This window comes from Streptomyces sp. DSM 120436, from assembly GCF_055778765.1.
Map to the genome: position 1 here is coordinate 684115 of NZ_JBSKBS010000001.1, position 57671 is coordinate 741785.

Here is a 57671-nt window from a genome sequence, read left to right on the forward strand (position 1 = left end):
CCAGGGTATCCGCCCGCGCCAGGGTGGCCGATTCCCGCCCGTCGGGAGGGACGCACGGGACGCGGGCGGCGCGGCGTCCGCAGGAAGATCGCGCGTGCGGGTGGTTAGCATGGCGGAGTTGACGCACTCGACCGACGGGAGCCTGTGGGCGATGGAACAAGGTTCCTCGGGGCTTCGACGGCTCTTCCGCGAAGCGGCCAAGTTCGGCGCGGTGGGGGGAGCCGGGGTTCTGGTCAACCTCGGTGTGTTCAACCTGGTCCGGCAGGCGACCGACCTCCAGGTGGTGCGCGCGAGCGTCATCGCCACCGTGGTCGCGATCGTCTTCAACTACGTGGGCTTCCGGTACTTCACCTACCGGGACCGCGACAAGTCCCGGCGCACCCGCGAGATGTCGCTGTTCCTGCTGTTCAGCGCCATCGGCCTGGTGATCGAGAACGGCGTGCTCTACACGGCGACGTACGGCTTCGGCTGGGACGGCCCGCTGCAGAGCAACGTCTTCAAGTTCCTCGGCATCGGCGTCGCGACGCTGTTCCGCTTCTGGTCCTACCGCACGTGGGTGTTCCGCGCCCTGCCGGTACGGGAGGAGCCCGTGGCGGGCGGGGTCCCGGTGGCCGGGGGGCGGCCCAGGCAGCGCGTGCCGTAACCGCCGCGCGTGCCGTGGGCGCGGCGCGTCCCGCTCGGCGGACCGTCCCGCCTCAGCGGACCGTCCTGCGGGTCTCCTCGTCGGGGTCCTTCCGCGGGGGCGTGCGGGACAGGAACAGGCCGAAGACGGCCGGGCTGGCCTGCAGCATCTCCAGACGGCCGCCGTCCGCCTCCGCCAGGTCCCGGGCGACCGCCAGGCCGATCCCGGTGGAGTTGCGGCCGCTGATCGCCCGCTCGAAGATCCGCGCGCCCAGCTCGGCGGGCACGCCCGGTCCTTCGTCGGTGACCTCCACGACGACCTGGTTGCCGGTGACCCGGGTGCGCAGGGCGACCGTGCCGCCGCCGTGCATCAGCGAGTTCTCGATCAGCGCGGCCAGCACCTGGGCGACCGCGCCCGGGGTGCCCACGGCCCGCAGGTTCCGCTTGCCGGAGGTGACGATGGCCCGGCCGGCGCTGCGGTAGGCGGGGCGCCACTCGGCGAGCTGCTGCGTGATCACCTCGTCGAGTTCGAAGGTGACGGCGGAGCCGGTGCGCGGGTCCCGGGAGTTGGTCAGCAGCCGCTCCACCACGTCCGTCAGCCGCTCCACCTGCGTGAGCGCGATCGTCGCCTCCTCCTTCACCGTCTCCGGGTCGTCGGTGAGGGTGATCTCCTCCAGCCGCATGGACAGCGCGGTGAGCGGGGTGCGCAGCTGGTGGGAGGCGTCGGCGGCGAGCCGCCGCTCGGCGGTCAGCATGCGGGCGATGCGTTCGGCGGAGGCGTCCAGCACGTCGGCGACCCGGTCCAGCTCGGGGACGCCGTAGCGGCGGTGGCGGGGGCGCGGGTCGCCGGAGCCGAGCCGCTCGGCGGTCTCGGCGAGGTCGGTCAGCGGGGAGGCGAGGCGGTTGGCCTGCCGGATCGCCAGCAGCACCGCCGCGATCACCGCGAGCAGCGCGACCAGGCCGATGATCAGCAGGGTGCGGCCGACCTCCTCGGTCACCGAGGAGCGCGACTCCTGGACGGTGACCGTCTCGCCCTCCTCGCCGGGCGCCGTGGCGCTGATGACGTCGCCGTCCGGCTTGGAGCCGACCTCGATGGGCGGCTTGCCGGGGAGCCGGACGACGGCGTACCGGTCGTCGGGCATCTGCTCGTCGAGGACCTCGGCGGTGACCTTGTCCTCGACGAGCAGCCGGCTGTCGACGATGCTGGCCAGGCGCACCGCCTCGGACTCCACGCGCTCCTTGGCGGTCTCGGTGATGGTGCGGGTCTCGACGATCACCAGGGAGACGCCGAAGACGGCGATCACGACGAGGACCACGGCGAGCGTGGACTGGATCAGACGGCGGCGCATGTTCTCCCACCCGGTGGCGGAACCCCGGCGGGGTCCAGCTCTCTCAGCTCTTCTCGAAGCGGAAGCCCACGCCGCGCACGGTGGCGATGTAACGGGGGTTGGCCGCGTCGTCGCCGAGCTTCTTGCGCAGCCAGGAGATGTGCATGTCGAGGGTCTTGGTGGAGGACCACCAGGTGGTGTCCCAGACCTCGCGCATCAGCTGGTCGCGGGTGACGACCCGGCCCGCGTCGCGCACCAGCACCCGCAGCAGGTCGAACTCCTTGGCGGTGAGCTGGAGCTCCTCGTCGCCCATCCACGCCCGGTGCGACTCGACGTCGATGCGCACGCCGTGGGTGGCGGGCGGCTGCTGCGGCTCGGCCGCGCCGCGCCGCAGCAGGGCCCGGACCCTGGCCAGCAGCTCGGCGAGCCGGAACGGCTTGGTGACGTAGTCGTCGGCGCCCGCGTCCAGGCCGACGACCGTGTCCACCTCGTCGGCGCGCGCGGTGAGGATCAGCAGGGGGACCGTGTGCCCCTCGGCGCGGAGCCGGCGGGCGACCTCCAGGCCGTCCATCCCGGGCAGCCCGAGGTCCAGCACGACCAGGTCGACGCCGCCCCGCATGCCGGCCTCCAGGGCGCCGGGGCCGTCCTCACGCACCTCGACGTCGTAACCCTCCCGGCGCAGGGCGCGGGCCAGCGGCTCCGAGATGGACGCGTCGTCCTCGGCGAGCAGTACACGGGTCATGCCGATGATGGTAGACCCGCGGCCCGAGCCGCAGGGGCGTGATCGGCGGGCTCGGTCCGCACCGGCGTCCCGCCCGGCTCCCGCCTCCCGCACCCTTGGTACGGACCTGCGGGTGCGAGGTGCGATGCTGGGCAGGCCTTCGAATGGACGGTCCCGGTTCCCCTGAAACCTGTGATTCACGTCTCAAGTCCTTCCATATCCGGCACTGTCCTGCCGTATGGTGAACCAACGCCTGTTGCACCGCGGGGACCTTTGGCGGCAGTTGACGCCGAGGGTCTCTTTTGTGTGCGGGCCGGCACGCATCGCCGGCCCTGAAGCAATGACCTGTGGCCGGGCCTTCGCCGCGCGTCGACGCACGGCGAAGGCGTGGATCCCGGTGGTCGCCGTCCGCCGCTCCGTGATCCGGGGCGGCATCCCCCGGGCGTGGGGCGGACGGTACGGCCCGCCGGTGCCGGCCAGCCCCCCACCGGGCGCGTACCCGTCTCGCGCGACGCGTCCCGACAGCAAGGAACGACCATGGCGTCCAGCCTGACGAAGGACTCGGCCTCCCCGGGCACCCCCGGGTCCGAGAAGACCTTCTTCGGCCACCCCCGCGGACTGGCCACACTCTTCATGACCGAGATGTGGGAGCGTTTCTCCTACTACGGCATGAGGGCCCTGCTCCCGCTGTACCTCGTCGCACCGGGCGGACTCGGTCTGAGCGCGGGCACCGCCACCGCCATCTACTCGGTGTACCTCTCGCTGGTGTACCTGCTCGCCATGCCCGGCGGCTGGTTCGGCGACCGGGTCTGGGGCCCCCGCAGGACCGTCGCCGTCGCCGGCGGCGTCATCATGCTGGGCCACCTGACGCTGGCCCTGCCCTACACGGGCACCTTCTACGGCGGCCTCGGCCTCGTCGCGATCGGCTCCGGCCTGCTGAAGGCCAACATCTCCACGATGGTCGGCCAGCTCTACCAGGGCCCGGACGACCCGCGCCGGGACGGCGGCTTCACCGTCTTCTACATGGGCATCAACCTCGGTGCCTTCGCCGCGCCGCTGATCATCGGCACCGTCGGCGAGAGCGTCAACTGGCACCTGGGCTTCGCGCTCGCCGCGCTCGGCATGGGTCTCGGCGTGACGCAGTTCCTGCTGGGCAGCCGCCACCTGGACGCGCAGTCCAGCGTCGTCCCGAAGCCGCTGTCGGCCCAGGAGAAGGCCTCCACGCTGCGCAAGTCCGCGCTGTGGGCGGGCATCGCCGTCGTGGCGTACGCGATCGTCGGGTTCTCCGGCCACTACACCCTGAACTGGATCCTGGTCCCGCTGACCCTGCTCGGCGTGATCATCCCGGTGATGGTGCTGGTCCGCATCAAGCGCGACAAGGACCTCGACCGCACCGAGCAGTCGAAGATGTCCGCGTACATCTGGTTCTTCGTCGCCGCCGCGCTCTTCTGGATGATCTACGACCAGGGCGGCTCGACCCTGTCGATCTTCGCCGACTCGTCGGCCGAGAACAGCGTCTTCGGCTGGGACTTCCCGGTCTCCTGGTACCAGTCGGTCAACCCGGTCCTGATCATGGCGCTGGCCCCGGTCTTCGCCTGGATCTGGCTCGCGCTGAACCGGCGCGGCAAGGAGCCGAGCACGATCGTGAAGTTCGCCTCCGGTCTGATGCTGGTCGGCGTCTCGTTCTTCCTGTTCCTCGCCCCGCTGTCGATCGCCGAGGGCGGTCACAAGGCGGCCGCGCTGTGGCTGGTGGCGGTCTACTTCGTCCAAACCGTCGGCGAGCTGCTGCTCTCCCCGGTCGGCCTGTCGGTCACCACGAAGATGGCGCCCGCGAAGTACGCCTCGCAGATGATGGGCGTCTGGTTCCTCGCCGTCACCGCCGGCGACGCCACGACCGGCCTGCTGTCCATCGCCGGTGTCGACCTCAACAAGACCGGCATCGTCGCCCTGGAGGCGACCCTCGCGGTCCTGGCCGGCGCGGCGGTCTGGATGTACCGCAACAAGGTCAAGGCCCTGATGGGCGACGTCCGCTGAGACGGCGCCGACCGCACCCCGCACGGGGAGAAGGGCCCGCAGCCGACACGGCTGCGGGCCCTTCGTGTGTGGTGCGGTCGGCGCGGGGTGCGGAGCGGGCGCGCGCAGGCGGGCGGGGCCGGGGGCGGGGTGCGTGCCACGGCGCGGGGCGGATGCGCGCAGGCGCGGGGTGAGGCGGCCGGGGTGCGTGCCCCGGCACGGCTGCCGGGCGCTCCCCGGGCACCGGGGTGCCACGGCACAGGGGCGCATCCCAGCACAGGGGTGCACCCCGGCACAGGGGTGCCACGGCACAGGGGTGCCACGGCGCAGGACAGGTGCCGGGGCGGTGAGACGGCCGGGGTGCATGCCCCGGCACGGCTGCCGGGCGCTCCCCGGGCACCGGGGTGCCACGGCACAGGAGTGCACCCCGGCACAGGAGTGCACCCCGGCACAGGGGTGCCACGGCACAGGAGCGCATCCCGGCACAGGGGTGCCACGGCGCAGGACAGGTGCCGGGGCGGTGAGACGGCCGGGGTGCATGCCCCGGCACGGCTGCCGGGCGCTCCCCGGGCACCGGGGTGCCACGGCACAGGAGTGCACCCCGGCACAGGAGCGCATCCCGGCACAGGAGCGCATCCCGGCACAGAGGTGCCACGGCGCAGGACAGGTGCCGGGGCGGTGAGACGGCCGGGGTGCGTACCCCGGCACGGCTGCCGGGCGCTCCCCGGGCACCGGGGGCTGGGCGCGGACATGCCGACGCGGGCGCCGGGCGGGAGGCGGGGCGACGCGGGCGCCGGGCGGGAGGCGGGGCGACGCGGGCGCCGGGCGGGAGGCGGGCGACGCGGGCGCCGGGCGGGAGGCGGGGCGGCACGGGCGCCCGACGCCATGAGAGGGGCGCCTGAAACCCGGGCGAGGTGGCGCGGACGCCTCGGTGCCGGTGGAGCGGCGCCCCGGAACTCGGTGAGGCGTCCCGGCACCCGCTGCCAGGAGCGCAGCGCCCGGTACCCGGGCCGGCACCCCGGGCGCCCGATGCCGGAAGAGAGGCGGTTCGGAGGCGCGCCCGGACCCGGGCGCGGCGGGGAGCCCGACCTTCGGCGCGGTGGGAGGACCCGCCCGCGTCGCACGGCGCGGGAGCGGCCGCAGCGGGCGTCGGGGAGCTGCCGGTCCGGTTTCCCCCTGAGGAGGGGCCTGGGAGTCGCTCAGAGGGCTCTGAGGCGGCCTGAGGGCACGGACGGGGCGGAACCGTGTGGCGGGCCCGTGTCGCGGCGGCTCAGCGGCGTACAGCGGCTTCCGCCGCCGGGCGGGGCGTTCGCGCGAGGGCCGCGAGGCGGTGGCGCCCCGCGGCCGGCGCTCCGCGTCCTGGAGCGGACGGCGGGCGGCGCCCCATGGCGCCGGCGCCGAACGGCAGCGCACGGAGCGGCCCGCGCGCAAGCGCCCCGCACGGGAGTCCCCGAGGTCGACGCGGCTGCGCGGGACGTGCGTCTCGGGCGGCGCCGCCTGCGCGCAGGGCGGCGCGGGACGAGGCGCCGGGCGCCGGGAGGCGGCCCGGCGTCACGAAGGGGTGCCCAGTTCGGCCCAGACCGTCTTGCCCGCGATGTCAGGGGCGCGGAGCACGCCCCAGTCCAGGCACAGGCGCTGGACGATGAACATGCCGTGGCCTCCCGGCCGGCCCGCGCGGTGCGGCGTGCGCGGGGACGGCTGGCCGGCGCCCCGGTCGGTGACCTCGAGCCGGATCACCTTGCGGTCGCAGGTGATGGTCAGCAGATCCGGCCCCTCCGCGTGCAGGCACGCGTTGGTGACCAGCTCGGACACGACGAGCAGGACGTCCTCGGCGGCGGCCCGCCGGTCCGCCGTGGCGGTCGGCAGCCAGCCCCAGTCGTACAGCGCCTGCCGCGTGAAGTCCCGCGCGAGCGGCACGACCCCGCTCTGGTCCTCGAAGCTCAGCCGGCGCACCTGGGCGCCGCCGGACGGACCCGGTGGCGACGCCGGTGCGGTCGGCACGGCCACGCCGCCGTCCGGGACGGCCGCGGCCGGTGCGGCGCCCCCGGGCGTCCCGGAAGCGCCGCTGGGCTCCGGACCGCGGTCGCCCGGCGGATAGGGCCGGGTGGTGCTCATCAGCGCTTCACCTCACCGTGTCACCAGTTCACCATGCGAAATATTCCGTACTCGGTCAGTCACGCGCGGACGGCCCGAACGGTTCTCGGCGCCCTCCCGGCCACCGTCTCCGGGACGTTCAGGGTGTCTCCTGCCCGAGCCGCCCGACGGAACACCCCCGTATTCGCACGAAAAAACGCGCCGGGGATCCCCCGCCGTCGGCGGGTGCGGAGCGAACGCCCCGCCGGGCCTGCCCGCGCGTGTCACGCCGAATCGTCGGCCAGGGCCGCCTCGAGCGTGTCGTGAACGGCGAACACCGCGTCCGCCCCCGTGATCTCGAACACACGCGCGACAACGGGCTGCATCCCCACGAGGTGCACCCCGCCTCCGCCCGCCTCGGCCTTCAGTCGGGCGCCGAGCAGCACGTTCAGCCCCGTGGAGTCACAGAACTCCAGCCGGGAGCAGTCGATGACAAGCCGCTTGAAACCCTTGGCGAGACAGTCCTCCAGTGGCTCCCGCAACAGATCGGCGGTGTGATGGTCCAACTCACCCGCCGGGGTCACGACGGCACTGGGGCCCTCTTCTCGCACCTCGACCAGAAGCCGGCCCGACTGTGCGCTGCCGACCGTCCCGCGGTCCATGCCGTCTCTCTCTCCCGAGGTCGTGGCTGTTCCTGACGCCCTCGAACATTACGCCTTCCGGCTAAGCATCGACACTCTAACAATCGCGCACAAACGGACATAACCGCACAGAAGACACTTGCACCGGGCTTCGAGCAGCCGGTAGGGCTAGTAAAGACACGCACCCGACACGGCCGGCTTTGGAGGCGCCGCACACCGCAGTGCACGTATCGGCTTCGGCAGCCATATGCCGAGAACGATGGAGGACATCATGTCACCCCGGCTCGACGCATCGCCTACCCGAAAAGCGACGTCGACACCACCTCCGGAACATCTGGATCCCATCGAGCAGGGCGACCTGGGAGTCGACCCGGACGGTCTCCTCGCCGGACTCCCGGAGATCCCCCCGTACGACGAGGTGGGCCCGGTCGACGCACGGGCCCTGTCCAAGACCTTGTTCGAGCGCCTGGAGTCGCTCGACGAAGGCAGTCCCGAGTACTCGTACGTACGCACCACGCTCGTCGAACTGAACCTCGCCCTGGTCAAGTTCGCCGCCTCCCGGTTCCGCTCGCGCAGCGAGCCCATGGAGGACATCATCCAGGTCGGCACCATCGGCCTGATCAAGGCGATCGACCGCTTCGAACACACGCGGGGTGTGGAGTTCCCCACCTTCGCGATGCCGACCATCATCGGCGAGATCAAGCGCTTCTTCCGCGACACCTCGTGGTCCGTGCGCGTGCCGCGCCGCCTGCAGGAGCTGCGGCTGGACCTGGCCAAGGCCGGTGACGAACTGGCCCAGCAGCTCGACCGCGCGCCGACGGTGGCCGAGCTGGCGGACCGGCTGGGCATCACCCCCGACGAGGTCGTCGAGGGCATGGCCGCGTCGAACGCGTACACCGCCTCCTCGCTGGACGCCCAGCCCGAGGAGGACGACACCGAGAGCGCGCTGGCCGACCGGATCGGCTACGAGGACCACGGGCTCGAAGGCATCGAGTACATCGAGTCGTTGAAGCCGCTGATCGCCGAACTGCCGTCGCGGGACCGGAAGATCCTGTCGCTGCGGTTCGTCGCCGGCATGACCCAGTCGGAGATCGGCGAGGAGCTCGGCATCTCCCAGATGCACGTCTCCCGGCTGTTGTCCCGGACGCTGGTGAAGCTGCGCAAGGGCCTCACGGTCGAGGAGTGATCCCCGCCACGTGACGTCCGTCCCCCGAAGGGCGGCCCGGGTCCGGGCCGCCCTTCGGGGGTTCGAGAGCCGTTCAGCGGCCTGTCAGACCTGCCGTACGCCCCTGCGCCACACGCCCGTGACCAGCGGGACGCCCGGCCGGTAGGCCAGGTGGACATGGCTGGGGGCGTCGAGCAGCACCAGGTCCGCGTACGCGCCCGGGACGAGCCGGCCGACGTCGGTGCGCCGCAGTGCCGCCGCGCCGCCCGCCGTGGCCGCCCAGACGGCCTCGTCGGGCGTCATCCCCATGTCCCGCACGGCGAGCGCGACGCAGAACGGCACCGACGAGGTGAAGGACGAACCGGGGTTGCAGTCGGTGGACAGCGCCACCGTCGCTCCCGCGTCCAGCAGCCGCCGGGCGTCCGGCCACGCGGCGCGGGTGGAGAACTCCGCGCCGGGCAGCAGCGTGGCGACGGTCGCGCTGTGCGCCAGCGCGTCCACGTCGGCGTCGGTGAGGTGGGTGCAGTGGTCGGCGCTGGCCGCGTCCAGCTCGACGGCCAGTCGCACGCCGGGGCCGTACGAGAGCTGGTTGGCGTGGATCCGCGGGTGCAGTCCCTTCGCACGGCCGGCGGTGAGGATCGCGCGTGCCTGGTCGCCGTCGAAGGCGCCCTCCTCGCAGAACACGTCGATCCAGCGGGCGTGCGGCGCGCAGGCGTCCAGCATCTCGCCGGTGACCAGGGCGACGTAGCCGGCCGGGTCGTCGGCGTACTCGGGGGCGACGACGTGGGCGCCGAGGTAGGTGACCTCGTCGGTGTGGCGGGCGGCGAGGCGCAGGGCGCGGGCCTCGTCCTCGACGGTCAGGCCGTAGCCGGACTTGGTCTCGAAGGTCGTGGTGCCCTGGCGCAGCGCCTCCGCGAGGTAGCGGGTGAGATTGGCCTCCAGCTCCTCCTCGGTCGCGGCGCGGGTCGCGGCGACGGTGGTGCGGATGCCGCCCGCGCGGTACGGGCGGCCCGACATGCGGGCGTTGAACTCCTCGGTGCGGTCCCCGGCGAACACCAGGTGGGAGTGGGAGTCGACGAAGCCCGGCAGGACCGCGCGGCCGCCCGCGTCGACCCGGTTGTCGGTGGCGGGTGCTTTGCTTGCGGGACCGGTCCACACGACGCGGTCGTCCTCCATGACGACGGCCGCGTCCCGGACCAGGCCGAGGGGGTCCGTGGCGCGGAGGGAGGGGTCGTTGGTGACCAGCGTGGCGATGTTCGTGATGACGGTGGCGCTCATGGTGTCCTCATGGGTCGTCAGGCGCGCAAGTCCTGGATCGCCTGCGCGAGGGCTCCGGGCACGTCGGGGATCAGCGTGTGCGCCCCGTCGCGCACCACGTGCCGGCCCGCCACGACCGTGTGCCGCACGTCGGCGGCCGTCGCGGCGAATACGGCTGTCTCCGCGCCCAGCCGGGGCGGCGCTCCCGCCGTCCTGACCGAGTCGAGCGCGACGGTGGTGAGGTCGGCGTGCGCCCCGGCCTCGATGAGGCCGGTGTCGTCCCAGCCGAGCGCCGCGTGCCCGTCGGCGGTCGCCGCGCGCAGCAGGGCCGCGGCCGTCCAGTGGCCCCGGGTGCGGGTGCGCAGCCGCTCGTTCAGCTCCATCGCGCGCGCCTCCTCGAAGAGGTCGACGACGGCGTGGCTGTCGGAGCCGAGACTGAGCGGGGAACCCGCGTCCTGCAGGGCCGCGGCGGGTCCGATGCCGTCCGCGAGGTCGCGTTCGGTGGTGGGGCACATGCAGGTGCCGGTGCCGCTGCCGCCGATCAGCGAGACGTCCTCGGCGGTGAGGTGGGTGAGGTGCACGCCGGTGGTGCGCGGCCCGAGCACGCCGTGCCGGGCGAGCAGTTGGGCGGGGGTGCAGCCGTGCGCCTCCCGGCAGGCGTCGTTCTCGGCGGTCTGCTCGGACAGGTGCACGTGCAGCGGGGCCCGCCGCTCCTCGGCCCAGCGCGCCACGGTCGGCAGCTGCTCGGCGGGCACGGCCCGTACGGAGTGCACGGCCGCGCCGATCCGCGCGTGGTCCCGGTCCTTGAGAAGAGAGGAGCGTGCGGCCCAGGCGTCCGCGTCGCCGTCGGAGAAGCGGAGCTGGTGGGCGGTGGGCGGCCGGCCGAAGCCGGAGGAGAGGTAGGCGGTGTCGAGGAGGGTGATCCGGATGCCGGCCTCGGCGGCGGCCGCGAGGAGCGCCTCCCCCATGGCGTTGGGGTCGGCGTAGGGCGTGCCGCCGGGCGCGTGGTGCACGTAGTGGAACTCGCCGACCGTCGTGATCCCGGCCAGCGCCATCTCGGCGTACACGGCGCGGGCGAGGGCGTGGTAACGGTCCGGGGTGAGCCGCTCGGCGGTGGCGTACATGACCTCGCGCCAGGTCCAGAAGGTGCCGGAGCCGACCTGGACGGTGGAGCGCAGGGCGCGGTGGAAGGCGTGGCTGTGGGCGTTCGCCAGTCCGGGGAGGGTCAGTCCGCGCAGGACCTCGGCGCCGGGCGGGGGCGCGGGGACGCCGGTGCGGACGGCGGCGATGCGCCCGTCCGCCACGTCGACGGCGACGGCGGGCTCGACGTGCGTGCCGAGCCAGGCGTGTTCCAGCCAGTACGTCCGGGGGGCGGCGGTCACGGGGCGGCCAGTCCTTCCAGTACGTCGGCGAGGGCGAGGACCCCGGCCACGCAGTCGTCCTCGGCGGCGGACTCGGCCGGGGAGTGCGAGACGCCGGTGGGGTTGCGCACGAACAGCATGGCGGTCGGGACACGTCCCGCGAGGATGCCGGCGTCGTGTCCGGCGCCGGTGCCGAGGACGGGCACCTTCAGGCCGGTGTCCGCGCCCAGGATGCGGGCGAGCCGGTCGCGCAGGGCGTGGTCGAACTCGACGACCGGGGTGAAGGACTCGCGCTCCACGTCCAGGTGGACGCCGTGGGCGGCGGCGTACGCGCGGGCGGCCCGCTCCACGCCGCCGACCACCGCGTCCAGTCGCTCCTGGTCGGCGGCCCGGGAGTCGAGCCAGCCGCGCACCAGGGAGGGCACGGCGTTGACGCCGTTCGGCTCGACGGACAGCTTGCCGAACGTGGCGACCGCGTCCGCGTGTCCGGCCTCGCGGCGGGCGGCGAGGACGGTCTCGGCGTACGGCAGCATCGGGTCGTGCCGGTCGGCGAGCCGGGTGGTGCCGGCGTGGTTGGCCTCGCCGCGGAAGTCGAACCGCCAGCGGCCGTGCGGCCAGATCGCGGACGCGACGCCGACCCGGTCGCCGGTGAGGTCCAGCGCCCGGCCCTGCTCGATGTGCAGCTCGACGAACGCGCCGATGCGGCCGAGGCGTACGGGGTCGGGGCCGATGGCGTCCGGGTCGTGGCCGGCGGTCTCCATGGCCTGCGGGAGGGTGATGCCGTCGGCGTCGGTGAGCCGGCGGGCCTGTTCGACGGTGAGCGCGCCCGCGGTGAGCCGGGAGCCGACGCAGGCGAGCCCGAAGCGGGCGCCTTCCTCGTCGCCGAAGTTGACGATGCCGAGCGGCCTGGCCGGGCGGACGCCGCGGCGGCGCAGTTCGTCGAGGGCGGCGAAGGCGGAGACGACGCCGAGGGGGCCGTCGAAGGCCCCGCCGTCGGGCACGGAGTCCAGGTGCGACCCGGTGACCACGGCGTCCCCCTCGGCGGGGTCGCCGAGCCAGGCCCACTGGTTGCCGTTGCGGTCCGTCTCGTAGGCGAGGCCGCGGCGGCGGGCCTGCTCGCGGAACCAGTCCCGGCAGTCGGCGTCGGCGCCGGTCCAGGCGAACCGGCGGTAGCCGCCGCTGGTGGAGTTCCGTCCCACCGGCAGCAGTTGCCGCCACATCTCGTGGAAGGAGGCCGCCCCGGGCGCAGGCCGTACGGGGGGCCCGGGGGCGGCGGGGTTCCCGTGGGTCATGCCTGCTCGCCCTCGCGCATGGGGACGCGCACGCCCCGCTCGTCCGCGACCGCCTCGGCGAGGTCGTACCCGGCGTCGACGTGCCGGATGACGCCCATGCCGGGGTCGTTGGTGAGCACCCGCCGGATCTTCTCGCCGGCCAGGGCGGTGCCGTCGGCGACGGTGACCTGCCCGGCGTGGATCGAGCGGCCCATGCCGACGCCCCCGCCGTGGTGGACGGAGACCCAGGAGGCCCCGGAGGCGACGTTCACCATGGCGTTGAGCAGCGGCCAGTCGGCGATGGCGTCGGAACCGTCGAGCATCGCCTCGGTCTCCCGGTAGGGGGAGGCCACGGACCCGCAGTCGAGGTGGTCGCGGCCGATGACGACCGGCGCGGACAGTTCGCCGCTCGCGACCATGTCGTTGAAGCGCTCGCCGGCCCTGTCGCGTTCGCCGTAGCCGAGCCAGCAGATGCGGGCGGGCAGGCCCTGGAAGCGGACCCGCTCCCCGGCCAGCCTGATCCAGCGGGCGAGGGACTCGTTCTCCGGGAACAGGTCGAGGACCGCCCGGTCGGTCCTCGCGATGTCGGCGGGGTCGCCGGAGAGGGCGGCCCAGCGGAAGGGGCCCTTGCCCTCGCAGAACAGCGGGCGGATGTAGGCGGGGACGAAGCCGGGGAAGGCGAACGCCCGCTCGTACCCGGCGAGCTGTGCCTCGCCGCGGATCGAGTTGCCGTAGTCGAAGACCTCGGCGCCGGCGTCCTGGAAGCCGACCATCGCCTCGACGTGCCGGGCCATGGACGCGCGGGCGCGCGCGGTGAAGCCGGCCGGGTCCTTGGCGGCGGCGTCGGCCATGTCCTCGAAGGCCGTGCCGAGGGGCAGGTAGGCCAGGGGGTCGTGGGCGGAGGTCTGGTCGGTGACGATGTCGACCGGGGCGCCCATGGCGAGGAGCTGCGGGACGGTCTCGGCCGCGTTGCCGAGCACGCCGATGGACAAGGGCCTGCGCCGGTCGCGGGCCTCGACGGCGAGCCGCAGCGCGTGGTCGAGGGAGTCGGCGCGCACGTCGAGGTAGCGGTGCTCGATGCGGCGTTCGATGGCGCGCGGGTCGCAGTCGACGCAGATCGCGACGCCGTCGTTCATGGTCACGGCGAGCGGCTGGGCGCCGCCCATGCCGCCGAGTCCGGCGGTGAGGGTGATCGTGCCGGCGAGCGAGCCGCCGAAGCGCTTGGCGGCGACGGCGGCGAAGGTCTCGTAGGTGCCCTGGAGGATGCCCTGGGTGCCGATGTAGATCCAGGAGCCGGCGGTCATCTGCCCGTACATGGTCAGGCCGAGGGCCTCCAGACGGCGGAACTCCTCCCAGTTCGCCCAGTCGCCGACCAGGTTGGAGTTGGCGATGAGGACGCGCGGCGCCCACTCGTGGGTCCGCATGACGCCGACGGGGCGGCCGGACTGGACGAGCATCGTCTCGTCCTGCTCGAGCCCCTTGAGGGTGCGGACCATGGCGTCGAAGGAGCGCCAGTCGCGGGCCGCCTTGCCGGTGCCGCCGTAGACGACGAGCTGGTCGGGGTGCTCGGCGACCTCCGGGTCGAGGTTGTTCCGCAGCATCCGCAGGGCGGCCTCCTGCTGCCATCCGAGGGCGCTCAGCCCGCTGCCGCGCGGCGCTCGGACGGGGCCGGGGGGCGGCCCGTCGGGCCCCGGCCGAGGGTGGCGGCGGGAGACGGGCGGGCGGGGTCCGGACATGGGGCGCCTCCAGGGTGCCGACGTCGTCTGCGGATATTCACATCCTCATGAACTGAATAGACCTAGTCAATACCGGGGGTGCGTCGGTACGGCCGTCCGGGGGATGTTTGGCTGGACGCATGCGCGCGAACGAGCAGACCGAGGACAGGACGGACGGCATGACGGCCGGGACGGACCCGCGGGCCGCCGGACGGGCGGCCCGCCGGGACGCGGCGGTGCGGGCGGCCGTGGAGCAGGGGCTCCTCGACGCCGGCGTGCCCCTCGTGGCGCTGCTGGACGTCACCGGCATCCGTGAGGCGGCGGCGGACCTGCGGGCCGCGTTCGAGGCGGTGACCGCGCCCGGCACGCCGGTGCTGCACGCCTTCGCGGTCAAGGCGAGCCCGCTGGTGCCGGTGCTGCGGCTGCTGCGCGAGGAGGGCATCGGCGCGGAGGTGGCGAGCCCGGGCGAGCTGGCGCTGGCGCGCGCCGCGGGCGTGGAGCCGGGGCGCACGGTGCTGGACTCCCCCGCCAAGACGCACGCCGAGCTGCGGGAGGCGCTGGAGCTGGGCGTCGCCGTGAACGCGGACAACCCGCAGGAGCTGGAGCGCATCGACGCGCTGGTGACCGGCACGGACGTCCGCGCGCCGCTCGGCATCCGGGTGAACCCGCAGGTCGGGGGCGGTTCCATCGAGGCGCTGTCGACCGCCACGGCCACCTCGAAGTTCGGTGTGGCGCTGCGCGACGAGGGCGCGCGGGAGTGGGTGGTCCGGGCGTACCTGGACCGGCCGTGGCTGACCCGGCTGCACGCCCACACCGGCTCCCAGGGCATCGCCCTGACGATGATGGCGCGCGGGATCGCGGAGACGTACGAGCTGGCGGAGGAGATCAACCGGCGGGCCGGGCGGCGCCAGGTCGACACCCTCGACATCGGCGGCGGACTGCCGGTGAACTTCGCCTCCGAGGAGAGCCGCCCCGGCTACGCGGAGTACGCGCGGCTGCTCAAGGAGACGGTGCCGGGGCTGTTCGACGGGCGGTACGGGCTGGTCACCGAGTTCGGCCGGTCCCTGCTGGCCAAGCACGGCACGATGGTCACCCGCGTGGAGTACGCCAAGAGCGCGGGCGGCCGGCCGGTCGCGGTGACCCACGCGGGCGTGCAGGTGGCGACGCGCACGGTGTACGCGCCGGCGTCGTGGCCGCTGCGGATCGCCGCGTACGACGCGAAGGGGCTGCCCAAGCAGGGCCCGGCGGTCGTCCAGGACGTGGCGGGACCGGCCTGCTTCGCGGGCGACCTGCTGGCACAGGGGCAGGCGCTGCCGCTGCTGGAGCAGGGCGACCACGCGGCGGTGCTGGACACCGGCGCGTACTACTTCGCGCACCACTACGCGTACAACTCGCTCCCCCGCCCGGCCGTCCTCGGCTTCACGCGGGACGCCTCCGGCGCGATCACCTTCGCGACGGTCCGCCCGGCCCAGCCGGTCGAGGAGATCGTCACGGAGTCGGGCGCGGCCCACGCGGACGCCCTGACGGGGCTGGGGAACGCGCCCTCGGTGTGACCGGCGGGGACGCGGGCTCCCCCCGCCGGCACAGGTACGCCTGAACGCCCCGGGCGCGTGGCCGTCACGCGCCCGGGGCGTCGGCTACGCCGCCGTCACGAGCCTGCGGCGGGCGCCGCCGGGGGCCGCGTCGCCCGCGGCGATGCCGGTCGTGCGGTAGGCCTTGACGGCGCGTCCCGCGGGACGGCCCGCGCCCTTGCGGAGCCAGTCGACGCGGACCCACAGCAGCACGTCCTCGGCCTGCTCCAGGCGGCCGATCCACGCCGCCTTCAGCCACAGCCCCACCCCGCACCCGGCGAGCAGCAGACCGGCCGCGGCGGGCGCCGCGAGCGCCGAGCCGAGCGCGGCGAGGAAGGCGAGCAGCAGCCACCAGCGGTGCGCCCGGCGCCAGTTGCGCGCGGTCACCGCGCGGTCCTGCAGCACGTCGTGCCGGCCCGCCCGGGCCGCCGCCCGGGCCAGTGCGCGGTACCGGCCCCGCCGCGTGAGGGCCACGAGGGCCGCGGCCACCAGGAACAGCGCGGCCCCGCCGAGCGCGCCGATCCGCGGCCCCGTCAGGCCCGGCACGAACGCCCCGGCGCCCGCGGCGACGACCCCCAGCCACCACAGTGGCGCGGCTCCGGCCCGTACGACGACGGCCACCCGGGCCAGCCCCTGTCCTCCGCGCGTCACGTCCAGCCTCCCGTCATCCGATTCCTGAGGAAGTCCATCTGTGGGAAGTCCCTTGCCAGTGGTCCCTTGCCAGTGGTCCTTTACCTGGGGAACGCCTTGAAGGGAAGTCCCTGCGACGGACGCTAGCGCGGCAAGCTGAGACGAGTCTGAGAAGACGCGGCGGACGGCCCCCGCGTCACACCCGTCACTCCACGAACAGCCCGCGCGCCGCCGCCCGGGTGTCGAACTCCTCCAGCCGCGCCTGCGCGTCCGGCAGGTCGTCGCACATCGCCTCCAGCAGCACCCGCCCCAGCAGCATCGGCGCGCACGCGGTGTCGAACACCAGCGCCGTGCCGACGGCGGCCGGCAGCAGCAGGTCGGACACCTTGGCGACCGGCGCGAACGGCGAGTCGGCGACGGTGACCACGGTCAGCCCCGCCTCCTTGGCGTGGACGAGCGCCTCGAGGACCTCGCGCGGATGCCGCGGCAGCGCGAAGCACAGCAGCGCCGACGCCCCGGCCCGCACGGCGGCGTCGATCCGGTCGAGCAGCATGGTGCCGCCCTCGTCGAGCAGCCGTACGTCCGGGTGGACCTTGGCGGCGAAGTAGGCGAAGCCGTGCGCCTGGGCGGCGGCGGCCCGCAGGCCGAGCACGGGCAGCGGCCGGCTCGCCGCCAGCACACCCCCCGCCCGCCGCACGGGCTCCGGGTCGGCCAGCGCCTCCGCGAGGTGGCGCAGGTTCTCGATCTCGGCCTCGACGGCCTGCTGGTACGCGTTGTACGAGCCGGTCTCCGGGGCGGGTTCGGCCGGCGCGGCCTCGCGCAGGTGCCGGCGCAGCGCGGGATACCCGTCGAAGCCGAGGGCGACCGCGAACCGGGTCACGGAGGGCTGGCTCACCCCGGCCAGCTCGGCCAGCTCCACGCTCGACAGGAACGGCACCTCGGCGGCGCGCCGCACCATGCTGTGCGCGATGCGCCGCTGGGTCGGCGTCAGCCGGTGCCCCTCGAAGAGCGCCTGGAGACGCGCCGCGGGGCTCTCGGTGCCGCTCATGACCTGACTCCCCCTCGGCCGTCCCCGGCCCATTCATCCGTCGTGACTTCTGCATGCCGTTATACAGGCGAACGCCCCGCCGCGCCGGACGGGCGCCGCGCCGCGCGGAGATCACGCCACGAGCAGTTTTCCCGGCCCGCCTCCCCGACACGTCCGGATCCCGGCGGTTCCGCCACGGCGTCCGCGCGGCCGGGAGCGGCCGGACAGCGCGGCTCGTCGGACATACGGGCAACTCGAGACTCAGGCGCTCCACGGGACACACGGCGCGGAACGGGGCGGGGGCGGGCCGGCCCGAGGGCGGGAACGGGGGCTACCCCCAGTGCGGGCCGGTCCCCGCGTGCCTACCTTGTGGGGCATGACCGGAATCGACGCGCGGGACGCCGAGCTGAAGAAGGAACTCCACGCCTCCCTGCAGGCCCGCAGGGAACTGGGCGAGGACTACGAGTCCGCCCTGGTCGACTCGTTCCTCGAGAAGGTCGACCAGCGCATCGACGGCGCGGTGGACCGCCGGGTGCGCCGGCAGCTGGCCGAGCAGCGGATGACGTCCGCACGGGACGCGCGTGCGCCGAGGGCCACGGACTCCTGGGGCGAGCGGTTCGGCTTCGGGATCGTGTCGCTGGTGCTGGCGGTGCCGCTGTCCGCGATCGGCGGGGGCGTGGCCGATCTGCCGGGGCTGCTGGTCGCCTGGGCGGGGATCGTCGGCGTGAACGTCGTCCAGGCCGTGCGCACCAACCCGGGGCTGTTCCGGGGCCGCCGCTCCGCGACCGCCGACGACGCCTGGGAGGACTGAGCCGCAGGGGGCCGGTGGCGTCCCGCGGAAGGGTCGTGCGCGGGGACCGCCGCACCCCCGTCGCCGGGGGGCGGGACGACGGCGGTCCCCGCGAACACGCGCTCCGCCACGGGCGCAGCGCGTGTCACAGGCGTCCAAGGAGGTCCGGGAGCCGCTCCGGAGGTCCGTCGACGCCGTGTGGCCGTCGGCCGGAACGGGGAGCCTCCCCCAGGGCTGAAAGCCTGGGAGGTACCCTCACCGTCCCGCCGACATCCACCACTGTGCCGGAGCTGTGTTAAGCGCGTGCTGCGCGGGCGTGACGTGCTCGTACCACTTCCGCGAAGGGCACGCGCCTCACAGGGACCGCACGGTCCCTCACGCGCCGGTCTTGGCGAGGAAGGACAGCAGGTCCTGACGGCTGACCACACCGGTCGGCTTGCCCTCGACCAGCACGATCGCCGCGTCCGCCTTGCCCAGCACGGCCATCAGGTCCGCGACCGGCTCACCGGAGCCGACCTGCGGCAGCGGCGCCGACAGGTGCTTCTCCAGCGGGTCGTCGAGCGAGGCGCTCTTGCTGAACAGCGCGTCCAGCAGCTCGCGTTCCACCACCGAGCCGACGACCTCGGCGGCCATCACGTCGGGGTGGCCGGCGCCCGGCTTGACGACCGGCATCTGCGAGACGCCGTACTCGCGCAGCACCTCGATGGCCTGGCCGACGGTCTCGTCGGGGTGCATGTGGACGAGGGACGGGATGTGGCCGCCCTCCTTGTCGTCCAGCACGTCGGCGACCCGGGCGCTCGGGCCGGAGTCCTCCAGGAAGCCGTAGTCGGCCATCCACTCGTCGTTGAAGATCTTGCTGAGGTAGCCGCGTCCGCTGTCCGGCAGCAGCACGACGACGACGTCGTCCTCGCCGAGCCGGGAGGCCACCTCCAGCGCCGCCACGACCGCCATGCCGCAGGAGCCGCCCACCAGCAGGCCCTCCTCCTTGGCGAGGCGGCGGGTCATCTGGAAGGAGTCCTTGTCGGAGACGGCGACGATCTCGTCCGCGACGTCCCGGTCGTAGGCGGTCGGCCAGAAGTCCTCGCCGACGCCCTCGACCAGGTACGGACGGCCGGAGCCGCCGGAGTACACCGAGCCCTCGGGGTCCGCGCCGATGACCTTGACGCGGCCGTCGCTGGCCTCCTTGAGGTAGCGGCCGGTGCCGGAGATGGTGCCGCCGGTGCCGACGCCGGCCACGAAGTGGGTGATCTTCCCCTCGGTCTGCTCCCACAGCTCGGGGCCGGTGGAGTGGTAGTGCGACAGGGGGTTGTTCGGGTTGGAGTACTGGTCCGGCTTCCACGCCCCCGGCGTCTCACGGACCAGCCGGTCGGAGACGTTGTAGTAGGAGTCGGGGTGCTCGGGCGCCACCGCGGTCGGACAGACGACGACCTCGGCGCCGTACGCCCGCAGGACGTTGATCTTGTCCATGGACACCTTGTCCGGGCAGACGAAGATGCACTTGTAGCCCTTCTGCTGGGCCACGATGGCGAGCCCGACGCCGGTGTTGCCGCTGGTCGGCTCGACGATCGTGCCGCCGGGCCTGAGCTGCCCGCTCTTCTCGGCCGCCTCGATCATGCGCAGGGCGATGCGGTCCTTCACGGAGCCGCCCGGGTTGAAGTACTCCACCTTGGCCAGGACGGTGGCCTTGATGCCCTTGGTCACGCTGTTGAGCCGCACCAGCGGGGTGTTGCCGACGAGGCTGATCATCGAGTCGTGGAATTGCACCGTTGTCTCCGGATGCTGCAAAAGATGTGGTCGGGGTGGTGCTGCCAGCCTAGGCCCTCCCCGGAACCGGCCCCGGCCGGGCCGTTCACTCCCCGTCGGGATTCAACCACCGTCCGTGCGGGGCAAGACCTGGGTGTACGGCTACGTGGAGGTGGCGGCGAGCATGACGGGGATGTCGAGGGCACGGGTGGCCCGGCGCATCGCGGCCGGCGCCGCGTACGGCGGCGGGGGGATCGGGCTGGCGGGCGCGGCCGGCGCGGGGCTGCTGCTGGCGCAGGCGCGGCTGGCGCGGCGCCGGGTGGGCAACGGCACGAGTCCTTACGTGCCCCACGCGGACGGACTGTACGGCGCCGCCTGGACCGTGCCGGGCGAGCCGGCGCTGCGGCTGACGATGCTGGGCGACTCCACGGCCGCGGGCCAGGGCGTGCGGCGGGCCGGGCAGACGCCGGGCGCGCTGCTCGCCTCGGGGGTCGCGGCGTTCGCGGAGCGCCCGGTGGGGCTGTCCACGGTGGCGGTGCCCGGGGCGTGCTCGGACGACCTGGACCGGCAGGTGACCCGGACGCTGGCGGACCCGTCGAGGGTGCCGGACATCTGCGTGATCATGGTCGGCGCCAACGACGTGACGCACCGCATGCCGCCCACCCGCTCCGTGCGCCACCTCGCCTCGGCGGTGCGCCGGCTGCGGACGGCCGGCGCGGAGGTCGTGGTCGGCACGTGCCCGGATCTCGGCACGATCGAACCGGTGCGGCAGCCGCTGCGCTGGCTGGCCCGGCGCGCCTCCCGGCAGCTGGCGGCGGCGCAGACGATCGGCGTGGTGGAGCAGGGCGGGCGCACGGTGTCGCTGGGCGACCTGCTGGGTCCTGAGTTCGCGGCGAACCCGCGCGAGCTGTTCGGCCCGGACAGCTACCACCCCTCGGCGGAGGGGTACGCGACGGCGGCGATGGCGGTGCTGCCGACGGTGTGCGCGGCGCTGGGGCTGTGGCCGGCGGACGAGGAGCGGCCGGACGCCGCCCGCCGTGAGGGCTTCCTCCCGGTGGCGCGGGCCGCCGCGGAGGCCGCCGCGGAGGCGGGCACGGAGGTCGCCGCGGCGATGCCGGCCGGGCCGCGCGGCGCGTGGGCCCTGCTCAAGCGGCGGCGCCGGCGGCGCGTCACGGAGGCCGAGCCGGAGCCGTCGGCCCGGCCGTGACGCGGACGCCCGTCCGGGGAGGGAACGGAAGCCAAGCAAGCGCTTAGACAGTTGCGGTCCATGTCACACCGCGACACGCGTGACCGCACGCACACGTACGGGTAGCTTCGCCTCAGGCGCCGCACCGACCCGCCGGTATGCCCGCCCGCGCCCGACCGCCGAGCGCCCCGCCGCCGCCCCTTCACTCTGGAGCCGTGATGCCCGAAGCCGTGATCGTTTCCGCCGCCCGCTCCCCCATCGGCCGCGCCTTCAAGGGCTCGCTCAAGGACATGCGGCCGGACGACCTGACCGCCACGATCATCCAGGCCGCCCTGGCCAAGGTCCCCGAGCTGGACCCGAAGGACATCGACGACCTGATGCTCGGCTGCGGCCTGCCCGGCGGCGAGCAGGGCAACAACCTCGGCCGGATCGTCGCCGTGCAGATGGGCATGGACCACCTCCCCGGCTGCACGGTCACCCGCTACTGCTCCTCCTCGCTGCAGACCTCCCGGATGGCGCTGCACGCGATCAAGGCCGGCGAGGGCGACGTCTTCATCTCGGCCGGCGTCGAGACGGTCTCCCGCTTCGCCAAGGGCAACTCCGACAGCCTCCCGGACACGCGCAACCCGCTGTTCGCCGAGGCCGAGGCGCGCACCGCCGCCGTCGCCGAGTCCGAGGGCTCCACCTGGCACGACCCGCGCGAGGACGGCCTGCTCCCCGACCCGTACATCGCCATGGGCCAGACCGCGGAGAACCTCGCCCGCTGGAAGGGCGTCACCCGCCAGGAGATGGACGAGTTCGGCGTCCGCTCGCAGAACCTCGCCGAGGAAGCCATCAAGAACGGCTTCTGGGAGCGCGAGATCACCCCGGTGACGCTGCCCGACGGCACGGTCATCAGCAAGGACGACGGCCCGCGCCCCGGCGTGACCATGGAGGGCGTCTCCGGCCTCAAGCCCGTCTTCCGCCCCGACGGCCTGGTCACCGCCGGCAACTGCTGCCCGCTCAACGACGGCGCCGCCGCGCTCGTCATCATGAGCGACACCAAGGCCCGCGAGCTGGGCCTGACCCCGCTGGCCCGGATCGTGTCCACCGGCGTCTCCGGCCTCTCCCCGGAGATCATGGGCCTCGGCCCGGTCGAGGCGAGCCGGCAGGCCCTCAAGCGGGCCGGCCTGACCGTCGACGACATCGACCTGTTCGAGATCAACGAGGCGTTCGCCGCCCAGGTGATCCCGTCCTACCAGGACCTGGGGATCCCGCTGGAGAAGCTGAACGTCAACGGCGGCGCCATCGCCGTCGGCCACCCCTTCGGCATGACCGGCGCCCGCATCACCGGCACGCTCATCAACTCCCTGCAGTGGCACGACAAGCAGTTCGGCCTGGAGACCATGTGCGTCGGCGGCGGGCAGGGCATGGCGATGGTCGTCGAGCGCCTGAGCTGACCCTCGCGCGCCGCCGGGTGACCGGCCCGGCACACCGCGTGAGATTCCGGCCCGGCACCCCGCTCGCCCGGGATGCCGGGCCGTTCCGTGATCCAAACTCCGCCAGGATGTGACCTATGCCTCGCGGGAGGGGCATCCGCGCAGGTCACAGCCGACCCACCCGACACCCCGACCCCGTCGTGCTGCCCGATTCGTGACGTTACGCACTGACAGACGGTTAGTCCGCCCTTCAAGCTGAGGTAGGAAGTCGGGGGTCGACTGTGAACCGGGAGTACGTCAGTGAGCGCCATGCCGATCGCCCTGCTGATCACCACGGCCGCCACCGGCGCCGTGGGCGTCGCCGTCCTGCGCAGCGTGCTGGTGCTGCGCCGACAGGTCGCGGCACTGCACACCGAGCTGGCCAGGAGCCAGGCGACGGGCCGTGCGCAGGTCCCGCCCGCCCGCTCGGCCGGATCCGACGAGATACGCACCGCGGTCGCGGAGGCGCTCGCCGAGGAGCGGGAGCGCGAGCTGGCCGAGGCGCGGGCCTTCTGGGCCGCCCAGGAGGCCCGTGACGCCTCCGACGGCCCGTCCCTGCTGGGTCTGCCCGACAGTGAGCTGTTCCTGCCCCGGCAGGCCGACTTCGCGGGCCTGGAGCCGGTCGCCGAGTCCGGCGCCGACACCGAGGAGCACGGCGGCGACTCCCCCGAGCTGGCCGCGGCCCGCCGCCGCCACCCCTCCCACCCCGACTTCGTGCCGCACTCCCCGCCGGTGGTGAGCGACCACGAGTACACGGTGGAGGTGCTGGAGGAGCTGGCGGCCGCGCGCACCGGGCTGACCGACGTCCGTCCGGGCCCGCTGGGCACCCTGGACGTGTACGTGTTCGCCGACGGCACCACGCTGTGCATGACGCCGGGCCACCGCGAGACCGCGGAGCGCCTGGCCGAGGCCCTGCGGGCGGGCGAGACGCCGTTCCTGCTGGGCGGCTCCGGCGTCTCCGGGGCGTACACGCTGACGTTCTCCTGCGGCGAGGACAGCGTCTACATCCTCGCGGACCGCGTCATCGCGTCCCTTTGACGTCCTCGCCGTCCCGGGGCCTCCCGCACCGCCCGGCGCACGCCTCCCTGTGCGGGAGCGCGGGGTCACACGCCCGCGCGTCCGCGTGTCTCCTCCACGAGCCGGGCGGCTTCCGCCACGTCCTCGTCGCTCCCGAGCACGAGGGCGTAGTCGTGCCCGGCGACGGTGATCTGGTCCGCGGCGGCGAACATCCCGGCGTCCGGCATCTCGCGCGGCTCGGTGCCCGGCTCCTCGACGAGCTGGGTGCGTCGCGCCAGCTCCCTGGCCAGGGCGAGCGCCTCGGCCGCCGCGCCCCGCTGCAGCCGGCTCTGCGGCGCGGCCCGCAGGCGGTCGGCGAAATGATCCACGGCACGGGTGAAGGGCGTCGTATCAACCACGCGGCGAGCGTACGCGGCGCGGCGGGACCGCCGCCAACGGGCGGGTGCGGACACGCGCAAGGGCCCCGGCGGAACCGGGGCCCTTGTGCGCGGTGGACGCCGTGGCGTCAGTCGCTGCTGCTGAGGATCGAGATGAGCCGCAGGAACTCGAGGTAGATCCACACCAGGGTGAGGGTGAGGCCGAAGGCGGCGAGCCAGGCCTCCTCGCGCGGGGCGCCGTAGGCGATGCCGTCCTCGACCTGCTTGAAGTCCAGGGCGAGGAAGCAGGCGCCGAGGATGATGCCGACGACGCCGAAGAGGACGCCGAGCGCGCCGCTGCGGAAGCCGAGGCCGTCACCGCCGCCGATCACCGCGAACAGCAGGTTCACGGCCATCAGCAGGATGAAGCCGAGCGCGGCCGCCATCACGAAGCCGTAGAAGCGGCGGTTGACGCGGATCCACCCGGCCTTGTAGGCCACCAGCACACCGGCGAACACCGCCATGGTGCCGAGCACGGCCTGCATGGCCGCGCCGTCGGCGATGCGGTTGTCGACGACGCTGGAGACGACGCCGAGGAACACGCCCTCGAAGGCGGCGTACGTCAGGATCAGCGCGGGCGACGCCTTGCGCTTGAAGGCCTGCACGAAGCCCAGGACCATGGCGACCAGCGCGGCGCCGATGCCGATGCCGTAGGACCGGCCGATGTTGGCGTCGTCCACCGGCAGCAGCGCCCAGGCGAGCGCGGCGGTGACGATGAGCACGCCGAGCGTGGTGCCCGTGCGCATCACGACGTCGTCGATGGTCATCCGGCCGGCCGCGGCGGGGGCCTGCGGCGGCGCGCCGTACTGCTGCTGCTGCGTGTACGGGTCCTGGGCGTAGGGGTTCTGGGCGTACGGGTTGCCCGCGGGCTGTGCGTACGGGTTGGCCTGCGTAGCGACGGCGGGGCCCCCGGCCTGCGGCGCGGTGTTGAAGCCCGCGTAGCCGTTGTCGCGGCCGAACCCCCGTCGCGAGAAGACCGGGTTGCTGCTCCTCATTTCACTCCTCCATGGCCACTCGGTGCGGCCTTGGCTCAAGAGTAATAGGTAGGCAAAGGAATGACCCTAATGCTTGGGGAGGATCTTTCCCTCGTTGTGCTGCGCAACACGCTACGCGGCTTCATGATTCCCCTCACCACGGGCGGCGGACCGGTACCGAGCCGGTACCTGCCCGGTACCGGCCGGAGACAGTGATCACTCCGGGGGAAGCCGGTGCGGCCCCCGGCGGGTGCGGGGGCGGCGGGCGAACCGCGGCTCGGTGCCGCCGTGCCGCAGGACCTCGCGGCCCGCCCCCTCCCCCGCGCCGGCCGCTCGCAGTACGTCATGGAAACCACGACTTCATCGGGCCACCCGAACGGACTTGTGCGCGGGCCGTGCCCCGAACCCACGTCCCCGTGCAGGCGAAGCCGCAAAACACCTCACGGGAGACGAGCAGCAGGCCCCGGCGCCGGTGCGGCGGGGCCTGCCCGTCACCTTCGAACGGCCGTCAGGCGCCGACCGCCGAGAACCCACCGTCGACGTGCAGGACCTGGCCGGTGACGGCGCGGGCCGTGAACCCCGTGGCCACGTGGTGGATGACGCGCGCGATGCGGTCCAGCGGCGTCGTCTGCAGGCCGCTGCGGCCCGGACATGGGGAGGCCCGGACCGGTCCGTACGACAGATCACGAGGAAACCGCGTGATCAAAGAAGGCGCCCACACGTACATCGACGGGCGTGGGCCCGTCGTCCCGTGCACGGGGAAGTACGCGGTGAAGCTGGACGACCCGTTCACCGTCATCCGCGACCGCTGGACCGCTGCCGGGATCGCTGGCGCCTACCGACCACTGCGTGCGGGGTTCGAGCTGACGGACCGCTGCAACGACGCCTGGCGCCAGCGGTGCGCCGGCGGGACGCATGAGCGACAGCGCGTACCGCCTGCCCCACGGGTCGGGCCCGACGGCCGTGGTGGTGCCCGGAGCCGGACTTGAACCGGCACGCCCGCTCAGGGGCAGCGAGGTTTAAGCTCGCCGTGTCTGCATTCCACCATCCGGGCAGGCCGTGGGCCCCGCTTCGCGGTTCCGAGCCTATCGGTGGCCCTCCCCCCGGCGGCGGCGGGATCGGCTGATCTTGTCTTATTTTATTGGCGACTGATGGGCCATCAGCCCAGCTAACGCACCGTCAGCACGCGCCACCAGCCTTGCGTGCGGCGGGACGCCCCGCACACGGAATGACGTAATTTCACCGTCCGAACGAGGGCGCCCCACCCGTTACGGACCCGACCCCGGTCGGGGTCCCCCGTCATCCCCAGGTATGACCCCGGGTCCGGCGCTCCCTCCCGAGTCGCCCTCCGGAACCGGAGCAGCGGCTGACTACACGGCGGCGAAGCCACGGAACGATGGTCACGTCCCCGAGAACACGCCGTCCCCACAGGAGCCCGCCCGTGACCACCGCCCCCCTCGCCGACCGGGCCACCGCCGTGGCCGCACGCGCCACGGAGCTGTCGAAGATCTACGGCCAGGGCGAGACCCGGGTGGTCGCCCTGGACCGGGTCTCCGTCGACTTCCGGCAGGCCGAGTTCACCGCGATCATGGGACCCTCGGGCTCCGGCAAGTCCACGCTGATGCACTGCGTCGCCGGGCTCGACACCTTCACCTCCGGCTCCGTGCGCATCGGCGACACCGAGCTGGGCGCGCTGAAGGACAAGCAGCTCACCCGGCTGCGCCGGGACAAGATCGGTTTCATCTTCCAGGCGTTCAACCTGCTGCCGACGCTGAACGCCCTGGAGAACATCACGCTCCCCATGGACATCGCCGGCCGCAGGCCCGACAAGGAGTGGCTGGACACGGTGATCCGGATGGTCGGTCTGTCCGACCGGCTGAGCCACCGGCCCGCCCAGCTCTCCGGCGGCCAGCAGCAGCGGGTCGCGGTGGCGCGGGCGCTGGCGTCCCGGCCCGACATCGTCTTCGGTGACGAGCCGACCGGCAACCTCGACTCCCGCTCCGGCGCCGAGGTGCTCGGCTTCCTGCGCAACTCCGTGCGCGAGCTCGGCCAGACGGTGGTGATGGTGACCCACGACCCGGTCGCCGCCGCCTACGCGGACCGGGTGGTCTTCCTCGCGGACGGCCGGATCGTCGACGAGCTGCACGGTCCGACGGCCGACTCGGTGCTGGACCGCATGAAGCGATTCGACGCCAAGGGCCGCACCAGCTGACCCGGGGCCGCCCTCCCCCGCCCGTCCCCTCTTCACGTACGTCTGGACCGAGAAGACACCCATGTTCCGTACCGCCTTGCGCAACGTCCTCGCGCACAAGGCCCGGCTCCTGATGACCGTGCTCGCCGTGATGCTCGGCGTGGCCTTCGTCTCGGGGACCCTGGTCTTCACCAACACCCTTTCCGCCGCCCTGCAGAAGCAGTCCGCCAAGGGCTTCGACCACGTCGACGTCGCCGTCACGGCCGCCTGGAAGAGGGCCGAGGGCGACCGGGTCGGCGAGTCGCACCGCCTCACCCGCGACCTGGTCGACGACGCCGCCGCCGTGCCCGGCGCCGAGCGCGCCGTCGGGGTCGTCTCCGGCTTCACCGCGATCGCCGACAAGGACGGCAAGCTGATCGGCGGCGGCTTCCAGTCGCAGGGCGGCAACCACTGGGGCGACGACGACCCCCGCTACCCGCTGGCCGAGGGGCGCGCCCCGAAGGGCGAGGGCGAGATCCTCATCGACTCCGAGACCGCGCGGCGGGCCGGCTACGAGGTCGGCGACAGGGTGCGCATGTCGGTCGACGGCCCGGTCCTGGAGCCGGTGATCACCGGTGTCTTCACCACCGACGACGGCTTCGTCGCGGCCGGCGGCAGCCTCACCCTGTTCGACACGGCGACCGCGCAGAAGCTGCTCGGCGAGCCGGGCGTCTTCGACGAGATCGCCGTGACGGCGAAGCCGGGGGTCGGCGACGCCGCGCTGATGGCCCAGCTCGAGAAGGCGCTGCCGGACGACGTCGTGGAGATGACGACCGGCGAGGAGCTGGCCGACGACCAGGCGCGGTCCATCGCCGCGCAGATGGACGGCCTGAAGCAGGGTCTGCTGGTCTTCGCCGGGATCTCGCTGTTCGTCGGCACGTTCATCATCGCCAACACCTTCACCATGCTGGTCGCCCAGCGCACCAAGGAGCTGGCGCTGCTGCGGGCCGTCGGCGCCTCCCGCCGCCAGGTCACCCGGTCGGTGCTGGTCGAGGCGCTCGTGGTCGGCACCGTCGCGGCCGCCACCGGTCTGCTCGCCGGCGTCGGCATCGGCGTCGGGCTGCGCTCCCTGATGGGCGCCTTCGACGCACCCGTGCCCGACGGCCCGCTGGTCGTCAGCCCCGGCACCGTCGCCGCCGCGTTCGCCGTCGGCATCGTCGTCACCGTGCTCGCCGCGTGGCTGCCCGGTCGGCGCGCCGCGAAGATCCCGCCGGTGGCGGCGATGAGCGCGGTGCACGCACAGGCGACCACCAAGTCGCTGGTGCTGCGCAACACCGTGGGCGCGCTGTTCTCGGCGGCCGGGATCGCGGTGGTCCTCGCGGCCACCACGATGGACGGCACCGAAGGCCAGGCGCCGATGGGCCTGGGCGCGGTGCTGCTGATCATCGGCGTGTTCGTGCTGACCCCGCTGCTGTCCCGTCCGCTGATCGCCGCCGCCTCCCCGGTGCTGCGCCTGTTCGGCGTGGCCGGCAAGCTGGCCCGGCAGAACTCGGTGCGCAACCCGCGGCGCACCGCCGCCACCGCGTCCGCCCTGATGATCGGGCTCACGCTGATCACCGGCATGACCGTGGCGGCGGGCAGTCTGCAGCAGGCCATCGACAAGATGGCGGCCGACGCGGTCAAGGCCGACTACACGGTCTCGATGGTGAACTACCACGCGCTGTCCCCGGACGTCGAGAAGACGCTGGAGAACACCGAGGGCGTGGTCGCCACCAGCCCGATGCGGGGCGCGATCACCCGTGTCGGCGGCGAGACCGAGTACGTCACCGGCGTCGACGGCTCCACCATCGGCGACCTGCTGCGGCTGCCGGTCCACGACGGCACGTTCGAGATCGGCGGCACCCGGGTCGTCGCGGACCGGGAGACCGCGGCGTACTACGGCTGGAAGACCGGCTCGGCCTTCACGGTGGCCTTCGAGGACGGCGAGAAGGAGCGGCTGACGCTCGCCGGCGTCTACGAGTCCAACGACATGGTCCGCGGCGTCCTGCTCGACACCGCGGTCCTCGCCCCGCACGACCCGGAACCGGACGACATGCAGGTCCTGGTGAAGACGGCCGACGGCGCGTCCGACGCGGTCAAGGACTCGCTGGAGAAGGCCCTCGGCAGCAACCCGGGCATCGCGGTCCAGGACCGGAAGGACCTGTCCGACGAGGTCGGCCAGATGTTCACCGTGGTGCTGAACATGGTGTACGGGCTGCTGGCGATGGCGGTGGTCGTGGCGGTGCTCGGCGTCGTCAACACCCTGGCGATGTCGGTGTTCGAGCGGTCCCAGGAGATCGGCATGCTGCGGGCGGTCGGCCTGGACCGCCGGGGCGTGAAGCGCATGGTCCGGCTGGAGTCGATGGTGATCTCGCTGTTCGGCGCCGTGCTCGGCATCGGCCTGGGCGTGTTCTTCGGCTGGGCGGCCGGCGAGCTGGTCGCCTCCCGGATGGACACGTACGAGCTGATCGTGCCGTGGGGCCGGATGGGCGTCTTCCTGCTGCTGGCGGCGGTGGTCGGGGTGCTGGCCGCGCTGTGGCCGGCGCGGCGCGCGGCCCGGCTGAACATGCTGCAGGCGATCAAGGCCGAGTAACCGGGGCGTCCCGGCACGACGGCGGGTCCCGCTCCACCCGGAGCGGGACCCGCCGTCGTGTGCCGGGCCGGTTCCGGGCGCGGCCGCGCAGCGTGAGCCCGGGGGCTCCGGTCCCGGAGGTCCGCACGGCGACGGTCTGGTCGACGCCGATGCGGTCGCGTTCGAGGGCAAGCACGGGGGCGGCCGTGCGGAGCTGCCGGACGCGGGCCCGTCCCGGCCCGGCGAGGACCGCCGGGCCGGGACGGGCCCGGACTCCGGGTCGGCCACCCGGCGGCGCGGGGCGCGGCGGTGGCGCACGACCGGGACGGGGCGTCCGGAGGGCCGGCTTCCGTGCCGTCCCGGGTACGGACGCGCACGGGGAGGAACGCGCCGGTCAACCGCTCGCGGATGCCTCTCGGCCGCGAGCGGCGTCCGCCACGGCGTACGCCTCCGTGACCGGACCCCGGAATGCCGTCACCACGACACCACCTGGGCGCGGCCCTGACGGTCCCCGGCACGTGACGTCTTCGGGCGGGCGCGGAAACGCGACCCGTCGGGAGTCACCCCCGAACACGCCGAAGGAACCGCCCGCACCACGGATGGCGGGCGGCCCCTTCGACAGTGGCCTGCCTACGGCTGACCTCGGGTCAGGAGGCCTCGGCCTGGGTCAGGAGGCCTTGGCCTCGGTCTTCTTCGGCTCCTGCGCGGCGGGCGCCGGGGCCGGCTTGGCGGCCTCGTAGAACTCCTCGCGCGGGGACTCGATCGCGCCCAGGGACACGACCTCGCGCTTGAGGAACATGCCGAGGGTCCAGTCGGCGAAGATCCGGATCTTGCGGTTCCAGGTCGGCATGGCCAGGCCGTGGTAACCACGGTGCATGTACCAGGCGAGCCGGCCCTTGAGCTTGATCTTGAACTTGCCCATGACGATCATCGCCACGCCCTTGTGCAGGCCGAGGCCCGCGACCGCGCCCTTGTTGGCGTGGCTGTACTCCTGCTGCGGGAAGCCCCGCATGCCGGAGATCACGTTGTCGCCGAGGACCTTGGCCTGGCGCAGCGCGTGCTGGGCGTTCGGCGGGCACCAGGCGTTCTCGTTGCCGGCCTTGCGGCCCACGAGGTCCGGCACCTGGGCGTTGTCGCCCGCGGCCCAGATGTAGTCGGTGCCCTTGACCTGGAGGGTCGGCTCGGTGTCGACGTGGCCGCGCGGACCGAGCGGCAGGCCGAAGCGGGCCAGCGCCGGGTTGGGCTTGACGCCCGCGGTCCACACGATGGTGCCGGCGTCGACCTCGAGGCCGTTCTTCAGCACCACGTGGCCGTCGACGCAGGAGTCCATGGAGGTGGACAGGTAGACCTCGACGCCGCGGCTCTCGAGGTGCTCCTTGCCGTACGCGCCGAGCTTGGGGCCGACCTCGGGGAGGATCTTGTCGGCGGCGTCGACGAGGATGAAGCGCATGTCCTCGCGGGACACCGTCTTGTAGTACTTGGCCGCGTCCCGGGCCATGTCCTCGACCTCGCCGATGGTCTCCGCGCCGGCGAAGCCGCCGCCCACGAAGACGAAGGTGAGCGCCTTGCGCCGGATCTCCTCGTCCGTGGTGGAGTCGGCCTTGTCGAGCTGCTCGAGGACGTGGTTGCGCAGGCCGATGGCCTCCTCGACGCCCTTCATGCCGATGCCCTGCTCGGCGAGACCGGGGATCGGGAAGGTGCGGGAGACCGCGCCCAGCGCGATCACCAGGTAGTCGAAGGGCAGCTCGTACGCCTCGCCCACCAGCGGGGCGATCGTGGCGACCTTGCGGTCCTGGTCGATGGTGGTGACCCGGCCGGTGAGGACCTCCGCCTTGGGAAGCACGCGCCGCAACGGGACGACGACGTGCCGCGGGGAGATGCTGCCGGCGGCGGCTTCGGGGAGGAAGGGCTGGTAGGTCATGTACGACCGCGGGTCGACGACGGTGACGGTCGCCTCGCCGTAACGCATCTTCTTCTGGATGCGCCGAGCTGCGTACAGGCCTACGTACCCACCGCCTACTACGAGGATCCTGGGACGCTCCGTGGTGCTCATGGCATCGAGTATCCACCCGCCTCGGAGGGGTACCTCGTGCGCCCCTTCACAAGCTTCGACAGGGCCTGTGCTACCATCCCGCGTTTCTTGATCCAGATCACAGTGCGGATCGGGAACCGGTGCCGCGGGTGACGCGTTGTCAATGCCGCGTGAGCTGCCCCTCTGTCGTCTCGAGCGGACCGTGAGGCCGACCGGGCGGCCGGTGCGACCGGTGCGCGCAGACCCTCCCCGACTCCCTTCTGAACGTGTTCAAAGGGGTGTTGAACGCCCGAACAGGTCAATCGGACCCACTTCTTCGCCCTCTCCGGGCCAATTCCTTGTGAAGAACTTCACGAACTTTCCCGCACGGGTCCGCCCGAGGGGCCCGAAGGCCCCCTCGGAGCACCGCTCAAACGCCATCCCGACTGCTCAGCAGAGGTCTACTCGCCGGTAACAAAAAGTCGGGCCACGGGCCGGGCGGCCACGCACTCGTCATGCCCCTGGCCGAGGCGGGCGACCGGCGGGACGTCTGCCGCACCCGGTGACGCCCCGCCCGCTGCCGGCCTCGTCCGGCAGCGCCCCTCAGCGCGCCTCGGCGGCGCAGCCGTGGGCGATCCCGTCGAGGATGTCGTGCTCCGACACCACGACCTCCTCCGCGCCCGTCCGCTCCATGATCGCCAGGAGCACCAGGGCCCCGGCGCCGATCACGTCGACCCGGCCCGGGTGCATCGACGGCACCGCCGCCCGCTCGGCGTGGGTGGAGCGCAGCAGCCACCCGGTGATCTCGCGGACCCGGTCGCGGGAGACGCGGGAGTGGTGGATGGCCGCCGAGTCGTACTCGGGCAGGTCCTGGGCGATCGCCGACACGGTGGTGACGGAGCCGGCGAGACCCACCAGCGTCCGTGCCTCGCGCAGCGGCACCGCCTCCTCCGCCCGGTCCAGGGCGGCCTCGATGTCGGCGCGCATCGCGGCGATCTGCTCCTCGGTGGGCGGGTCCGTCACGGCCCCGTCCCGCACCAGGTGGCGCTCGGTCATCCGGACGCAGCCGACGTCCACGGAGCGGGCGGCGCGCACGTGGTCGTCGCCGACGACGAACTCGGTGGAGCCGCCGCCGATGTCCACCACCAGGAACGGCCGGTGCAGGCCGTCCCGGCCGGTCAGCTCCCTGGTGGCGCCGGTGAAGGAGAACTCCGCCTCCTGGTCGCCGGTGATCACCTCGGGTTCCACGCCCAGGATCTCCACCACCCCGCGCACGAAGTCGTCGCGGTTCTCGGCGTCACGGGAGGCCGAGGTGGCGACGAAGCGCAGCTTCCGCGCGCCGTGCTTCTCGATGATCTGCGCGTACTCGCGGCAGGCGGCGAAGGTCCGCTCCAGCGCCTCCGGCGCCAGCCGGCCGGTGCGGTCGACGTCCTGGCCGAGCCGCACGATCGTCATCCGCCGGTCCAGGTCGGTGAGTCCGCCCGTCGCCGGGTCGACGTCGGCCACCAGCAGCCGGATGGAGTTCGTCCCGCAGTCGATCGCGGCGACCCGGGTCACCGGCCCTCCCCCGTCTCCTGCGCCGGCGTCACGCACGGCCCCTTGCTCCACCACTGCGGCAGCATCGCCAGCGCCTCGTCGCCCAGCGGGTTCACGCCGGGGCCGGCCGCGAGCGAGTGGGCGACCAGCACGTGCAGGCACTTCACCCGGTCCGGCATGCCGCCCGCGCTGGGGAAGTTCCTCAGCTCCTCGATCTCGTCGCGGCGCCGGACGTAGTCCTCGTGCGCCGCGCGGTAGGCGGCCGCGAGCTCCGGGTCGGCGGCCAGCCGCTCGGTCATCTCCTTCATCACGCCGTTCGCCTCCAGCGTGCCGATCGCGGAGTTCGCCCGCGGGCACGTCAGGTAGTACAGCGTCGGGAAGGGCGTGCCGTCGGGCAGCCGCGGCGCGGTCTCCACGACGTCCGGCTGTCCGCAGGGACAGCGGTGCGCGATGGCGCGCAGCCCGCGCGGGGGTCTGCCGAGCTGCTGCTTGAAGGCCTCGACGTCCGCGTCGGCGGGCTCGGTGCGCGGGGTCGTGGGCGGAGGGGTGTCCATACGTGTCTTTCTGCGATGTTCCGTCGGGTCACTGGTCGGCGGCGTCGGCCTTGTCGACACCGTCCCAGACGTTGGCGTACCAGGGGCGGTCGGCGGCCCGGAGGTCGCCGCGCGTGGTGGTGGCGCCGGCCGGGTCGACGACGATGTAGCCGGTCTCCCCCGGCATGACGTAGTGCAGGCGCCTGCGGATCTCCTGCTCGGCGTAGGCGTCGTCCTGCCAGCGGGCCTTGAGGTCGCGCAGCCGTTCGACCCGCTGGCGGGTCTCGTCCTGCTCCTTCTGCAGGTCGGCGATCTCCGCGCGCTGGGAGACGTACTGCCGCATCGGGTAGGCGAGGGCCACGACCAGGGAGCAGACCACCAGGACGAGCAGGGCCGCGCGGCCGGTCAGCCGGGAGCGGCGGGCCTGCCGCTTGGTCTGCGAGCGGTAGACCCGGGCCGCGGTCTGCTCACCGATCAGCCGGATCCTGGTCGCGGTGGAGAAACGGTCCCGGTCCTTGACCGCCATGTTCCCGCCTCTCGTTCGGTCTCCTACGCGCGTACGTCCCCGCACACGGTACGGGACCGGGTACGGGGACGTACGTACGACGCTTCCTGCGGGGGTGAGGTCAGCCCTTGAAGCGGGGGAACGCGCTGCGGCCGGCGTACACCGCGGCGTCGTCGAGGATCTCCTCGATGCGCAGCAGCTGGTTGTACTTGGCGACGCGCTCGGAGCGGGCCGGGGCGCCGGTCTTGATCTGGCCGCAGTTGGTGGCGACGGCGAGGTCGGCGATGGTGACGTCCTCGGTCTCGCCGGAGCGGTGGGACATCATGCACTTGAAGCCGTTGCGCTGGGCCAGCTCGACGGCGTCCAGGGTCTCGGTGAGCGAGCCGATCTGGTTGACCTTCACCAGCAGGGCGTTGGCGGCGCCCTCCTCGATGCCGCGGGCCAGGCGCTCCGGGTTGGTGACGAACAGGTCGTCACCGACGAGCTGGACCTTGTCGCCGAGCTTGGCGGTGATGGTCTTCCAGCCCTCCCAGTCGTCCTCGAACAGCGGGTCCTCGATGGACACGAGCGGGTACGCGTCGACGAGCTCCGCGTAGTACTCGGTCATCTCGGCGGCCGAGCGCTCCTTGCCCTCGAAGGTGTAGACGCCGTCCTTGTAGAACTCGGAGGCGGCCACGTCCAGGGCCAGGGCGATCTGCTCGCCGGGGGTGTAGCCGGCCTCCTGGATGGCCTCGAGGATGAGGTCGAGGGCCTCGCGGTTGGAGCCGAGGTTCGGGGCGAAGCCGCCCTCGTCGCCGAGGCCGGTGGCCAGGCCCTTGGCCTTCAGCACCTTCTTGAGGGTGTGGTAGACCTCGGCGCCCCAGCGCAGCGCCTCCGAGAAGGACTCCGCACCGATCGGAGCGATCATGAACTCCTGGATGTCCACGTTGGAGTCGGCGTGCGAGCCGCCGTTCAGGATGTTCATCATCGGCACCGGCAGCAGGTGCGCGTTCGGGCCGCCCAGGTAGCGGAACAGCGGCAGGTCGCTGGCCTCGGAGGCGGCGTGGGCGACGGCGAGCGAGACGCCGAGGATGGCGTTGGCGCCGAGCGAGCCCTTGTTGTCGGTGGCGTCCAGGTCGAACATCGCCTGGTCGATCAGGCGCTGCTCGGTGGCGTCGTAGCCGACGAGCTCCGGGCCGATCTGCTCGATGACGGCCAGTACGGCCTTCTCGACGCCCTTGCCGAGGTAACGGCCGGCGTCGCCGTCACGGAGTTCGACGGCCTCGAAGGCGCCGGTGGAGGCGCCGGACGGGACGGCGGCACGACCCGTGCTGCCGTCGTCGAGGCCGACCTCGACCTCGACCGTGGGGTTGCCTCGGGAGTCCAGGATTTCCCGGGCTACGACGACGTCGATGGACGGCACGAGCATCTCCTTCTTGGAATGTGACGCGGCTGAGCGGGGCCGCGGGGGCCCTGCGAGTCCGAGCCTAACCGGCTCCGGGCGATCGGCCATCCGGCCGCCCGCCTCATGGACAGAACCGAGAGTAAATTGTTTCCGAACGGAACAAAGCAGATTCGGGAAACCGTGACCGGAAACCGTGACCGCGGAGCGTCCGGACATGACCCCGCCCCGGTGCGTACGGGGAAGAAACGCACCGGGGCGGGTGGCCCGTGGGGACGGGGCGGGACCGTGCGGCCGGCCTTACTTCAGGTGAAGCTGCTGGCCCGGGTAGATGAGGTCGGCTTCCTCGACGATGTCGTCGTTCAGCTCGAACAGCTTCGCCCAGCCGCCCTTGACGTCGTGCTCCGCGGCGATCGAGCTGAGGGTGTCGCCCTTGACGACCTTGTACTCGCCGTCGCCCTTCTCGACCTTCTCGCCGGTCGGGGTGGTGACGGTCTTCTTCTCGGCCTTCTGCTCGGCCTTCTGCTCGGCCGGGGCGGCCGGGCGCTCGGCGGAGCGGGAGGCCTTCCGCTCGCTCTCGCGGGACTCCGTGGCGCCGGACTCCTGGGAGGAGCCCTCGGCGGAGGAGCCGTTGTAGGCGGCGTTGGACAGGCCGGTGCCGCAGACCGGCCAGGCGCCCTTGCCCTGGCCCGCGAGGACCTTCTCGGCGATCTCGATCTGCTGGGCCTTGGTGGCCTGGTCGGCGGTGGCCGCGTACTGGGTGCCGCCGTACCCGGCCCAGGTGGAGGCGGAGAACTGCAGGCCGCCGTAGTAGCCGTTGCCGGTGTTGATGGACCAGTTGCCGCCGGACTCGCACTGGGCGACGGCGTCCCACTCGGACGCGGTGGCGGCGGAGGCGTTGCCGGCCGCCATCAGCGGACCGGCGACGGCGGCGCCGGTGACACCGGCGATGGCGATGGCGCGAGTGGCCTTGGACGGACGACGGTGCTTGCCCTTGCCGGAAAACAGCATGGATGGATCCCCTCACCGACGCCTACGAGGTGAGCTGTCGGGTTCGGGCCGGTTGAGTTGCCCGGCCACGTCCCTCCCGGGACGCGGCTTCACCCCGAGCCGTACCGGACGTGAACCGTCCGGATCCGGCGCCTACCTGGGTCCCCCGCTCCTGCCTACGGCGCATGACGCGACGACTGTTCCCGTGCTGCCACTGGCAGGATTCGGCGTGGCGGCAGCCGGGGCCCGCGATGGCGAGCGGTCACGACCGTAAGCACGGGCCCGACGGAATTTCAAAGATGATCAGGTCTTCTGAGACCTATCTCTCACAGCCCTTATTACGGACATTCAGCCCGAATCGCTCCGTCAACTGCCGCCGCGCGGAGGCGCCTTCGGGCGCCGCCCCACGCCCGCTACTCGCCGGTCTCCGCGTCCACGAGAAGCCGCTGACCTGGCAGGATCAGGTTCGGGTCGTCACCGATGACCTGCTGGTTCTCGACGTAGAGCGCCGTCCATCCACCGGCGAGGGCAAGGGAGTCGGCGATGGACACCAGGCTGTCCCCGGCCCGCACGGTGTAGCGGCCGTCGGCGGCCTCGGCCGACGCCTCGGCGGAGCGCGAGGCGTGCCGACCGGCCGACGGGGTCGCGGCGTCGGCGCGCTCGCCCTCCTGGGCGCTGGGGCCGCGGTGGCGGCCCGGGCCGGTGGACTCGGACTCGGTGACCACCGAAGAGCCGGTACTCTGCCCCGACTTGTCCGACTCGTCACGCTCGGGGGTGGCGGAGGCGGACGAGGAGGCCGGGGCGCTCGCGTCACCCTTCTCCACCCCCTCCGCCTTCCCTCTCTTCTCCTCGCCGGACGAACCGGGCACGGCGGACGGAGAGGGGGAAGCGGACGCATCGCCCGGTTCGGGCGAACCGGACGGAGTGGCGGTGCCGGCGGCCCGGGAGCCGTCCGGGGTCGCGTCGTCCGCCACGCCCGGGTCGACGTTCGGGGACGCGGTGTCCTGCTGCAGACCCGTGGGCAGGCCGCAGGCGCGCCACTTGCCGCTCCCCTGCTCGGCGAGGATTCTCTCGGCGACGGTGATCTGCTGGTTGCGGCTGGCCTGGTCGGCGCTGGGCGCGAACTCCAGACCGCCGTAGGTCTCCCAGTCGTCCTGGGTCAACTGGAGGCCGCCGTAGTAGCCGTTGCCGGTGTTCTGGCTCCAGGAGCCGCCGCTCTCGCACTCCGCGACCCGGTCCCAGGTCTCGCCGTCCGCCGCACTGGCGCCGCCCGCCCCGAGCAGGGGGATCGCGATGGCGGAGCCGGTCACCCCGGCCGCGACGAGAAGAGCCGGAGCCTGGCGAGGGCGACGGTGTCGGCCGTTCCCGGAGAGCATGCGGAAGCCTTTCACTCGGCGACAAGGACCGGCACGGTGAGCAAAACCTTGCGGCGCGCCGTACTTGATGGGTGAACGTATAGGCAGACGATCAGTTGTCACAAGTTCATGCCGTGCAGATCACATGAAGATCACAGAGTCGAGCATGTCTGAGGTTTCCGCACGCAACCCGTCGGAACCGGACAGGGAGGTCAGCCCCTTCGTCAGGTCCGTTCTGAATACGGAGGAGAGAATTCCACCGGAAGCGTGCGGAGTCCCCGCATGATGAGGCCGCCGCGCCACCGCAGTTCGGCCGGCTCCACGGCGAGCCTGAGGTCCGGCAGCCGGGTCAGCAGGGTGGCCAGCGCGGTCTGCCCCTCCAGGCGCGCCAGGGGGGCGCCCAGGCAGTAGTGGATGCCGTGCCCGTACCCCAGGTGCTGGTTGTCGCGGCGGCCCAGGTCCAGGGTGTCCGGGTCGGCGAACCGCTCCGGGTCCCGGTCGGCCGCGGCCAGCACGACGAGGACCGGGTCGCCCGCCTCGACGCGCTGCCCGCCGATGACCACCGGCTCGGTGGCGAACCGCCACGTCGCCAGCTCCACCGGCCCGTCGTAGCGCAGCAGTTCCTCCACCCCGGTCTCCAGCAGCCCGCGGTCCCCCTCGGCCAGCGCCCGTTGCAGGCGCTCCCGCTGCCCGGGGTGGGTGAGCAGGGCGTAGGTGCCGTTGCCGATGAGGTTGACGGTGGTCTCGAAACCGGCGAAGAGAAGGATGAACGCCATCGCGGCGGCCTCGTTCTCCGTGAGGTGCTCCCCGTGGTCGGAGGCGCGGATCAGACCCGAGATGAGGTCCTCGCCGGGGACGGGCTCGGCGGGCAGCGCCTCGCGCTTGCGGTGGATCAGCTCGGCGAGGTAGCCGCGCATCTTCTTCACCGACCGGGCCACTCCGCCGCGCGGACCGCCGCCGTGACGGATCATCATGCCCGCCCAGTCCCGGAAGTCGTCCTGGTCCTCGCGCGGGACGCCGAGCAGGTCGCAGATGGCGTAGATGGGGAGCGGGAAGGCGAAGTCGTGGATCAGGTCGGCGGAGCCGGTCGCCGCGAAGCGGTCGATGAGGCCGTCGGTGAGCTCCTGCACTCGGGGCGCGAACTCCGCGACCCGGCGCGGGGTGAACGCCTTGCTGACCAGGCGGCGCAGACGGGTGTGGTCCGGCGGGTCGATGTTCAGCAGGTGCGTCATGAGGTCGGCCTGCCGCTCGCCCGGGATGCCGGTCTTGCCCTTGGCGTGGGCGGGCTCGTCGTGGTGCGCGGGGTTCTTGGACAGCCGGTTGTCGGCGAGGGCCTGCCGGGCGTCGGCGTACCGCGTGACCAGCCAGGCCTCGACGCCGCTGGGCAGCCGGGTCCTGCGCACGGGGGCGTGCTCGCGGAGCCAGGCGTAGGCGGGGTAGGGGTCGGCTGCGAACTCCCAGGTGAACAGGTCGGGGGCGGGGTCCTGGGGGGTGGGGGGTGACTGGTCACGCATGGGGCGACCCTAACGGGCCGGGGGTTCGTGCCTTCGGGCACGTGCGGGCGGGTGGGTGGGGGGGGGTCGCGCCGTTCCCCGCGCCCCCTCCCGGCGTTCGCCTCGGCGGGCACGTGCGGGCGGGTGGGTGGGGGGTGGTCGCGCCGTTCCCCGCGCCCCCTCCCGGCGTTCGCCTCGGCGGGCACGTGCGGGCGGGTGGGTGGGGGGGTCGCGCCGTTCCCCGCGCCCCCTCCCGGCGTTCGCCTCGGCGGGCACGTGCGGGTGAGCGGGGGGTGGTCGCGGCGTTCCCGCGCTCCTGGAGGGGTGCTGCCCCGGTGTGTCCGAAGAGGCTCGGGGCGAGTGGGCCCACAGGGGCGCGGGGAACGGCGCGAAACGGGGGCCGGGGGCGGAGCCCCCGAGGGGTGGGAGGTCAGGCGCCCGTGGCTTGTTCCGCCGTGCGGATCGCGTCCCGGTACACCCGGGCGGCAGCCCGGAGCGCGGCTTCCGCGTCCACCCCTTCCGCCTCCGCCCGCGCCGCCAGCGTCAGCAGCTCGTACCCGATCCCCTCCCCGGAGGGAAGGGGAACGGAGAGGCCCGCCCCGCGGACCCGGCCCGCCAGCTTGGCGGCGAGGGCGAGCGCCGGCTGCCCCACCGGCACCCCGTCCGTGACGGACTCCCGCCGCTTCTCCACCGCCTTCGTCCGCATCCAGTGCGCCTTGACCTCCTCCGGCGTCCGCGCCGTCTCCTCCCCGAAGACGTGCGGATGCCGGTGGACGAGCTTGGCGACGATGCCGCCCGCCACGTCGTCGACGGAGAACGGCTCGTCCGGGTGCTCCTCGGCGATCCGCGCGTGGAAGACGACCTGGAGCAGCACGTCCCCCAGCTCCTCGCGCAGCGCCTCCCGGTCGCCGTCCTCGATGGCCTCGACGAGCTCGTACGCCTCCTCGATGCCGTACTTGACGAGACCCTTGTGGGTCTGCAGGGAGGACCAGGGGCACTCCGCGCGGATGCGGTCCATGACCTGCACCAGGTCGAGCAGGCGGGCGCCCGGCAGATCGTAGGAGGCGGGCAGCAGTTCCAGCTCGGGCATCCTCATCCGTCCGCCGCCGGCCAGCCGCGCCAGTCCGTCGGTGAGCGCGGGCTCGCCCTCGCCGGTCGCGACGACGACCACGGTGCGTCCGCCGGCGCAGGCGTCGACGACCTCCTCGGCGGTGGGCGCGGCCTCCTCGACGGGTATCCCCGCCTCCCGCAGATACGGCAGCTGCGGATGGGCGCCGTCCGCGCACAGCACCCGGTCGGCCGCGTGCAGGGCCTGCCAGGCGGGCCAGGACAGCAGCCCGGGCGCGACCCGGTGGCTGGTGGTGAGCAGGACGACTCGGCCGGCGGCGGCCTCGGGGCCCGGTGCGGGGCTGGTTGCGTTCACCCTTCGAACCTAGCCCACGTCAGAGCCCCAGCGGTGGCCCGTCCACGGCAGTGACGTCCTTCACCCACGGCGTCTTCGCGTCCACCCGGCTGCTCTTCTCCGCGTCCCACTCGCCGTAGCGCGGGTTGAGGTCGACCCCGAGCTCCTCGCTCGCGTCGGACAGCGCCTTCCAGAACTCGGGGCGGCTGGTGTCGGTGCCGAGCTTCTGGGCGAGCTTCTGCGCCGTCACCTGGACGCGGAGGTTCTCGTCGAGGCGCTGCGGCGGGACGCCGTACTGCTGGAGCCAGGCGGCCTCCAGCGCCTTCGCGCCGCCGGCCTGCTCCTCGAACTCGGCCCGCGTCCGCTGCACCTCGCGATCCGAGACGGTCACCCCGGCGTCGCGCGCGGCGCGTTCCAGCACCTTGTCCAGCACCATGCTGTGCAGGGTGTCGCGGGTCAGGCCGCCGGTGCGCGCGATGGCCTGCTGGTACTGGGCCTCGTCCGGTACGGCGGCCCGCTGGGCGGACCGCACCTCGTCGACGCGGTTCTCCAGCTGCGACACGGTGATCCGCTCACCGCCGACCACGGCCGCCGCACCGGGGTGCGCGTCGTTTCCGCAGGCGGTGAGCAGGGGCGCCGCCGCGGCGATCGCGGCGGTGAGGAGGAGCGCGGTGCGACGGCGGCGGTGCAAGGAAACCTCCTGGGGAGAGCTTGTGCGGCGGTGCACAAAGTCTTGCGGTGATCGATGGTAGGCATCGGCCAAGCTCTGGCCAACCCATTCGACCAACGATTCACGGCGACTTCGGGCACCGCCGCGCCCGCCGTCTCCCCTCCGCCGGGTCCGGCCGCGTCAGCCGCGCACCTGTCCCAGCCACTGGAGGGTCCGCCGGATGTCCGCGGCGAGCGGGTGACCCGGCCCCTGGACGCGCTCCACGTCGTGCAGCAGCCGCGCCAGCGTCTCGTGCGCGGCGGGGCGGTCGCCGAGGGCGAGCAGCAGGTGGCCGATGCGGCGGCGCACGTCGTGGGCCTGCTGCGGGTCCCCGGCGGCCACGTACCGGTTCTCGTAGTACGGCAGCAGCGCCCGGTACTCGGCGAGGGCGGCCGCCGGGTCGCCGAGCTGCTCCAGGCACTGGGCGGCCTCGTAGCGGTGGCGCAGCGACTGCGGGTCGGCCTGTCCCGCCTCGGCCGCGCGCTCGTCGGCGAGGCGGCGCAGCTCGGGCAGGGCCCGCCGGTACTGCCCGTCGTCGAGCAGCGTGGCCGCGTACTGCTTGCGCAGGGTGCGCACGACCGGGGAGTGCTCGCCGTGCTGCTCGGCGGCGACCGGGAGGATCGAGCCGAGGATGTCGACGGCCTGGGTGACGCGGCCCTCGCCGAGCAGCCGCTTCACCTCGTCGACGGCGGCGGCCACGTCGGCCTTCTCCGCCGCCGGCGCGGGCGGCGCGGCGGGCGCGGGCTGCGGCGCCGGCGTCCTGGCCCGGTCCGGCCAGGGGGCGTGCGGGCGCAGGAAGGGCCGGGTCGGGTCCAGCGGGGCGCCGGTGGGCGTGCCCCGGGCGGGCAGCAGCAGCGCCAGGTGTTCGTAGACCTCCTGCGCGGAGTCCGGGCGGTGCTGCGGGTCCTTGGCGAGCAGCCGCAGCACCAGGGCCTCCAGCGCCTCGGGCACCTCGGGGCGCAGCCGGCGCACCGGCACCGGCGGCTCGTACAGGTGCCGGTGCAGCACCCCGAGCGCCGTGGACCCGGAGAACGGCACGTCCCCGCTGAGCAGTTCGTGCATCAGCACACCGAGCGCGTACAGGTCCGTGTACGGGCCGACCGCGCCGCCCATCGCCTGCTCGGGCGCCATGTAGGCGGGCGAGCCGATGGGGGTGCCGGTGTGGGTCAGGCGGGTGGTGTCGGCGTCCATCACGGAGGCGACGCCGAGGTCCAGCACCGTGATCGTGCCGTCCTGCCGCACCATCACGTTGCGCGGCTTGAGGTCGCGGTGGACGATCGGCACCGCGTGCACGGCGCTGAGCACCGCGCACAGCTGCGCGGCGACCGCGACCGCCCACTGCCACGGGTAGGGGGTGTGCTCGGCGAGGTGGTCGCCGAGGTCGGCGCCGTCGACGTACTGCATGACGAGGAACAGCTCCTCGCCCTCGCTGCCCGCGTCGTGCACGGTGACCAGGCCGGGGTGGTCGACCTGGGCGGTCACCCGGCACTCGCGCACGAAGCGGCGGCGCAGTTCGTCGGCCTCCTGGCCGGCCACCTTGTCGGGGCGCAGCAGCTTCACGGCCACGCGCCGGTCCAGCCGCTTGTCGTAGGCCGTCCAGACCTGTCCCATGCCGCCCTGGCCGATGAGCGCGGACAGTTCGTAGCGGCCGGCGACGACTCGTCCCGCCGTCACGCTCACCGTCCGCCTTCGTGATCGCCCGGCCGCCGCTGCTGTCCGTCCTGCCGGCGCAGGTAGTCGCTCAGTTCGTCGAGCTCGGCGCGCACCTGGTCGATCCGGGCGGGCGCGGGCCGCTGCGGCTGCTGCGCCTGCGGGGGCACGGGGGCGGGCGGCACGGGAGTGGGCGGCACGGGAGTGGGCGGCACGGGGCCGGCGAGCGGGGTGTGCGGGGGCTGCGGCACGACCGTGGGCGCGTACGGCGAGGCCGGCTGCGGGTAGCCGTAGGGAGCGTGCACCGTGGTGGCGTGCGGCGACGGCGGCACCGGGCCGCCGTAGGGACCCGGCCGGCGCGGCAGCCGGATGTCCACGATCAGGTAGTAGGCGGAGGCGCAGGCGCCCAGGAGGAGGAGGGCGCCGAGGCCCGCGTCGCTCCGCCAGTCCTCCTCCGGGACGGAGCCGATCAGGACGATGCAGGCGATGATCAGCGGGATGCTCGCCCAGGCCGCTATCCAGTCGAAGACCCGCCCGCGCCGCACCGCGATCCGGAACAGCGGCACGGAGGCCAGCATGCCGCAGCACAGCACCCCGGAGGCCGCGTACAGCACGCGCTGCGTGATGACCGATCCCGTGCTGGGTGTGGGCGGCGCGCCGTGGCCGTACATGCTGCTCCTGGACGGGTGTAGCCGATGTGTGGACTCCGGTGGAGACTCCGAGCGTATAGGTCCGCGGCCCCAACCGTTCCCGTGCTGTACCGAACCGTTGTCGTACCGGAGCATGCCGGGCACCGGCGCGAACTCCCCTCGCGCGGCGGCGCGCAGGGCGGGCCGGGGCGGTGTCCGGGCGGACCCGCGGGCTCCGGCTGGGGCGTCGGTCGGGGGCGATCGGGTCGAGGGCGCGCAACCGCTCGCCGTGGCGGCGCTGTTCGTCCGGTGCGGGACGCGGGAACTGGAGGCGGCTGACGCCGGGCCAGGGGGCGGTGGACGCGTGGCCGCCGGCCTCGCGGTGGCCGGCGGTGCGCGTCATCAGCGCGCCCGGCCGGGCGGCCGGCCGTAGCGTCTCGGCCGGCCGCGTGCGTACGCGGGCCGGCCGGCCCGTGCCGTCCGTGTCCGCCGGAGGGCGGAGGGCGGAGGGCGGAGAGCGGAGAGCGGAGGGCGGAGGGCGGAGGGCGGGCTCACCGGCCGTCCTGCCTCCGGCAGCCGGCCGGGCCGGCCGGAGGCGTTCCCGCACCTGGACGTCTCCCGGTCGTGGGACCTGGGAGTCTCGGCAGGGAGTGTCCGGCCCCCTGACGACCGGTTCCCACTCCCCGCCGCGCCCCGGCAGCGGCGCCGTCCGTTTGCCGGGAGGCCCTTCCCTGGAGGGGCCTGCTCGGCGCACGGGCGGGGCCGGTGCCGGGTGTGTGCCTGGTGTCAGGCGTTCTTGCGGCGGCGCAGCAGGAAGAGGCCGATCGCGCCGGCCGCCACGAGGGCGGCGCCGCCGAGGGCCACCGGCAGGGTGGCGGAGCTGCCGCCCGTGGCGGCGAGGTTCTCGTCGGTGGCGTCGGCTCCGGCTTCGGCGCCGGCGTCGGCCGCCGGCTCCTCGGCGCCCCCTTGCGGCTGCGTGCCGTCCAGCGGGGCGTCACCGGCGTTGGTGTCCGAACCGGTGTGGGCCGGGTCGGGCTCCGCGCTCGGCTCCGGGACGTCCACGACGGTGCTGAGGTCCTCGCCGTTGAGCGCCACCTGCACCTTCGCCTGGCCGTCGCCGGAGGACACCACGGCGACGGAGACCTTGCCGGCCGTGTCCTTCAGCGCGGTGACGGCGTCGGCGTCGGCCGGGGCGTCGTTGCCGACGGTCTTGTTGGCCTCGGTGAGGTCGATGAGCGTGGAGGAGCCGTAGTTGCCCTTGGGCACCCGGTAGGCGTGCACCCCTTCTATCCGGCCGTCGAAGGAGCCTGCCGCGTGCCGGTACTCGACGACCAGGCGGTCCTCGCCCATGGGGATGTCCAGGGCGCGGACGCCGCTGCCCTCGCCGTGCAGCGGCCGCAGCGTGAAGGTGCCGGACTCCGTCACCTTCACGGCCTCGTCGTCCGTGAGCCATCCGGCGCGGATCAGTTCGGGCGCGGAGACACCCGCCTCGGGACCTCCGCCGCCCATCAGCGACTTGGCACTGGTGCCGTTCACCTCGCAGTTGACCAGGTCGCCGTCGGTGCACATGGAGCGGGTCTGGTGGCCCCAGCCCATGTTGTGCCCGAACTCGTGCCCGAGCACGCCGAGTCCGCTCGCGGTGCCGTAGAGGTTGATCCACGTGTAGGGGCCGGGGACGGTGGCGAGGCCGGCCCAGGCGCAGCCGGTCTTCTGCGCGGGGAAGACCATCGACAGGCTCTCGTAGTCCTCACCCATCGTCAGGCCCTTTTCCGCCAGGGCCTGACGGGTCAGCTCGTTGATCCGGCCGTTGTCGCAGCCGGCGGCGCTCATCGGCAGCTTGACGGGGCCGAGGTACTGCTCGTCGACCGCGGGCACCAGGGTGTACCGGCCGCGCGAGAGTTCCGAGAAGTACGAGGAGAGCGAGTCCTTGCGGTCACCGAAGTAGGTGTCCGGAGTGCCTTCCGCCACCTTGTCCGGGTGCTGGAAGGAGCTGTCGGTGAACTCCACGAGGACGGGCAGGGTCTTGCGTTCCACCGTCGCGTCGTCGGCGTGCGCCGCGGAGGGGACGAGGCCGAGCGCGAGTGCGGTGATGCCGCCGGCCAGGCAGGCCCGGCCCAGGGTGGACTTCTTCATGTTCCCTTTTTTCCTTCGGACGTGGGGTGGGCGTGTGAGCACGCTTCCGAGGGGAAAGAGGGGGCCGCCCCCGACCCGTCCCGCGACTTTGCCTTCTCTTTACCCTCCGAGGAATCCGGGCTCGAAGAGGAACCGCAAGGAGGCGGAGCCGTAGTAGTACCGCGTGGTGCCGATCGCCGTGCCGTGCTCCTGGCCCTGGTCCGCCCGGGCCCACTCGACGAGGCCGAGGTACCGGGTGCCCCCGGCGTCGCGCAGAGCCGCCTCTCCCGTCCCGCCGTCGGCCCACAGGTTCCACAGCTGGACGCCGCTCGCGGCGTCACAGGCCCGCTGGTCGACGGGGGCGTGGTCCTCGGTTCCCCCCGAACGCGCCAGGCACAGTCCTGTCGCCTCGTTGCGGACCTGGGTGCGCGCCCGGTCCCCCGGGTAGGGCTCCAGCAGCACCCAGCGCTCCTCCGGACCGCCGTCGCAGTCGGCCCCCACCGGCCGGACCCCGGACGCTCGCGAGCCGCCCGGTATCTCCATGCACGCGCCCGTCGACACGAAGCGCAGCGTGCTCGGCGCCCCGAGGGCGGGCGCCGCCGGGAGGGAGCCGGCGCCGGACGGGGACGGGCTCCCGGCGGACGGGGACGGGCTCGACGGGGACGAGGGCGAGCTCGACCCGGACGGGGACGGGGACGGGGACGGGGACGGGGACGAGGACAGGGGCGGGCTCGGGGCGCCGGTGGACGGCGCGGACGGCGGCGCCGGAACGGCGCTCCGCGCGGCGGACGGCGGCCCGCCCGCCGTCGCGCCGGGACGGTCCTGCGGCTCCCCGCCGCCGGGCCACAGCGTCCAGCCTCCGAAGATCACCGCGGCCGCGCCGACGGCGAGCACCGCGGTCTTGGCCCCCACCGCTCCCCCGGCACCGGCGTGCGAGGCCGCCGCGCCCGCACCGGCCTGCCCGGACGCCACGGCCGCGGCGGCGGCACGCGCCTCCAGGTACGCCGGACCGCCGAACAGCAGCACGGCCACGGGCAGCACCGTGCGCAGCCGCTGGTTGAGGTCGGCCAGCTCGCGGGCGGCCCGCCGGCACCGCCGGCACCGTTCCAGGTGCCGCTCCAGGCGCCGGTCCCGCGACGGACGGGAGGCGCGCGCCACGGCGGCGAGACGGTCGCTGCACCCGCGGCACTCCTCGTCGGCCGCGCCCTGGCGGGCATGGGCGGCGAGATAGGCCTCCCGCAGGCCCTCGCGGGCCCGGGCCGCCAGCGAGGTGACCCCGCTGGGCGTGAGGCCCAGCAGGGCGCCCACCCTGGCCGCGGGCTCCTCCTCCACCACGTGGTGCCAGAGCACCGCGCGCCATCGCTCGGGCAGGGACCGGAAGGCGGCGGCGATCAGACCGCCCTCCTCCGCCCGGACCACCTGTTCCTCGCCGTCGGCGACCCGGCCCTCCCCGGCCGGTCCCGCTCCCCCACGGCCCTCCGCGTCGAGCCACTGCCCGAACTCCGGCGCGAGGTCGACCCGGCGGGACTGCTCCGCCCAGGCGGCCGCGGTGTGCCGGACCACGGACAGCAGGTACGGGCGCCAGGCGGTGGTGGGGCCCTTGCCGTCGCGGACCGCCCGTACGGTGCGGGTGAACGCCTCCGAGGCGAGATCCTCGGCGGTGTGCGGATCGCGGGAGCACACGCGGGCGTACACCAGGACGGCACGGGAGTGACGCCGGTACAGCTCCTCGATCGCCGCGGGGTCCCCGCTGTCGCGTACCGCGGCCGTCAGGCGGCCGTCGGACTGCCCGTCCCCGCCGTCGTCCCCGCCGTCGTCCGCGCCCGCCCTGGCCGCGTCCGGGAATCCGGAAGCGGCGTCCCCGCGGTCGATCATGTGCGTGCTCTCCCGTTCGTACGCTCATCAGTGCGCAGCGTCACAGAGCGTACGGCCTCCACGGCCGGGGGACGGATCCGGCCGCCGGTGTCACCCCGGCGCGACGGTCCCGCGCGAGGTCAGCGGCGGCGCACGGCCAACGACCGCCGCGCGCGGGAGGATCCGGGGACGGTGGCCGCCGGCCCGCTCAGCCGCCGCACTGCGCGCCCATCGCGCGCTTGTCGGCCGGCGTCACCGGCATCTCGTACTTCACCGCGACCTGGGCGAAGCGGACGGCGTAGGCGCAGCGGACGGCCTTGCTGGGCGGCAGCCAGGAGGCCGGTCCGGAGTCGCTCTTGGCGGAGTTGGCGCCGCCGTCGACCGGCATCAGGTTGAGCGGGTCGTTGGCCAGTTGCCGGCGCTTGGCCTCGGACCAGCGGGAGGCGCCCATCTGCCAGCTGTAGGAGAGCGGCACGACGTGGTCGATCTGCACCTCGGCGGCCTGCTGCTTGCGCCACTCGATGGTCTTGCCGGTGTAGGGGTCGGCCAGGGTCAGGGAGACGACGACGCAGTCGGAGCCGGAGCGGAAGCGCAGCTCCTGGCCGTCGCGCCGGAGGATGTCGTTCCGCGTGTCGCAGCCGTTGCGGGCCAGGGGGACGCCGTCGGCGGTGTCCATCCACGCGTAGCCGTACTCGTCGCGGTCGTAGCCGGTCCTGGGGCCGCGGCCCTTGGTGGCGACCTCGTCGATGAGGGCGGCGGCCTCGGCGCGGTCCCGGGCGTCGCGCACGGGGGCGAGGCCGGGGCGGGTGCCGTCGGGGTTGTCCAGCGGGCTCACCGCCTTCCCGTCGGGCGCCGCCGCTCCGCTGCTCCCGGCGGCGGGGACGTCCGCCTCCGGTATGGACTCGCACCCCGCGAGGAGGGCCACCGCGACGGCCGCCGCCCCTCCCGCGCGCCGCACCCTGCCGCCTCGTCCCGGATCTCTCGTCACCGCGCCCCTCCCTCGGTCTGCTGTAACTCTGCCCCGGCAGGGGCGGTCCGATCCTGGAGCTCACCGTAACGAGCGAGTGGTCTAGACCACTCGCCACCCCTTTGGGCATCCCGTCCGATCCGCGCGTATGGTCGGATTCGGGCCACCTCGGAAGGAGTTCCGCATGGGCATCCTCGACAAGTTCAAGGGCAGCAAGACGGCGCGCGAGAAGGCGCACAAGGCCTCGGACGCCGCGGAGAAGAAGCTGAACGAGAGGACCGGCGGCAAGCACGAGCAGCACATCGACACCGGGCAGCGGCAGGCGGAACGCCGGCTCGGCATGGACCGCGACCGTCCCGACCGGCCGTAGGGGCCCCGTACACATCGGGGCCGTCCGCGACGCGTCTCGCGCGCCGCGGACGGCCCCGCCGTCCGCCGGGCCGGCCGCCTCAGGACCTCAGCACCGGGTCAGGACCCCAGCACCGAGGTGAGGAACTCCCCGACCCACCCGAGCAGGTCCCGCCCGACCAGCGGCTTGCCGCCGACCTTCGCGGTCTTCGGGCGCGGCACCAGCACCTGGTGGGACGTCGCCTTGATCACCGAGCCCGGGTAGAGCCGCTTGAGCCGCAGCTCCTGCGACTCGCGCAGCTCCACCGGCGCGAACCGGACGTTGGCGCCCTGCAGCACGATCTCGCCGACGCCGCACGCCCGCGCGAGCATCCTCAGGCCCGCCACCAGCAGCAGGTTCTCCACCGGCTCCGGCAGCTTGCCGTAGCGGTCGGCCAGCTCCTCGCGGACGGCCCTGACGTCCTCCTCGCTGTTGGCGGAGGCGATCGCGCGGTACGCCTGGAGGCGCAGCCGCTCGCCGGGCGCGTAGTCGTGCGGGACGTGCGCGTCGACCGGCAGCTCGATCTTCACCTCGAGCGGCGGCTCCTCCTGGACCTCGCCGGTCTCCAGCTGGCGGCGGTAGTCCGCGACCGCCTCACCCACCATGCGGACGTACAGGTCGAAGCCGACGCCCGCGATGTGCCCGGACTGCTCGCCGCCGAGCAGGTTGCCCGCGCCGCGGATCTCCAGGTCCTTCATCGCCACGTACATGCCGGCGCCCATCTCGGTGTGCTGGGCGATGGTCGCGAGCCGCTCGTGCGCGGTCTCCGTCAGCGGCTTCTCCGGCGGGTACAGGAAGTACGCGTACCCGCGCTCACGGCCGCGGCCGACCCGGCCGCGCAGCTGGTGGAGCTGGCTGAGGCCGAAGTTGTCGCCGCGCTCGACGATCAGGGTGTTGGCGTTGGAGATGTCGATGCCGGACTCGACGATCGTCGTCGACACCAGCACGTCGAACTTCTTCTCCCAGAAGTCGACGACGACCTGCTCCAGCGCCTGCTCCGACATCTGGCCGTGGGCCGTGGCGATCCGCGCCTCGGGCACGATCTCGCGCAGCCGGGCCGCCGCCCGGTCGATGGACTCGACCCGGTTGTGGATGTAGAAGACCTGGCCCTCGCGCAGCAGCTCGCGGCGGATGGCGGCGCCGATCTGCCGCTGGTCGTAGGGGCCGACGAAGGTGAGCACCGGGTGGCGCTCCTCCGGCGGGGTGGTGATCGTCGACATCTCGCGGATGCCGGTGACCGCCATCTCCAGGGTGCGCGGGATGGGCGTGGCGGACATGGTCAGCACGTCGACGTTGGCGCGCAGCTTCTTCAGCTGCTCCTTGTGCTCGACGCCGAACCGCTGCTCCTCGTCGACGACGACCAGCCCCAGGTCCTTGAACTTCGTCTCGGAGGAGAACAGCCGGTGGGTGCCGATGACGACGTCCACCGTGCCGTCCCTCAGACCCTCCAGGACCGCCTTGGCCTCGGTGTCGGTCTGGAACCGGGACAGGGCGCGCACGGTCACCGGGAACTGCGCGTACCGCTCGCTGAACGTCCCGAAGTGCTGCTGCACCAGCAGCGTGGTCGGCACCAGCACGGCGACCTGCTTGCCGTCCTGGACGGCCTTGAACGCCGCCCGCACCGCGATCTCGGTCTTGCCGTAGCCGACGTCGCCGCAGATCAGCCGGTCCATGGGGACCGTCTTCTCCATGTCCTCCTTGACCTCGGCGATGGTGGTGAGCTGGTCGGGCGTCTCCGTGTACGGGAAGGCGTCCTCCAGCTCGCGCTGCCAGGGCGTGTCGGGGCCGAAGGCGTGCCCGGGCGCCGCCATCCGCGCGCTGTACAGCTTGATCAGGTCGGCGGCGATCTCCTTGACGGCCTTCTTGGCGCGCGCCTTGGTCTTGGTCCAGTCGGCGCCGCCGAGCCGGTGCAGGGTGGGCGCCTCGCCGCCGACGTACTTGGTGATCTGCTCGAGCTGGTCGGTGGGGATGTAGAGCCGGTCGCCGGGCTGGCCGCGCTTGGCGGGCGCGTACTCCACGACCAGGTACTCGCGGGTGGCGCCCTGCACGGTGCGCTGCACCATCTCGATGTACCGGCCGACGCCGTGCTGCTCGTGGACGATGTGGTCGCCCGGCTCCAGGGTGAGCGGGTCGATCGTCTTGCGGCGCCGGGCGGGCATCCGGGCGCCCTCGCGGCCGGACGCCTTCTGGCCGGTGAGATCGGTCTCGGTGAGCACGGCCAGCTTGAGCGCCGGGTCGACGAAGCCGTGGTCGAGGCAGCCGCAGGAGACGTGCACGACGGACGGGGTCAGCTCGCCCAGGTCGTCGTCCAGGCGGGCGGCGATGCCCTCGCCGCCGAGCACCTCGACGGTGCGGGACGCCGGCCCGTGCCCCTCGGTGATGTAGACCGCGCGCCAGCCGTCGGCGAGCCAGCCCTTGGTGTCGGCCAGCGCCTTGGCGGTGTCGCCGCGGTAGGTCTCGGGGGCGTGCATGCCGAGCTTGAGGGTGTCGGCCTCTTCGAGCGCGTCGTCGGCGGCGAAGGGGGAGACCGACCACCACATCATGTCCAGCTCGCGGGCCCGGTCCCGGACGTCCGCGAGGGACCACAGGGAGGCCGCGCCCACGTCGATCGGCGCCTCGCCGCCGCCTGCCGTGGCCGCCCAGGAGGCCTGGAGGAACTCCTGCGAGGTGGCGACCAGGTCGGCGGCGCGGGTGCGGACCCGCTCCGGATCGCAGACCACCGCCATGGAGCCCTTGGGCAGCACGTCCAGCAGCAGCTCCATGTCGTCGACGAGGACCGGGGCGAGGGACTCCATGCCCTCCACCGCGATGCCCTCGGCGATCTTGCCGAGCAGTTCGCCCAGCTCCGGGTGGTCCTCGGCGAGGACCCGTGCCCGCTCGCGCACCTCGTCGGTGAGCAGCAGCTCACGGCAGGGCGGCGCCCACAGGCCGTGCTCGGCGACCTCCAGGGACCGCTGGTCGGCGACCTTGAAGTAGCGGATCTCCTCGACGTCGTCGCCCCAGAACTCCACCCGCAGGGGGTGCTCCTCGGTGGGCGGGAACACGTCGAGGATGCCGCCGCGCACCGCGAACTCACCGCGCTTCTCGACCAGCTCCACGCGCGCGTACGCGGCGGCGGCGAGGGCCTCGACGACGTCGTCCAGGTCGGCGGACTGCCCCGTGCGCAGGGCGACCGGCTCCAGGTCGCCCAGTCCCTTGACCTGCGGCTGGAGGACGGAGCGCACGGGGGCGACGACCACGGAGACCGGGCCGGTCTCGGGGTCGTCCGGGCGGGGGTGGGCCAGGCGCCGCAGCACGGCGAGGCGGCGGCCGACGGTGTCGCTGCGGGGGCTGAGCCGCTCGTGCGGCAGCGTCTCCCACGAGGGGTACTCCACGACCCCCTGGTGCGGGAGCAGCGAGCGCAGGGCGGCCGCCAGGTCCTCCGCCTCACGTCCCGTGGCCGTCACGGCGAGCACGGGGCGGCCCGCGTCCCGGGCGAGGGCCGCGACCGCGAAGGGACGGGCCGCCGGCGGGCCGACGAGGTCGACGTGCATGCGGTTGCCGTCGGCGGCGGCCGAGACCGCTTCCGCGAGGGCGGTGTCCTTGACGACGGCGTCGAGCAGACCGTGCAGGCTCATGCGGGGCGGAATCCCTTCCGGGGATGTGCAACACGACAGACCCGACGCGCGCGGCGGGCCGGGGGTGTCCAGGGTACGTCGCCCCGCCCGCGGTCGCCGGGGCCGCGGACGACGACGGGCACCCCGCCCCGGGCGCACGCACCGGCGCCGGGAAGCCCTCGTGAGGACTTCCCGGCGCCGTCTCCCCGCCACCCCCGTGTGCGGTGTCCGGCGGCCGCTACTCGGTCGCGATGGCGTTCAGCACGTTCATCCGCCCGGCGCGGAAGGCCGGGACCAGCGCGGCGAACAGGCCGACGAAGGCGGATCCGACGAACACCCCGGCGATGGTGGGCCACGGGATGTCGAGGACCTTCAGGCCCTCCAGGGCGAGGAGCTGCTGGGCGGTGGCGCCCCAGCCCAGACCCAGTCCGAGGCCCAGCAGGGCGCCGAAGAGGGCGATCACGACCGACTCCATCCGGATCATGCGGCGCAGCTGCCGGCGCGAGAGGCCGATGGCCCGCATCAGGCCGATCTCCCGGGTGCGCTCGACGACCGACAGGGCCAGGGTGTTCACCACGCCGAGGATCGCGACGACGATCGCCAGGGCCAGCAGGCCGTAGATCATGTTCAGCAGCTGGCCGATCTGGCCCTGCAGCGCCTCCTTGTAGTCGGTCTGGTCGCGCACCTCGTACTGCGGGAAGCGCTCCATGGTCTGCTTCAGGGCCGTGTACGCGGCGTCCTTCCGGCCGTCCTCCGCCGAGGCGAACACCATCAGGTCGAGCGGCATCCTGTCGGCCGGCACGTACCGGCCGAGGGTCTCGATCGACGTGTAGATCGCGCGGGCGTCGATGGCGCCGTCACTGCTGGTGACGGCCCGCACGGTGAGGGTGCCGGTGGTGCCGTTCTCGAAGGCGACGTCGATCGTCGAGCCGAGGGTGACCCCGTGCTCCTTCGCGAAGTCCTCGTGGACGGACATGGAGTCCGGCCGGTAGGCGTCCTCCAGCTTCCCCTCGACGGTCTCGACCCGCAGATCCGTGGCGTACGTCGGGTCGGCGGCGGTGATCGCGGTGTCGTCGCTGGTCTTCCCGTCGGGCGTGGTGAGGTCGGCCTTCGTCCACTTGTACTCGGTGACCCGCTCGACGCCCTCGGTCGCCCTGATCGCCTCGACGACCTCCGGGGTGATCCGCTGGCCGTTGTCGTCCTGGACGATGAAGTCCGTGCCGACCGCCTTGTCGAGCTCCTCGGTGGCCGAGGCGACCATGGAGGAGCCGACCACGGACAGGCACGCCACCAGCGCGAGCCCGATCATCAGCGCGGCGCCGGTCGCGCCGGTGCGGCGCGGGTTGCGCAGGGCGTTGCGCTCGGCCATGCGGCCCACCGGTCCGAACGCCCGCAGCAGGACCGCGCCGAGGACGCGGACCACGCCGCTCGCCAGCACCGGGCCGACGACGACGAAGCCGATCAGGGTCAGCACGATCCCGAGGCCCAGCCACATCGAGCCGTCGGTGGCCTGCTCGGCGGCGCCCGCCAGGTACAGGGCGGCCGCTCCGGCGCCGGTGAGGACCAGGCCGGTGACGGCCCGGACCCGGCCGGTCCGCCCGTCCGCCGGGGTGCCGGCGTCGCGCAGCGCGGCCATCGGGGAGACCTTCCCGGCGCGGCGGGCGGGCAGGTAGGCGGCGAGGACGGTGACGACCACGCCGAGGAGCAGGCCGAGTGCCGGGGTCGTCCAGGCGATGGTGAGGTCGCCGGTGGACAGCTCCATGCCGATCGTGCCCATGAGCTCCATCAGGCCGACCGCGAGGCCGATGCCGGCGGCGACGCCGAGGACGGAGCCGACGACGCCGAGCAGCAGCGCCTCGATCAGCACGGACCGGTTGACCTGCCGGCGGGAGGAGCCGATGGCCCGCATCAGGCCGATCTCGCGGGTGCGCTGGGCGACCAGCATGGAGAACGTGTTGATGATCAGGAAGATGCCGACGAGGAAGGCGATCCCGGCGAAGCCGAGCATCGCGTACTTCAGGACGTTCATGAAGCCCTCGACGCCCTTCTGGTTGGCCTCGGCGGCCTCCTTCTCGGTGAGCACCTTGTAGCCGCCGCCCAGCTCGGCCAGGACGTTCCGCTTCACCTGCTCGTCGCTGACGCCCTCGGCGGCCGTGACGTAGACGTCGGTGTAGACGCCGCCCTCGCCGACCAGGGCCTTCTGTGCGGTGGGCGTGTCGAGGAAGAAGATCGCGGCGCCGGGGTTGGTGACGGTGAAGTCGGCGACGCCGGAGATCTTCGCGGTGTGCGTGCCGAGCGCCGTGATGACGCTGAGCTCGTCGCCGACACCCAGGTCGTGCTTCTCGGCGGTGTCCGCGTCGAGCATGATCTGGTCGGCGCCCTTCGGCGCCGCACCGGAGGTGATGTCCATGATGCGGGCGTCGTTGGCGTTCCAGCTGCCGACGATGGTCGGGCCGCCGTTGGTGGGCGACAGGTTGTCCCGGTCGCCGTCGATGACGGTGACGGCGGTGGAGAACACCGCGCCCTCGGCCGCCTTCACGCCCTCCGCGCGCCGCACCTCCTCGACCACGGAGGCCGGTATCACCGGCGGCCTGCCGTTGCCGGAGGTGGTCTCGCCGCCCTCGGAGGCGTCCTTGGAGCTGACGGTGACGTCCGAGGCGGTCGCCGCGAACAGCTTGTCGAACGTGGTGCCCATGGTGTCCGTGAACACCAGCGTCCCGCACACGAACGCCACCGACAGCAGCACCGCCACCGCCGACAGCGCCATGCGTCCCTTGTGCGCGACGAAATTGCGCATCGAGGTCTTGAGGACGGTCATGACGTGCGCCCCCGGGCGTCGAAGTCCTTCATGCGGTCCAGGACCTGCTCGGCGGTCGGCTGCAGCATCTCGTCGACGATGCGGCCGTCGGCCAGGTACAGCACCCGGTCCGCGTAGGAGGCGGCGACGGGGTCGTGGGTGACCATGACGATGGTCTGGCCCAGCTCGTCGACCGAGCGGCGCAGGAAGCCGAGCACCTCGGCGCCGGCGCGGGAGTCGAGGTTCCCGGTCGGCTCGTCCCCGAAGATGATCTCCGGCCGGGCGGCCAGCGCCCGCGCCACGGCGACCCGCTGCTGCTGGCCGCCGGAGAGCTGCGTCGGCCGGTGCTTCAGCCGCTCCGCGAGCCCGACGGTCTCCACCACCCGGTCCAGCCACGCCTTGTCGGGCTTGCGGCCGGCGATGTCCATGGGCAGCGTGATGTTCTCGAGCGCGTTGAGCGTCGGCAGCAGGTTGAACGCCTGGAAGATGAAGCCGATCCGGTCGCGGCGCAGCCGGGTGAGCTTCTTGTCCTTCAGCCCGGTGATCTCGGTGTCGTCCAGGTGGATCTGACCGCTCGTCACGGTGTCGAGCCCGGCGAGGCAGTGCATCAGCGTGGACTTGCCGGACCCCGAGGGGCCCATGATCGCGGTGAACTGGCCGCGGGCGATGTCCACGTCGACGTGGTCGAGGGCGACGACACGGGTCTCCCCGGACCCGTACGCCTTCACGACCTGCCGCGCCCGCGCGGCAACGGCCGTAGTCCCTCCAGTACCCCCGTGCCTGGGAATGGTCACAGCCGATGTCACGGTAAGTCTCCTATGTCGGTCGTCAAGAGAAAGCGGTGCTCCTGGCGGTCGCCCGTGTGCGGTGCGGCGGCCGCCCGGTGCGTGGTGCTCGGGACGTGCTTCAGTCTGGCGTGGGGGAGGGGTCCGGCGCGCTGGTGTTTCACGCAGTCTTCCGCTGTGGAAAACCCCACCCCCGGTGCTGTGCTCCGCCACCCCCCAGCGGCGTGGAACCAGGCTAAGGACGCGGCCCGCCCCGCTTCGTCCTCCGCCGGGACGACCCCTCCCCGAGCCACAGGGCGGAGCTGCCCCTAGGGGCTCTCCCCCGTGGGGCGGAGACCGTCTCGGGGTCGCTCCTTCCTCCGGCTCGCCGGACCTCCTCCCGCCCGCGCCGCCGGGCCCTGTCCTTCCCCGGCGCCGCCCAGCGTCCACCCTGCCGCCGCGTCAGGGTCAAGCGGACCGGCGGCCGGTGGACAGCACGCTGCCCCGCACGCACCGCACGAGCCGGAGTCGGCGGGGGTGACACCGCAGCTCAGGGCATGGATCATCCGCGGGAGCGCTCACCGGCGGGGAGTTCCGCCCGCACCGCCGCACTCCGCTCCGCGTACGACTGACGTGCGGGCTCCGCTCCCCACTCCCCGCCCCGCGATCCCCGCGGGGCCTGACGCCACGCAAGGAGCACGGGATGCCCGCCGCCCCCCTTCCCGCACCCCACGCCCCGCGTCCCCACCCGCACCCGCCCCTCGATGCCCCGTACACGGAACCTCCCGCGACCGTCCCCCGCGCCGTCTCCCCCCTCCACCGCGCCTACCCCCGGCAGCCGCCCGTCCCGGCCTCGCCCCGGCTGCACCGGGCGCCCCGGTACGCCTCCTGCAGCCGCTTGCCGCAGCAGGCCGTGATCAGCGAAAAGCCCTGACCCGCCGCGCCCCCCCGGCCCGCCCGCGTCACTCCACCGCACGGCCGGTCAGCGCGGTGAGGCTCGCGCAGACGTGATCCATCTGCGTCTGCACCTCCTCCCGCCGGTCCGCGTGCTCGCGCAGCACCCGCGCGGTCTCCCGCTCGACGCTCTCCGCGCGGGCCTGCGCCTCGGCCAGCACCTCCGCCGCGCGCTCCCGCGCCTCGTCCGCGCACCGCCGCGCCGCCTCCTCCGCGTCCGCGAACGCCTGGCGCGCCTCGGCCAGCACCTTTTCGGCGCGCTCCTCCGTCTCCGCGTGCCGGGCGTC

At 73.5% G+C, this 57671-nt stretch carries 44 protein-coding genes, 1 tRNA gene and 1 riboswitch (1 of these 46 running past the window's edge); of the genes, 11 read left to right on the forward strand and 34 right to left on the reverse strand.

All coding sequences use genetic code 11. The features are described from left to right. The first annotated feature begins 151 nt into the window (after window positions 1-151). Window positions 152-643, forward strand: a complete 492-nt coding sequence (locus ACWH4W_RS03030) for a GtrA family protein (protein ID WP_473077396.1) — start codon at window positions 152-154, stop codon at window positions 641-643. Between the two features lie 52 nt (window positions 644-695). Here the strand turns inward: ACWH4W_RS03030 and ACWH4W_RS03035 are convergent, their stop codons facing one another. Together ACWH4W_RS03035 and ACWH4W_RS03040 are read right to left on the reverse strand one after the other, a co-directional pair. Continuing rightward, window positions 696-1970: an ATP-binding protein gene (locus tag ACWH4W_RS03035; RefSeq protein ID WP_473074302.1), complete on the reverse strand. Its 1275-nt coding sequence runs from the start codon at window positions 1968-1970 to the stop codon at window positions 696-698. A gap of 43 nt (window positions 1971-2013) precedes the next feature. After that, window positions 2014-2691 carry a response regulator transcription factor gene (locus ACWH4W_RS03040; protein ID WP_473074303.1) on the reverse strand — a complete coding sequence of 226 codons (678 nt, stop codon included), beginning with the start codon at window positions 2689-2691 and terminating at the stop codon, window positions 2014-2016. A gap of 516 nt (window positions 2692-3207) precedes the next feature. Here ACWH4W_RS03040 and ACWH4W_RS03045 point away from each other — a divergent pair. Next, window positions 3208-4704 carry an oligopeptide:H+ symporter gene (locus ACWH4W_RS03045; RefSeq protein WP_473074304.1) on the forward strand — a complete coding sequence of 499 codons (1497 nt, stop codon included), beginning with the start codon at window positions 3208-3210 and terminating at the stop codon, window positions 4702-4704. A gap of 1530 nt (window positions 4705-6234) precedes the next feature. Here the strand turns inward: ACWH4W_RS03045 and ACWH4W_RS03050 are convergent. Both ACWH4W_RS03050 and ACWH4W_RS03055 read right to left on the reverse strand, forming a co-directional pair. Further along, on the reverse strand, window positions 6235-6798 hold the full coding sequence (locus ACWH4W_RS03050) for an ATP-binding protein (protein ID WP_473074305.1): 564 nt from the start codon (window positions 6796-6798) through the stop codon (window positions 6235-6237). Window positions 6799-7040: 242 nt separating this feature from the next. Continuing rightward, entirely contained in the window at window positions 7041-7418 is a 378-nt protein-coding gene (locus tag ACWH4W_RS03055; RefSeq protein ID WP_106413887.1) for an STAS domain-containing protein, read from the reverse strand. Between the two features lie 250 nt (window positions 7419-7668). Between ACWH4W_RS03055 and ACWH4W_RS03060 the strand changes: the two genes are divergently transcribed. Then, window positions 7669-8583 (forward strand): RNA polymerase sigma factor SigF, encoded by a 915-nt coding sequence (locus tag ACWH4W_RS03060; protein WP_473077397.1) that lies wholly within the window; start codon window positions 7669-7671, stop codon window positions 8581-8583. Between the two features lie 84 nt (window positions 8584-8667). Here the strand turns inward: ACWH4W_RS03060 and hutI are convergent, their stop codons facing one another. Genes hutI through hutU form a run of 4 tightly spaced genes read right to left on the reverse strand, consistent with a single transcriptional unit; the run spans window position 8668 to window position 14187 of the window. Continuing rightward, window positions 8668-9840, reverse strand: a complete 1173-nt coding sequence (gene hutI, locus ACWH4W_RS03065) for an imidazolonepropionase (protein WP_473074306.1) — start codon at window positions 9838-9840, stop codon at window positions 8668-8670. A gap of 17 nt (window positions 9841-9857) precedes the next feature. Next, window positions 9858-11201: a formimidoylglutamate deiminase gene (locus ACWH4W_RS03070; RefSeq protein ID WP_473074307.1), complete on the reverse strand. Its 1344-nt coding sequence runs from the start codon at window positions 11199-11201 to the stop codon at window positions 9858-9860. Continuing rightward, the gene (locus ACWH4W_RS03075; RefSeq protein WP_473074308.1) at window positions 11198-12472 is read right to left on the reverse strand and encodes an allantoate amidohydrolase; all 1275 of its coding nucleotides are present in this window, start codon (window positions 12470-12472) and stop codon (window positions 11198-11200) included. The genes ACWH4W_RS03070 and ACWH4W_RS03075 overlap by 4 nt, the downstream gene beginning before the upstream one ends. Next, window positions 12469-14187 carry a urocanate hydratase gene (gene hutU, locus ACWH4W_RS03080; RefSeq protein WP_473074309.1) on the reverse strand — a complete coding sequence of 573 codons (1719 nt, stop codon included), beginning with the start codon at window positions 14185-14187 and terminating at the stop codon, window positions 12469-12471. Before hutU ends, ACWH4W_RS03075 begins: the two co-directional genes overlap by 4 nt. 119 nt (window positions 14188-14306) lie before the next feature. Here hutU and ACWH4W_RS03085 point away from each other — a divergent pair, with 119 nt between their 5' ends. Next, window positions 14307-15719, forward strand: a complete 1413-nt coding sequence (locus ACWH4W_RS03085; protein ID WP_473074310.1) for a type III PLP-dependent enzyme domain-containing protein — start codon at window positions 14307-14309, stop codon at window positions 15717-15719. An 84-nt stretch (window positions 15720-15803) separates the two neighbouring features. Here the strand turns inward: ACWH4W_RS03085 and ACWH4W_RS03090 are convergent, their stop codons facing one another. Both ACWH4W_RS03090 and ACWH4W_RS03095 read right to left on the reverse strand, forming a co-directional pair. Further along, complete coding sequence (locus ACWH4W_RS03090) at window positions 15804-16388, reverse strand: hypothetical protein (RefSeq protein WP_473074311.1); 585 nt, start codon at window positions 16386-16388, stop codon at window positions 15804-15806. Between the two features lie 184 nt (window positions 16389-16572). Then, a complete protein-coding gene (locus ACWH4W_RS03095; RefSeq protein ID WP_473074312.1) occupies window positions 16573-17415 on the reverse strand; it encodes a MurR/RpiR family transcriptional regulator in 843 nt (280 codons plus the stop codon). A 355-nt stretch (window positions 17416-17770) separates the two neighbouring features. Between ACWH4W_RS03095 and ACWH4W_RS03100 the strand changes: the two genes are divergently transcribed. Further along, window positions 17771-18205: a hypothetical protein gene (locus ACWH4W_RS03100; RefSeq protein WP_473074313.1), complete on the forward strand. Its 435-nt coding sequence runs from the start codon at window positions 17771-17773 to the stop codon at window positions 18203-18205. Between the two features lie 354 nt (window positions 18206-18559). Here the strand turns inward: ACWH4W_RS03100 and ACWH4W_RS03105 are convergent, their stop codons facing one another. Further along, window positions 18560-19948 (reverse strand): cystathionine beta-synthase, encoded by a 1389-nt coding sequence (locus tag ACWH4W_RS03105; RefSeq protein ID WP_473074314.1) that lies wholly within the window; start codon window positions 19946-19948, stop codon window positions 18560-18562. Window positions 19949-20111: 163 nt separating this feature from the next. Between ACWH4W_RS03105 and ACWH4W_RS03110 the strand changes: the two genes are divergently transcribed. The 3 genes from ACWH4W_RS03110 to ACWH4W_RS03120 all read left to right on the forward strand — a co-directional run bounded on the left by ACWH4W_RS03110 (window position 20112) and on the right by ACWH4W_RS03120 (window position 23608). Continuing rightward, entirely contained in the window at window positions 20112-21134 is a 1023-nt protein-coding gene (locus tag ACWH4W_RS03110) for an SGNH/GDSL hydrolase family protein (protein WP_473077398.1), read from the forward strand. A 197-nt stretch (window positions 21135-21331) separates the two neighbouring features. After that, complete coding sequence (locus ACWH4W_RS03115) at window positions 21332-22552, forward strand: acetyl-CoA C-acetyltransferase (RefSeq protein ID WP_473074315.1); 1221 nt, start codon at window positions 21332-21334, stop codon at window positions 22550-22552. A gap of 279 nt (window positions 22553-22831) precedes the next feature. Beyond that, complete coding sequence (locus ACWH4W_RS03120; RefSeq protein ID WP_473074316.1) at window positions 22832-23608, forward strand: hypothetical protein; 777 nt, start codon at window positions 22832-22834, stop codon at window positions 23606-23608. Window positions 23609-23673: 65 nt separating this feature from the next. Here ACWH4W_RS03120 and ACWH4W_RS03125 read toward each other — a convergent pair whose 3' ends face one another. The 4 genes from ACWH4W_RS03125 to ACWH4W_RS03140 all read right to left on the reverse strand — a co-directional run bounded on the left by ACWH4W_RS03125 (window position 23674) and on the right by ACWH4W_RS03140 (window position 26031). Beyond that, on the reverse strand, window positions 23674-23985 hold the full coding sequence (locus ACWH4W_RS03125; protein WP_473074317.1) for a hypothetical protein: 312 nt from the start codon (window positions 23983-23985) through the stop codon (window positions 23674-23676). A 107-nt stretch (window positions 23986-24092) separates the two neighbouring features. Next, window positions 24093-24998, reverse strand: a complete 906-nt coding sequence (locus ACWH4W_RS03130; protein WP_473074318.1) for a Bax inhibitor-1/YccA family protein — start codon at window positions 24996-24998, stop codon at window positions 24093-24095. A gap of 487 nt (window positions 24999-25485) precedes the next feature. Further along, window positions 25486-25776, reverse strand: coding sequence for a hypothetical protein (locus ACWH4W_RS03135; RefSeq protein WP_473074319.1), 291 nt, complete (start codon window positions 25774-25776; stop codon window positions 25486-25488). Window positions 25777-25944: 168 nt separating this feature from the next. After that, window positions 25945-26031, reverse strand: a tRNA-Leu gene (locus ACWH4W_RS03140). Between the two features lie 387 nt (window positions 26032-26418). Here ACWH4W_RS03140 and ACWH4W_RS03145 point away from each other — a divergent pair. Together ACWH4W_RS03145 and ACWH4W_RS03150 are read left to right on the forward strand one after the other, a co-directional pair. Beyond that, the gene (locus ACWH4W_RS03145; protein ID WP_473074320.1) at window positions 26419-27189 is read left to right on the forward strand and encodes an ABC transporter ATP-binding protein; all 771 of its coding nucleotides are present in this window, start codon (window positions 26419-26421) and stop codon (window positions 27187-27189) included. A gap of 61 nt (window positions 27190-27250) precedes the next feature. Next, on the forward strand, window positions 27251-29779 hold the full coding sequence (locus tag ACWH4W_RS03150) for an ABC transporter permease (protein ID WP_473074321.1): 2529 nt from the start codon (window positions 27251-27253) through the stop codon (window positions 29777-29779). Between the two features lie 646 nt (window positions 29780-30425). Here the strand turns inward: ACWH4W_RS03150 and ACWH4W_RS03155 are convergent. The 15 genes from ACWH4W_RS03155 to ACWH4W_RS03225 form a co-directional block, all read right to left on the reverse strand. Further along, the gene (locus ACWH4W_RS03155; protein ID WP_473074322.1) at window positions 30426-31811 is read right to left on the reverse strand and encodes an NAD(P)/FAD-dependent oxidoreductase; all 1386 of its coding nucleotides are present in this window, start codon (window positions 31809-31811) and stop codon (window positions 30426-30428) included. Between the two features lie 561 nt (window positions 31812-32372). After that, on the reverse strand, window positions 32373-33326 hold the full coding sequence (locus ACWH4W_RS03160) for a Ppx/GppA phosphatase family protein (RefSeq protein ID WP_473074323.1): 954 nt from the start codon (window positions 33324-33326) through the stop codon (window positions 32373-32375). Continuing rightward, window positions 33323-33859, reverse strand: a complete 537-nt coding sequence (locus tag ACWH4W_RS03165; RefSeq protein WP_473074324.1) for a DUF501 domain-containing protein — start codon at window positions 33857-33859, stop codon at window positions 33323-33325. Before ACWH4W_RS03165 ends, ACWH4W_RS03160 begins: the two co-directional genes overlap by 4 nt. Window positions 33860-33887: 28 nt before the next feature. Next, complete coding sequence (locus tag ACWH4W_RS03170) at window positions 33888-34364, reverse strand: FtsB family cell division protein (RefSeq protein ID WP_473074325.1); 477 nt, start codon at window positions 34362-34364, stop codon at window positions 33888-33890. 100 nt (window positions 34365-34464) lie between these two features. After that, window positions 34465-35745, reverse strand: a complete 1281-nt coding sequence (eno, locus tag ACWH4W_RS03175) for a phosphopyruvate hydratase (RefSeq protein ID WP_473074326.1) — start codon at window positions 35743-35745, stop codon at window positions 34465-34467. Between the two features lie 279 nt (window positions 35746-36024). Beyond that, window positions 36025-36735 carry a transglycosylase family protein gene (locus ACWH4W_RS03180; RefSeq protein WP_473074327.1) on the reverse strand — a complete coding sequence of 237 codons (711 nt, stop codon included), beginning with the start codon at window positions 36733-36735 and terminating at the stop codon, window positions 36025-36027. 4 nt (window positions 36736-36739) lie between these two features. Next, window positions 36740-36908: riboswitch (cyclic di-AMP (ydaO/yuaA leader) on the reverse strand. Between the two features lie 219 nt (window positions 36909-37127). After that, entirely contained in the window at window positions 37128-38090 is a 963-nt protein-coding gene (locus ACWH4W_RS03185; protein WP_473074328.1) for a LysM peptidoglycan-binding domain-containing protein, read from the reverse strand. Window positions 38091-38293: 203 nt separating this feature from the next. Then, window positions 38294-39583: a cytochrome P450 family protein gene (locus ACWH4W_RS03190; protein ID WP_473074329.1), complete on the reverse strand. Its 1290-nt coding sequence runs from the start codon at window positions 39581-39583 to the stop codon at window positions 38294-38296. A 409-nt stretch (window positions 39584-39992) separates the two neighbouring features. Then, complete coding sequence (locus tag ACWH4W_RS03195) at window positions 39993-40985, reverse strand: nucleoside triphosphate pyrophosphohydrolase (protein WP_473074330.1); 993 nt, start codon at window positions 40983-40985, stop codon at window positions 39993-39995. A 19-nt stretch (window positions 40986-41004) separates the two neighbouring features. Continuing rightward, the gene (locus tag ACWH4W_RS03200) at window positions 41005-41655 is read right to left on the reverse strand and encodes a SurA N-terminal domain-containing protein (protein ID WP_473074331.1); all 651 of its coding nucleotides are present in this window, start codon (window positions 41653-41655) and stop codon (window positions 41005-41007) included. Between the two features lie 159 nt (window positions 41656-41814). Further along, the gene (locus ACWH4W_RS03205; protein ID WP_473077399.1) at window positions 41815-43311 is read right to left on the reverse strand and encodes a protein kinase domain-containing protein; all 1497 of its coding nucleotides are present in this window, start codon (window positions 43309-43311) and stop codon (window positions 41815-41817) included. A 38-nt stretch (window positions 43312-43349) separates the two neighbouring features. After that, entirely contained in the window at window positions 43350-43994 is a 645-nt protein-coding gene (locus tag ACWH4W_RS03210; RefSeq protein ID WP_473074332.1) for a hypothetical protein, read from the reverse strand. A 744-nt stretch (window positions 43995-44738) separates the two neighbouring features. After that, complete coding sequence (locus tag ACWH4W_RS03215; RefSeq protein ID WP_473074333.1) at window positions 44739-46085, reverse strand: LPXTG cell wall anchor domain-containing protein; 1347 nt, start codon at window positions 46083-46085, stop codon at window positions 44739-44741. Window positions 46086-46184: 99 nt separating this feature from the next. Then, window positions 46185-47939 (reverse strand): sigma-70 family RNA polymerase sigma factor, encoded by a 1755-nt coding sequence (locus tag ACWH4W_RS03220; RefSeq protein ID WP_473074334.1) that lies wholly within the window; start codon window positions 47937-47939, stop codon window positions 46185-46187. 187 nt (window positions 47940-48126) lie between these two features. Beyond that, window positions 48127-48906 carry an HNH endonuclease family protein gene (locus ACWH4W_RS03225; RefSeq protein WP_473074335.1) on the reverse strand — a complete coding sequence of 260 codons (780 nt, stop codon included), beginning with the start codon at window positions 48904-48906 and terminating at the stop codon, window positions 48127-48129. Between the two features lie 163 nt (window positions 48907-49069). Here ACWH4W_RS03225 and ACWH4W_RS03230 point away from each other — a divergent pair, with 163 nt between their 5' ends. Then, window positions 49070-49255 carry an antitoxin gene (locus tag ACWH4W_RS03230; RefSeq protein ID WP_473074336.1) on the forward strand — a complete coding sequence of 62 codons (186 nt, stop codon included), beginning with the start codon at window positions 49070-49072 and terminating at the stop codon, window positions 49253-49255. A gap of 98 nt (window positions 49256-49353) precedes the next feature. Here the strand turns inward: ACWH4W_RS03230 and mfd are convergent, their stop codons facing one another. The 4 genes from mfd to ACWH4W_RS03250 form a co-directional block, all read right to left on the reverse strand. Continuing rightward, window positions 49354-52890 (reverse strand): transcription-repair coupling factor, encoded by a 3537-nt coding sequence (mfd, locus tag ACWH4W_RS03235; RefSeq protein ID WP_473074337.1) that lies wholly within the window; start codon window positions 52888-52890, stop codon window positions 49354-49356. 217 nt (window positions 52891-53107) lie between these two features. Next, on the reverse strand, window positions 53108-55687 hold the full coding sequence (locus ACWH4W_RS03240; protein WP_473074338.1) for an ABC transporter permease: 2580 nt from the start codon (window positions 55685-55687) through the stop codon (window positions 53108-53110). Next, window positions 55684-56472 (reverse strand): ABC transporter ATP-binding protein, encoded by a 789-nt coding sequence (locus ACWH4W_RS03245; protein ID WP_106413852.1) that lies wholly within the window; start codon window positions 56470-56472, stop codon window positions 55684-55686. Before ACWH4W_RS03245 ends, ACWH4W_RS03240 begins: the two co-directional genes overlap by 4 nt. Window positions 56473-57392: 920 nt before the next feature. Further along, window positions 57393-57671, reverse strand: the 3' portion of a protein-coding gene (locus ACWH4W_RS03250; protein WP_473074339.1) for a cellulose-binding protein. The gene runs 633 nt beyond the window's last position; 279 of the gene's 912 nt are visible here — the last part of the coding sequence; the start codon falls outside the window, past its right edge — the gene reads right to left on this strand; the stop codon is at window positions 57393-57395.

Excerpts from the sequence above, each read along its gene's own strand:
- ACWH4W_RS03030 (WP_473077396.1), top strand. The coding sequence starts at position 152 with ATGGAACAAGGTTCCTCGGGGCTTCGACGGCTCTTCCGCGAAGCGGCC.
- ACWH4W_RS03035 (WP_473074302.1), bottom strand. The coding sequence starts at position 1,970 with ATGCGCCGCCGTCTGATCCAGTCCACGCTCGCCGTGGTCCTCGTCGTG.
- ACWH4W_RS03040 (WP_473074303.1), bottom strand. The coding sequence starts at position 2,691 with ATGACCCGTGTACTGCTCGCCGAGGACGACGCGTCCATCTCGGAGCCG.
- ACWH4W_RS03045 (WP_473074304.1), top strand. The coding sequence starts at position 3,208 with ATGGCGTCCAGCCTGACGAAGGACTCGGCCTCCCCGGGCACCCCCGGG.
- ACWH4W_RS03050 (WP_473074305.1), bottom strand. The coding sequence starts at position 6,798 with ATGAGCACCACCCGGCCCTATCCGCCGGGCGACCGCGGTCCGGAGCCC.
- ACWH4W_RS03055 (WP_106413887.1), bottom strand. The coding sequence starts at position 7,418 with ATGGACCGCGGGACGGTCGGCAGCGCACAGTCGGGCCGGCTTCTGGTC.
- ACWH4W_RS03060 (WP_473077397.1), top strand. The coding sequence starts at position 7,669 with ATGTCACCCCGGCTCGACGCATCGCCTACCCGAAAAGCGACGTCGACA.
- hutI (WP_473074306.1), bottom strand. The coding sequence starts at position 9,840 with ATGAGCGCCACCGTCATCACGAACATCGCCACGCTGGTCACCAACGAC.
- ACWH4W_RS03075 (WP_473074308.1), bottom strand. The coding sequence starts at position 12,472 with ATGACCCACGGGAACCCCGCCGCCCCCGGGCCCCCCGTACGGCCTGCG.
- hutU (WP_473074309.1), bottom strand. The coding sequence starts at position 14,187 with ATGTCCGGACCCCGCCCGCCCGTCTCCCGCCGCCACCCTCGGCCGGGG.
- ACWH4W_RS03085 (WP_473074310.1), top strand. The coding sequence starts at position 14,307 with ATGCGCGCGAACGAGCAGACCGAGGACAGGACGGACGGCATGACGGCC.
- ACWH4W_RS03095 (WP_473074312.1), bottom strand. The coding sequence starts at position 17,415 with ATGAGCGGCACCGAGAGCCCCGCGGCGCGTCTCCAGGCGCTCTTCGAG.
- ACWH4W_RS03100 (WP_473074313.1), top strand. The coding sequence starts at position 17,771 with ATGACCGGAATCGACGCGCGGGACGCCGAGCTGAAGAAGGAACTCCAC.
- ACWH4W_RS03110 (WP_473077398.1), top strand. The coding sequence starts at position 20,112 with ATGACGGGGATGTCGAGGGCACGGGTGGCCCGGCGCATCGCGGCCGGC.
- ACWH4W_RS03115 (WP_473074315.1), top strand. The coding sequence starts at position 21,332 with ATGCCCGAAGCCGTGATCGTTTCCGCCGCCCGCTCCCCCATCGGCCGC.
- ACWH4W_RS03130 (WP_473074318.1), bottom strand. The coding sequence starts at position 24,998 with ATGAGGAGCAGCAACCCGGTCTTCTCGCGACGGGGGTTCGGCCGCGAC.
- ACWH4W_RS03135 (WP_473074319.1), bottom strand. The coding sequence starts at position 25,776 with ATGACGGTGAACGGGTCGTCCAGCTTCACCGCGTACTTCCCCGTGCAC.
- ACWH4W_RS03150 (WP_473074321.1), top strand. The coding sequence starts at position 27,251 with ATGTTCCGTACCGCCTTGCGCAACGTCCTCGCGCACAAGGCCCGGCTC.
- ACWH4W_RS03155 (WP_473074322.1), bottom strand. The coding sequence starts at position 31,811 with ATGAGCACCACGGAGCGTCCCAGGATCCTCGTAGTAGGCGGTGGGTAC.
- ACWH4W_RS03165 (WP_473074324.1), bottom strand. The coding sequence starts at position 33,859 with ATGGACACCCCTCCGCCCACGACCCCGCGCACCGAGCCCGCCGACGCG.
- ACWH4W_RS03170 (WP_473074325.1), bottom strand. The coding sequence starts at position 34,364 with ATGGCGGTCAAGGACCGGGACCGTTTCTCCACCGCGACCAGGATCCGG.
- ACWH4W_RS03180 (WP_473074327.1), bottom strand. The coding sequence starts at position 36,735 with ATGCTGTTTTCCGGCAAGGGCAAGCACCGTCGTCCGTCCAAGGCCACT.
- ACWH4W_RS03185 (WP_473074328.1), bottom strand. The coding sequence starts at position 38,090 with ATGCTCTCCGGGAACGGCCGACACCGTCGCCCTCGCCAGGCTCCGGCT.
- ACWH4W_RS03190 (WP_473074329.1), bottom strand. The coding sequence starts at position 39,583 with ATGCGTGACCAGTCACCCCCCACCCCCCAGGACCCCGCCCCCGACCTG.
- ACWH4W_RS03210 (WP_473074332.1), bottom strand. The coding sequence starts at position 43,994 with ATGTACGGCCACGGCGCGCCGCCCACACCCAGCACGGGATCGGTCATC.
- ACWH4W_RS03215 (WP_473074333.1), bottom strand. The coding sequence starts at position 46,085 with ATGAAGAAGTCCACCCTGGGCCGGGCCTGCCTGGCCGGCGGCATCACC.
- ACWH4W_RS03220 (WP_473074334.1), bottom strand. The coding sequence starts at position 47,939 with ATGATCGACCGCGGGGACGCCGCTTCCGGATTCCCGGACGCGGCCAGG.
- ACWH4W_RS03230 (WP_473074336.1), top strand. The coding sequence starts at position 49,070 with ATGGGCATCCTCGACAAGTTCAAGGGCAGCAAGACGGCGCGCGAGAAG.
- mfd (WP_473074337.1), bottom strand. The coding sequence starts at position 52,890 with ATGAGCCTGCACGGTCTGCTCGACGCCGTCGTCAAGGACACCGCCCTC.
- ACWH4W_RS03240 (WP_473074338.1), bottom strand. The coding sequence starts at position 55,687 with ATGACCGTCCTCAAGACCTCGATGCGCAATTTCGTCGCGCACAAGGGA.